The organism is Kitasatospora sp. NPDC059599 (genome assembly GCF_042735125.1).
Lineage (GTDB): Bacteria > Actinomycetota > Actinomycetes > Streptomycetales > Streptomycetaceae > Kitasatospora.
Window position 1 is genome coordinate 1 of the sequence record NZ_JBHWCL010000049.1, and the last position, 56,251, is coordinate 56,251.

Below are 56,251 nucleotides of genomic sequence, written 5' to 3' on the forward strand. Positions count from 1 at the left end.
GCCGTACGTCTGCGCACGGGCCCGTGCGGCCGCCCGTGCGGCGGCCTGCGTGGCAGCCCGGTGTGGCGGCGGCCACGCGCGCTGCTCGTCGGGCGCGGCCCGGGTGCCTGCCAAGCTGGGGCGCATGACCAGTCGAAAGAACCCGCTCGTCGTCGTGGCCGTGCTGATCCTGGTGGTCCTGGCCGGGGTCGGGTACCTCCTCGCGAACGGGGGGAGCGGCCACCCCAAGGCCGCCGCGAGCCCCTCGGCGGCCACCCGCGCGGGTTCCCCGGCCCCCAAGTCCTCGGCCCCCAAGCCGTCCCCGCCGGCCGGCGGCGCCCCCTCCGCGGCCGGTAGCTGGGTCCCCGCCGATCCCGCGCTGGCCGACGTCTGCCGCACCAAGCTCCCCAGCCAGGCCCAGGACACCCTCGGCCTGATCGCCAAGGGCGGGCCGTACCCCTACAACCGTGACGGCATCGTCTTCGAGAACCGCGAGAGCCGGCTGCCGAAGAAGGCCGACGGCTACTACCACGAGTTCACCGTGGTCACCCCGGGCTCCGGCGACCGCGGCACCCGCCGCGTGGTCACCGGCACCTCCGGCGAGCAGTACTGGTCCGCGGACCACTACGCGACCTTCCAGGAGATCGACCCCCGCTGCTGAGCCCCGCACCGGCGCCGGGCCGCCGTGAGCCTGCGCGGCGTCACCTCGCCCGGCGCCAGGTGACCCGGGCGTGCGGGCCGTGCGGGCCGGTGGTGACCAGGGCGGTCAGTTCGTGCAGCACCGGGGCCGGGTCGCGGCGGAGCTGGACCGGGGTGGTGCGGACCACCGGGAGGCCGGCGGTGGTGAGCCGGTTGGCGCGGGTCAGGCCGCGTTCGTGGTCGGCCGGGCGCAGGTGCCAGGCGCGGGAGTCGATCTCCAGGGCCACGCAGGCGTGCGGCCAGTAGGCGTCCGGGACGGCGAGGAAGCGTCCGTCCAGGAAGAGCACCGGGTTCCACAGCGGTTCGGGCAGGCCCGCGTGCGCCAGCAGTTCGCGGGCCTCGCCCTCGACCACCGAGCGCACCCCGGCGGTCAGGTCCTCGACCACCCGGGCCACGTGCGGCAGCCCGAGCGCGCCCGGTCTGGTCAGCAACTGGTCCAGCAGTTCGCCGAGTTCGCAGTGCCGCCGCTGGACGGCCTCCGCGCACAGCGCCCGGAACCGGCGCTGCCCGGTCTCCTTCGGCGCGAGGTCCGCCAGCGCCCGCGCGACCGTGGTGCTCCACAGCCCGTCGTCCCGTTCGAAGCCGCCGGGCATCGCCCCGCCGGCCCGGAAGATCCGGACGAACTCCCGGTCGCAGACGCGTCGTTGGCGGGGGATCAGTACGTCGACCGCGCCGATGTCGGCCGGGTGCCCGGCGCTCGGCAGCCCGGCGTCGGCCAGCACCGCGAAGCCGGTCAGCAGCACCTCCCCGGCCTGTGGCTCGGTCCCCTTCGGCGCCGCGTAGGCCAGGGCGGCCCGCAGCCGCTGATGGATCGTCAACCTGCCGCTCTGCAGGCAGATCACCCGGGGCAGGACCTGCTGCCAGGGTCCACCCGGCCGCAGCCGGTGGGCGATGGTGCCGGAGGGCACCCCGAGCCGGCGCAGCTGCGCCCGGGTGGCGATGTGCTGCTGGTCGGCGCCGAGCAGGGCGACCGGGTCGAGCGGGTTCGCGCGGGTCATGCCAGGGTGTTTCCCGCCCGGATCGGGGGTATGCGAAACATCCCCCGTCGGTGGCGTCCCGGCAAACGTGTTGACGAAGGGGCGGTCGAGCGGCTGAGCTGGCCCCATATGACGACCCCACACACGGGCCCCGCGTTCGACGCGCTCGTCGGCCTCTCCGTCGGTGACGCCCTCGGCGCCCAGTTCTTCGTCCCCGGTACCGCCCGCGCCCACCTCGCCGCCCGCACCGACCCGCCCGGCCCGTGGCCGTGGACCGACGACACCGAGATGGCCTGCTCGGTGTACGCCGCCCACGCCGAGCGCGGCGCGATCGACACCTTCGACCTCACCCACGCCTTCGCCCGCCGCCACGACTTCGACCGCGGCTACGGCCCGGCCGCCAACCGGATGCTGCGGCTGGTCCGCGAGGGCGGCGACGCCCGGACGCTGGCGGCCGAACTCTTCGACGGCCAGGGTTCGTACGGCAACGGCGCCGCGATGCGGGTCGCCCCGCTGGGAGCCGCGTACGCCGGGGACCTCGACGAAGCGGTGCGGCAGGCCGCGCGCACCGCGGTCATCACGCACACCCACCCGCAGGCCGTCGACGGGGCCGTTGCCGTCGCGGTCGCGGCGGCCCTGGCGGTCCGGGCCCGGACCGAGAGCACGACGCAGGAGTCCTTCCTGGGAGCCGTCGCCCACCACACCCCGCCGGGCGCCGTGCGCGACGGCCTGATCGAGGCGATCGGCCTGCTCGGCGAGCCGGACCTCCGGGTCGTCGCGAAGGTGCTCGGCAACGGCAGCCGGACCTCCGCCGCCGACACCGTCCCGTACGCCCTGTGGTGCGCCGCCCGACGGCTCGCCGACTATCCGGCCGCCGTGTGGGAAGCCGTCGCGGCCGGCGGCGACATGGACACCGTGGCCGCGATCACCGGGGGAGTGGTCGCCGCGCGCACCGGCACCGCGGGTGTCCCGGAGGGCTGGCTGGCCGCCCGGGAGCCGCTCCCCGGCTGGGCGTTCCCGGCGCCCGGATCCGTCACCGGCGGCCGGGGGCGTACGGACATGCTGGTTCCGCGGCCGCACCCCGTCCCCGACGTGCAGTGGACCGACGAACAGTGGCAGCGCATCCGGGCCGGGCGGCACACGGACGTGCTGGACCACCGTTGGGCGGTGCACACCCACGAGGGTTCGGTCAGGATCTGCCGGCCCGGGGACGGCCACCCGGTCTGGGAGGTGGCGGTCACCCGGGTCCGCGGTGGCTGGCGTCCGACGTCGGCGGTCGTCGAGTCGAGCCACCACCGCTGGTCGGTGCCGCCCGGGGACCCCCACGGCACGGCCGTCCTCACCTGGGTCCTGAGGAACGCCGCCACCGGCAGGTGGTCCCCGGTCAGGCCGTGATCATCAGCTGCCCGGCGCCGCCACCGCCCGGTCTAAGGCACTCCTGGTTGATCGCCGGATCCGGGGCGCTCGGCGAGGTGGCGGCGGCGATCCGCAGCTCGATGATGTCCCGGACGGCCGGCCACTCGGCGTCGAGGATCGAGTAGAACGCGGTCGAGCGCACCACCCCGTCCAGCCCGCGCGAGTGGGCCCGGCGCACGCCCTCGCCCGTCGCGCCGAGCCGCTCGATCGCGGCCCGCGAGCGCAGGTTGCGGGCGTCCGCGCGCAGCGAGATGCGCTGCACGCCCCAGGTCTCGAAGGCGTGGCGCAGCATCAGCAGCTTGGCCTCGGTGTTGATGCCGGTGCCCTGGGCGCGCGGCGAGAGCCAGGTGTTGCCGATCTCGGCGGCGTCCGGGACGGCCGTGGCGGGATCGCCGAACGGCACGCCGGGCACCGGCGGCCACACCATCGGGCCCTGCCAGTAGTCCAGTTCCAGGAACCGGGTGGAGCCCACCACCCGGCCGTCGGCGACGTTCACCGTCGCGAACGGCAGCGACCGTCCTGCGGCCTGGTCTGCGAGGGCGCGCGCGATGTAGTCGCGGGCCGCTTCCAGGCCGTGCGGGACGGGGGTGAAGGCGTAGGTCGTACGGTCCTCGGCGCCGGCCTCGGCGATGGCCTCGGCGTGGTGCGCGGCGAGTGGCTCCAGCCGCACGGTGCGGCCGGTGAGGATGACAGGTACGGGCACGGAACCTTCGGTCCTTCATCGGTCGGAGGGTGCCTCCCTCGCCGGGGTGCGGCTCGGGGTGCGGTGACGTTTTCGCCCCGGCCCGTGACCGTCCGCCGGGTAGCCGTGCGCGCCGGAGGATCCGGTCGGGCGGGGCGGGGGCGGCGGCCCGGAACGGGCGGCGCGGGTGCCGGAACGGACACGGGTCCTCGGACCGGTCCGGCGGGAAGAGCGAGGGGACAGTGTGCGTCCGCGAAATGGCCGAGAAGGAAACGAGAGCGCGAAGGGAAGCGGGCGGCCAGGTGAAGGCAAGATGCGTCGTGGGTGGCTGGCCGAGCACCGGACCGGGACGTGGCCGACGGCGTTACGGGACGACGTGACGACGACGCGACGATGCGAGGCAGCGAGAGGACGATACCCGCCAGAAGGCGGTGCGTCACTTCGCGGCACGCGAATGGCCGCGCGGGCTGCTACGGCGCCCTCCGGAACGGGCCTCCGCAGCCCCGTGACCAGGGATTCTCCGGTCCGGTGCGATCATGGTCCGGAGCGGTCGGACGCGCCCCCGAACGAGCCGTCCGGCGTGGCGGGAATTCCGGCGGCGCCCGGCACGCTGGAGAGGACGAGAAGCCGGTCGGACGACGAGCAGAGAACGGGGTTGGGTGCGCGGTGCGTGACTTCCAGGCGCTGTACGAGCTGGATCAGCAGGGCGTGGCCGCGGTGGCCGACGCCGCGGCGCAGTTGCGCGACACCGGCGCCGGGCTGGTGCTGCTGCAGCACTTCGAGGGCTTCATGGACGCCGGCGAGGCCGGCGGCCAGGTGGTGGCCCACCTGCTGGAGACGGGATCGCCGCAGGTGGTGGCCCGTTTCGACCACGACCGGCTGGTCGACTACCGGGCCCGCCGTCCGGCGATGGTCTTCGACCACGACCACTGGACGTCCTACGACCCGCCGGAGATCCTGCTCCAGCTCGTCCGCGACGCGGCCGGCGCGCCGTTCCTGCTGCTCAGCGGGCCCGAGCCGGACGTCGAGTGGGAGCGCTTCGCGGGCGCCGTCCGCGAGCTGGTGGAGCGCTTCGAGGTCCGGCTGTCGATCGACTTCCACGGCATCCCGATGGGCGTCCCGCACACCCGCCCGGTCGGCCTGACGCCGCACGGCAACCGGCTGGACCTCGCGCCGGGCTACCCGCAGTGGTTCGAGCAGGCCCAGGTGCCGGGCAGTGCGCAGGCGCTGCTGGAGTACCGCCTGGCCGAGGCCGGGCACGACGTCCTGGGCTTCGCCGTGCACGTCCCCCACTACGTGGCCCGCTCGGCCTACCCGGCGGCCGCCGTGCTGATCCTGGAGGCGGTGCAGTCCGCGACCGGGCTGGTGCTGCCGGGGACGGGCCTGCGCGAGCGGGTCGGCGAGGTCTACGCCGACATCGAGGAGCAGCTGACGCACGGGGACGGCGAGTTGCGCTCGGCGATCCGCGGCATGGAGGGCCAGTACGACGCGGTGGCGGGCTCCGAGGAGCGGGAGAGCCTGCTGGCCGAGCCGGTGGACCTGCCGTCGGCCGACGAACTGGGGCGGCGGTTCGAGCAGTTCCTCGCCGAGCACGAGCGCGGCGCGGAATAGCGGCACCGGCACCGGCGGAGCCCGCCGACGGGCCCGCCGACGGGGACCGGGATTCCCCTTGGGAGGATTTCGCGGAGGCGGGAGTCATCGGCCCCGTCCGGTCGTTGGAGCCGGAGGTGCCCGGGGGACGGGCTGCCGTGAGGAGCCGACCGTGAATGTTCGTACCCCCGGGGGGATGCCATGCCGAGGACCGCACGCCCGACCGTCGCCCTGACGGCCGGGCTGGCCGCGTTACTGCTGGCCGGATGCACCGGTGGAGGAGGTGCGGACAGCCAGGGGAAGGACTTCGCGGGCGCGGTGCCCGGCCGCGCGAAGGCCGGCGCGACCCCGTCGCCGACGCCCACCCCGCCACCCACCGGCCCGTACGTCGCGCTCGGCGACTCGTACACGGCCGGTATGCAGATCCCCCCGCAGACCGGTGAGCCGCGCGGCTGCTCCCGCTCGGGGGCCAACTACCCGTCCCTGGTGGCCAAGGGCCTCGGGGTGGCGTCCGGGCAGTTCCGGGACGTCAGCTGCACCGGCGCCACCACCGAGGACCTGACCGGGGCGCAGAACACCGGCAACGGCACCAACCCGGCCCAGCTGGACGCGCTGAGCGCGGACACCCGGCTGGTCACCCTCGGGATCGGTGGCAACGATGCCGGCTTCATGGACGTCGTCGTCGAGTGCGCCAAGGACAACCTGCTGGACGCGGTGAAGGGCGTGATCAAGCAGACCCGCGCCGCCTCGCCCTGCCGGGACCACTACTCCTCCGGCGACGGCACCGACGAGGTCCAGCGCAGGGTGGACACGGCGGGCGACCGGCTCGGCCGGGTCCTGGAGGACGTCAAGCGGCGCTCCCCGCAGGCCAGGGTGTACGTGATCGGGTACCCGACGCTGCTCCCGGCCGACCCGTCCGGCTGCCTGCCGGTGCTCGGCAAGACCGTGGCCGTCGCCGACCTGGGCTTCCTCGCGGAGAAGGAGAAGCAGCTCAACGCCATGCTCAAGCAGCACGCGGAGGCTGCCGGCGCGGTCTTCGTGGACACCGCCGGACCCTCGGTCGGGCACGACATGTGCGCGGGGGAGGGCGAGCGCTGGATCGAGCCGCCGGTCCCGGCGCGCGGCCTGGCCCCGATCCACCCCAACGCCAAGGGGCAGGAGGCGGAGGCCGGGATCGTCCTCAAGGCGCTCCGCGGCTGATCCACGGGCGGCCCGTGCGGCCCGGGCGCCCCGGTGTCCGGGGGCGGAACGACGCGGTCCGGGCCGGCCCGCACGGGGCGCCGGGGTGGGCGCGCGGAGCTGCGCCGTCCGGGTGAGGAGGATTCACCGGGACGGGCACCCGCGCGCCGCGCACCGTTCACGCCCCGGCCCGCGCTCCTTCGCGCGCGGCACCCCCCGCGTGTCGGGGGTGCGGCGTACCGTGAGCGGCATATGGATGACACCGCGCACAGCCTCGCCGCTCCGACCCCGTACGACCACACCGCCGAGGCCCGCTGGGTCCCCGAACCCGACAAGCGCCCGGGCCGGACGGCCTTCCAGCGCGACCGTGCCCGGGTGCTGCACTCGGCGGCGCTGCGCCGGCTGGCCGGCACCACCCAGGTGGTCGCCCCGATGCGCAGCGACTTCCCGCGCACCCGGCTCACCCACTCCCTCGAATGCGCCCAGGTCGGGCGGGAGTTGGGCGCGGCCCTGGGCTGCGACCCGGACCTGGTGGAGACCGCCTGCCTGGCCCACGACATCGGCCACCCGCCCTTCGGCCACACCGGCGAGGAAGCCCTCGACCAGGCCGCCGAGGAGTGCGGCGGCTTCGAGGGCAACGCCCAGTCGCTGCGCATCCTGACCAGGCTCGAACCCAAGCGCTTCGCCCCCAAGGAGGAGCCGTCGACCCGGCTCGCCCCCTGGCCCGGCCGCAGCGTCGGCCTGAACCTGACCCGCGCCGCGCTCGACGCCGCCACCAAGTACCCGTGGAGCAGGGGCGCCCACCCCACTGACCCGGCCTCGCCCAAGTACGGCGTCTACGCCGACGACCTGCCGGTCTTCCGCTGGCTGCGGGCCGGCTCCCCGGCCGGGCGCAAGTGCTTCGAGGCGACGGTGATGGACTGGTCCGACGACGTGGCGTACTCCACCCACGACGTCGAGGACGGCCTCCAAGCCGGCCACATCGACCCGGCCGCGCTGCGCGCCCCGAGCGAGCGCGCCGAGCTCTTCCGGGTCGCCGAGCGGTACGCCGGCGACGCCGGGCCGGAGGAGCTGGCCGCCGCCCTGGACCGGCTGCTGGACCAGGAGTGGTGGCCCCGCTCGTACGACGGCACCGCGCGCGACCGCGCCGGGCTCAAGGACCTCACCAGCCAGCTGATCGGCCGCTTCTGCCTGGCCGCCGAGCAGGCCACCCGCGCCCGCTACGGTCCCGGCCGGCTCACCCGCCACGGCGCCGAACTGGTGGTGCCGCGCGACGTCCGGCTGGAGTGCGCGGTGCTCAAGGCGGTCGCCGTCCGCTTCGTCATGCAGCGGGACGAGCAGGCCCAGCTGCGGGCCCGCCAGCGGATCGTGATCGCCGAGCTGGCGGACGTGCTCACCCGGCGCGCCCCGGAGGGCCTGGACCCGGTGTTCGCCGCCATGTACCGCGAGGCCGAGGACGACGGCGCGGCCCTGCGCACGGTCATCGACCAGATCGCCACTCTGACCGACGCCTCGGCACTGGCCCTGCACGCCAAGCTCGTCGGCGCCGCCCGGGCGTGAGGGCGGGCCGGGGGAGGCGGCCGCCCCCCCGCGGCGGCCCCGCCCGCTCCGGGCGGGGCCCCGGCGCAGCCGGAAAGCCCGGCGGTCCCAGTAGACTTCCGGGGTGGCCGGGCGGATCAGGGACGAAGACGTACAGGCGGTGCGCAGCGCACTGCCGATCGACGCGGTGGTCGGCGACTACGTACAGCTGACCAATGGTGGCGGCGGCGAGTACAAGGGCGTCTGCCCCTTCCACGACGAGAAGTCCGCCTCCTTCTACGTGAACCCCGCCAAGGGCGTCTTCCACTGCTTCGGCTGCCAGGAGAACGGCGACACCATCGCCTTCCTGATGAAGATCGAGCACTTCACCTTCGCCGAGGCCGTCGAGCGGATGGCCGCCCAGGCCGGCATCACCCTGCGCTACGAGGAGGGCGGCTACAGCCCCCGCCACCAGCAGGGCGAGCGCACCCGGCTGGTCGAGGCGCACAAGGTGGCCGCGGCCTACTACCAGGAGCAGCTGGCCTCGGCGGAGGCGGAGATCGGCCGTCGCTTCCTGGCCGAGCGCGGCTTCGACGAGGAGGCGGCCAAGGTCTTCGGCGTCGGCTACGCGCCGGCCGGCTGGGAGCACCTGGTCCGCTACCTGCGCGGCAAGGGCTTCACCGACAAGGAGATCCTGCTCGGCGGCCTGGCCTCGCAGGGCCAGCGCGGCGGCCTGATCGACCGCTTCCGGGGCCGGCTCGTCTGGCCGATCCGGGACATCGCCGGCGAGGTGGTCGGCTTCGGCGCCCGGCGCCTGCGCGAGGACGACAACGGCCCGAAGTACCTCAACACCCCCGAGACGCCGATCTACAAGAAGTCCCACGTGCTGTACGGCATCGACCTGGCGAAGAAGGAGATCGCCAAGTCGGGCCGCGCGGTGGTGGTCGAGGGCTACACCGACGTGATGGCCTGCCACCTGGCCGGGGTGACGTCGGCGGTGGCCACCTGCGGCACCGCCTTCGCCGAGGACCACATCAAGATCATCCGTCGGCTGCTGATGGACACCTCGCAGTACCGGGGCGAGACGGTCTTCACCTTCGACGGCGACGCGGCCGGCCAGAAGGCCGCGCTGCGCGCCTTCGAGGACGACCAGAAGTTCGCCGCCAAGACCTCCATCGCGGTCAGCCCGGGCGGCATGGACCCGTGCGAGCTGCGCCTGGCCCAGGGTGACGAGGCGGTCAAGCAGCTGATCGACAACCCGGTCCCGCTGTTCGAGTTCGCGCTGACCTCGGTGGTGGCCCGGCACCGGGTGGACACCCCGGAGGGGCGCTCGGCGGCGCTGGAGGAAGCGGCTCCGATCGTCGCCAAGATCAAGGACCGCTCGATCCAGCACGAGTACGCCGTCCGGCTGGCCGGCATGCTCGGCATCCTGGACGAGCCCTTCGTCGTCCGCCGGGTCTCCCAGCTGGCCCGCTGGGACCGCGAGCGCCAGCAGAACCCGCGCGGCGCGGCCCAGCGCCGCACCGAGCCGGCCCAGCCGGCGCGCCCCGCGCAGCCCGCGTTCCGGCTCAACCCGCGGGACCCGGCCCAGTTCGTCGAGCGCGAGCTGCTCAAGCTGGCGCTGCAGCACCCGGACCTGGTGAGCCCGGCCTTCGACCACTACGGCGAGGACGAGTTCCCGACCCCGCCGTACACCGCCGTCCGGCAGGCCATCGCCAAGGCCGGCGGCGCCGCGTACGGGGCGACCCTGCCGGACTTCACCAGCGCCGTGCGCGAGGCGTCCCCGGACGACCGGGTGCGCTCGATGGTCACCGAGCTGACCGTCGAGCCGGTGCGTTCGCGCCGCAAGGTGGACGCGATCTACGCGGGGGAGTTCCTGGTCAAGCTGCGCCTGCTGGCCGTCGACCGCCGGATCACCGAGGTCCGCGGCTACCTGCAGCGGCTCGGCCACCGGGCCGACGCCGAGCAGCAGCACGCGGTGCAGACCGAGCTGTGGCAGCTCCAGCAGTACGGCGACCAGCTGAAGAGCCGGGGCGCCGCGGCACTCTAGGCCCGGTCCGGCCAGGCGTTCGAGGGCGGGCCGGGCACGCGCTGCACAGAAAGTCGGCGCACGAGTCTCGGCCACGGAGTGTGGCGTACCGCACACTGGAGGGCGTCCCACCTCCGATCAGCGCGGGTCCGCCAGAGTCGCGCCCGCCCCGAGGGGATGCCCGTGGAGCAAGGCCTCGTCGCAGCGACCACCACCAGTACGAGAGCGAACCCCGCCGGCCGGGCCGGGGACCAGGAGCCGGACCACGGCCGGGCCGGGGCGGCACCCCCGGACGGCGCGCGGGTCCCCGCCCAGGGCCTGCCGGAGGGCCACCCCGAGAGCGCTGAGAGCCCGGAGAACCCCGAGAGCCCGGACGCTTCGGACTCCCCGGGGCCCGGGGCGGACGCCGGACCCGACGCGGATCCCGAGGGCGGTACCGGCAGCGACGCCGACGGCGACGGTGACACCGACACCGGCTTCGGCGCACCGGACGAACACCGCCTGCCGGCGGACCACGGCGGCCCGGCCGCCGACCTGCTGCGCCAGTACCTGCGCGAGATCGGCCGGATCCGCCTGCTCACCGCCGCCGAGGAGGTCGAGCTGGCCCGCCGGGTCGAGGCCGGCCTGTTCGCCGAGGAGCGGCTGAACGGCCACCCGCCGCCGCCCGACCCGCTGGTCGGCGAGCTGGACACCCTGGTGGTGCGGGGTCGGATCGCCAAGCGTCGGCTGATCGAGGCCAACCTGCGCCTGGTCGTCTCCGTCGCCAAGCGCTACGTCGGCCGCGGGCTGACCCTGCTGGACCTGGTCCAGGAGGGCAACCTGGGCCTGATCCGGGCGGTGGAGAAGTTCGACTACGCCCGCGGCTACAAGTTCTCCACCTACGCGACCTGGTGGATCCGCCAGTCGATGAGCCGGGCACTGGCCGACCAGGCCCGGACGATCCGGGTGCCGGTGCACGTGGTGGAGCTGATCAACCGGGTGGTCCGGGTCCAGCGGGGGCTGCTGCAGGAGCGCGGGCTGGAACCGACGGCCGCCGAGATCGCCGCGGTCCTGGAACTGACCGCGGAACGGGTGCGGGAACTGCTCCGGCTGGCCCAGGAGCCGATCTCGCTGCACACCCCGGTCGGCGAGGAGGACGACGTCGCGCTCGGCGACCTGATCGAGGACGCCGACGCCGCCTCGCCCGCCGAGTCCGCGACCTTCCTGCTGCTGCGCCAGCACCTCGACGCGGTGCTGGCCACCCTGGGCGAGCGCGAGCGCCAGGTCGTCCAGCTCCGCTACGGGCTGGACGACGGCCGCCCGCGCACGCTGGAGGAGATCGGCGCGGTGTTCGGCGTGACGCGGGAGCGGATCCGGCAGATCGAGTCGAAGACGCTGGTCAAGCTCCGCGACCACGCCTTCTCCGAACAGCTGCGCGGCTACCTCGACTAGGACCTAGGCCGGCGTCGGCGCTCCGGTCCCGGGTGCCGCCGCCGGCGCCGTGTCGGTCGGTGCCGGGGCCGCCGGGGCGGTCGCCGCGCCCGCTCCGGTGCCCGGCGGCGGCGAGGCGGGGCCGATCGGGATCGGGGTCGAGTCCACGACGGCGGCCAGGTCGAAGACCTCCGAGGTGCAGATGTCCCCGGCCGGCTGGTGCCCGCAGAGGTGGAAGCCGATCGTCGGGTCCGCCGCGTTCAGCATGTTCGAGTAGTTGTCGTAGCCGTAGTGGATGAGGCCCTGCTCGCTGTCGCCGGTGCTGTCGATGATCGTCGCGAAGTCGCCCGGCTCGCCCTCGGTGATCGCGGCCCAGGCGGCCTGGCACTTCTGGCTGTACCGGAGGTAGATGACCACCTTGCCGATGACGTCGGTGTGCAGGGTCCGCGCGTCCTTGCCGCACCCGGTGTTCTTGGGGTCCTTGTGGTCGCAGCCCATGGCCTGGCAGGTGGGGGTGGCGGGGACGGGCTTGGCGGTGGTGGCGGACGCGGCCGGGGAGACGGCCGGGGCGGCGGTCGGGGCCGGCTCGGCGACAGCCGTCGGCTGCCCGTCGTGCCGGGCGGCGCGCAGGCCCACCAGCACCAGCAGGACTGCCAGCAGGGTCGCGCCGGTGACCAGTGCCGCCGGGCGCCGCCACCAGGCGACGGGTCCGGGCCCGGGCGCCTGGCCGGTCACCAGGGCCTCCTCCGGTTCCCCGTCGGACGGCTCGTCCGGGGAGGACCCGTCGGCGGCCGGTCCTCCGGCGGCCGGTTCGTCGGCGGACGGCGCACCGGGGCCGTCGGGTGCCTCAGCGGCCTCGGCGGACGCGGACGGCTCGGCATGCTCGGCCGATTCCTCCGGCGCGGCCAGCGCCCGCTCCCACAGGGCCCGCAGCGCGGCCCCGTCGCAGTCCACCGCGCGGATCAGCGCGTCCAGCGCCTGCTCGGTGACGACCCGCTTGCCGTTCAGCCAGCGCTCCCAGGAGGCGCGGCTGTAGTGCGTGCGCGTGGCCAGCTCGGACAGCGAGAGGCCGGCGGCGTCCTTGATGGCACGGAGCTCCTCGGCCAGGTGTCTGGCGGGCTCGGACAGCTCCTCGGGCAGGTTCTTCCAGGCGGAACCCATGCGGCCTTCCAAAGGTGAGGGGCGGAGCGGTGGACGGGACGGCGGAACGGGCTCCGGCCCTGGCCGTTCGGGTGTCTCCGCGTCTCCAACCTCATCGGCCTGGCGTCTCAATCCCCAGGTCATGGCGCTGAGACGGACGGAAGTGTCTCACAAGCCCCCGTGACGCTCGAACAACCCCGGGGCTGTCGTGCAGAGTTCTCTGGTCGGAGCGGTCAGCCGTCCGGTGGTTTCGTTCGGATACCGGACGGTCACGTGCCGTTCGTCCGAAATCCGTCCCGGCTCCCCCACGGAGCCGGGGCAGCCTCGCGGGGGGAGGCTGCCCCGGTTCGTCCGGGACGTCCGACGGGAGGGCGCCCATTCGGCGCCCTCCCGTCGTGTCGTCGTCTCCGTCAGTGGTGGAAGCCCGACCGGATCGGCACCCCGAGGTCCTTGAGCGGGACGGGCTGGCGCCGCAGCTCGGGCAGCAGCCGGTTGAGGTCGGCCAGCAGCAGGTCGGCGAGGTCCCGGGAGAAGCCGTTGCGGCAGACCACCCGGAGCACCGCGAGGTCCTCCCGGTTCGCCGGGAAGCTGTACGCGGGCACCTGCCAGCCGCGTTCGCGCAGCCGCCGGGAGACGTCGAACACGTCGAACGTGGTGTTCTCGGCTGTGGTGAAGGCGAAGACGGGCAGTTCGTCGCCGTGGGTCAGCAGCCGGAACTCGTCGATCTTCCCGATCTCCGCGGACAGGTACGTGGCGACCTCGCGGCAGGCGCCCTGGACGGCTCGGAAGCCGTCCCGGCCGAGCCGCAGGAAGACGTAGTACTGCGCGATCACCTCGGCGCCGAGCCGGGAGAAGTTGAGCGCGAAGGTCGGCATCTCGCCGCCGAGGTAGTTGACCCGGAAGACCAGCTCCTCCGGCAGGGACTCCTTGTCGCGCCACAGGGCCCAGCCGACGCCCGGGTAGACCAGGCCGAACTTGTGCCCGGAGGTGTTGATCGAGGAGACCCGGGGAAGCCGGAAGTCCCACACCAGCTCCGGGTCCAGGAAGGGCGCCACCATGCCGCCGGAGGCGCCGTCCACGTGTACCGGGACGTCGGTGCCGGTGCGCTGCTGGAACTCGTCCAGGGCGGCGCAGATCTCCGCGACGGGCTCGTACGAGCCGTCGAAGGTGGAACCGAGGACGCCGACCACGCCGATGGTGTTCTCGTCGCACAGGGCGACCGCCTGCTCGGCGTCGAGGTGGTAGCGCTCGCCGTCCATCGGCGCGGTGCGTGCCTCGACCTCCCAGAAGGTGCAGAACTTCTCCCAGCACACCTGGACGTTGACGCCCATCACCAGGTTGGGCCGGGCCCCGGCGGCGTAGCGTTCGGCGTTGCGCCGCATCCAGCGGCGCTTGAGCGCCATGCCGGCCAGCATGCAGGCCTCGCTGGAGCCGGTGGTGGAGCAGCCGACCGCCCCGTCCGGGTCGGGGGCGTGCCAGAGGGCGGCGAGGATCGCCACGCAGCGCCGCTCCAGTTCGGCGGTCTGCGGGTACTCGTCCTTGTCGATCATGTTCTTGTCCAGGCACTCGGTCATCAGCCGGGTGGCCTGCACCTCCATCGAGGTGGTGACGAAGGTCGCCAGGTTGAGCTTGGCGTTCCCGTCCAGCATCAGCTCGTCGTGGATCAGCTGGTAGGCCGTGTCGGCCGGGACGGGGCCCTCGGCGAGCCGGTGGAGCGGCGGCGCCAGCTCCATGGCGCCCAGTGGGTCCGCGGTGCCCACGAACGGATTGATGCTCAGCCGGCGGTCGTCGCCGGCTCCCTTGTGCAGCGCCATGGAACGTCCTTCGCCTCGGTGGCGGTGTCCCGTCCCACGCTGCCACCGGGTGCCGGGTGACGCATCTTCACCGGCCGCCGGCCGGGGCGGACCGGCCCGGCCGGTCCGCCGGCGGCAGGGCCGCTCAGGCCGCTTCGGGGTGGACCTGGTCGCGGGCCGCCCGGTACTGCTGGCGCACCGCCGAACCGATCGCCAGGTCGTGCTCCCCGTCCGGTTCCACCGTCTCGGCGTCCGGCAGCTCCCACTCCGGCGGCTCCGGGGTGCCCGCCAGCGCCCAGGCGGCCTGCCGGGCGGCCCCGCGGGCGGCGTGCGCGCCCGGTGGCGGCACCACGACCGGGACGCCGAACAGCATCGGGGCGATGTGCCGGACGGCGGGCAGCCGTCCGGCCGTACCGAGCAGGAACACCCGGTTCACCCCGACGCCCCGGGCGCGCAGCACGTCCAGGGCGTCCGCGATGTTGCACAGCATGCCCTCGACGGCGGCCCGGGCCAGGTGCTGAGGGGTCATCGCCTCGGCGCGCAGGCCGGTCAGGGTGCCGGCCGCGTGCGGCAGCGCGGGGGTGCGCTCGCCGTCCAGGTAGGGCAGCAGCACCAGCCCGTACGCGCCGGGGGAGGAGTGCAGGGCGAGGTCGCTCAGGCCCTCCAGGTCCCGGCCGAGCAGCGCGGCGGTGGAGAGCAGCACCTGGGCCGCGTTGAGGGTGGCGACCATCGGCAGGTGGCGGCCGCTTGCGTCGGCGAAGGAGGAGACCAGGCCGGAGGCGTCGACGACGGCCTCCTCGTGCACCGCGAAGATCGTCCCGGCGCTGCCGAGCGAGACCACCGCGTCGCCCGGGCGCAGGCCCAGGCCGAGCGCGGCGGCCATGTTGTCGCCGGTGCCGGCCGAGATCAGCAGGCCCTCGGGGGTGTGCCCGGCGGGCTCGGCGGGACCGAGGACGTGCGGCAGCTTGAGTTCGTGGCCGAGCGCCAGCTCGACCAGGTCCTGGCGGTACTCGCCGGTGATCGGCGACCAGTAGCCGGTGCCGGAGGCGTCGCCGCGGTCGGTGGTGCGGCGCTTGGGGTGGCCGAGGAGCTGCCAGACCAGCCAGTCGTGCGGCAGCAGCACCTCGGCGACCCGGCGGGCGTTGACGGGCTCGAACTCGGCCAGCCAGCGCAGCTTGGCGATGGTGTACGTCGGGGCGGGCACGGCGCCGATCGCGGCGGTCCAGCCGGCCGGGCCGCCGAGGGCGTCCAGCAGCTTGGCGGCGGCGCCGCTGGAGCGCGGGTCGTTCCACAGGATCGCCGGGCGGACCTGCACCCCGCCCGCGTCCAGGCCGATCATGCCGTGCTGCTGGGCGCTGACGCCGATGGCCCGGACGCCCTCCAGCAGGCCGCCGGCGGCGGCGTCGCCGAGCGAGTGCAGCCAGACCTGCGGGTCGGCCTCGCCGGGGCGCAGGTCCTGGTCCTCGGGGACGGGGTGGGGCGCCTTGCCGGAGCGCAGGACGGCGCCGGTTTCCGTGTCGCACGCGACGATCCGGGTGCGGTTGGTCGAGCTGTCTATCCCCGCGACGATGGCCATGTCGAGATCATGCCTCAGCCCGGCCCGGGACGCGTCCGGGCCGGAGGAGCCGTTGCCGCTTCGCGACCCCGGGTTGGGGTGGGCTTTGCCCGGGCCCGTCCGCGGACCCCCTCCGGGGAGCCCGCGGACGGGTCCTTCGCCTCACCGCCCGGTCACGGGCGGAAGGTGCCCCAGCCGTCGTCCTCGGCCCGGGCCCGGTTGAAGTACGGCACCCGGTCGGTGACGGCGGTCGGCAGCCGGTCGCCGACCGCTCCCGCGGCCTTCCCGGCCACCGCGCCGGCCTGTTGCCGTGCCCGGTCGGCGGCGCCCTGCACCGTGGGGTTCTGGGCGATCTGCCGGGTGACCTTGGCGATCTGCTCGTAGCGTCGGCGCCCGGCCCGCGAGCCCAGCACGTAGCCGGCCGCGAAGCCCGCGGCCAACGACAGCTTCCACATGGTCGGATCCACCCTCTCCTGGCGGCCTTCTGCCGCAATGCCCTACCCGTCCGTCGGGACGGCGAACCGTCCGCGTCCCCAGCATCCCCGGGTGCGGCGGCGGGCGCGCGCGGGGCACGCCGGGCGGCAACCCCGGGGCAAGTGGGGAAAGCGATTGGCGGACCACCCCCCCGAGTGCGCTAATGTATGTCCCGCAGCGAGCGCCGCGGAGTCCGGGAAACCGGGGGCCGGGGCGGAAGCCGATCCCCCATAGCTCAATTGGCAGAGCAGCCGACTGTTAATCGGCAGGTTATTGGTTCGAGTCCAATTGGGGGAGCTCGGGACGAGGCCCTTCCGGGGCCGTCTTCCCGTCCGTGGTACGGAAGTTCGGTGCCGCGATCCCGCATAGCTCAATTGGCAGAGCAGCCGACTGTTAATCGGCAGGTTATTGGTTCGAGTCCAATTGCGGGAGCTGCCGGGTACGCCCGGTGACTGCTCAGAGCGAAGGCCCCCCGGTCGACCGGGGGGCCTTCGTGTTGCTGCCGGGGTGTCGCGCACGTCACGTCGTGACGCCTCCCCGGACGGCCCCGGAATCAGGTGGTCGCCTTCCGGTACAGGTCGGTCACCCGCTGGTCGAAGGTGACGCTGTACGAGGTGCCCGGGGTCTCTCCGCCCTCCTGGTAGCCGCCGATCACGCCGACCACGCCGCCCTTCTCGGTCACCCACGGGCTGCCGCTGGTGCCGTCGGTGTAGCCGCCGCAGTCGAAGCGCTCCTGGGTGGCGCTCTGCGAGCGGGTCCGGACCGAGCAGGTGATCGGTTCGTTGCTCAGGTTCGGGTAGCCGGTCACCGAGACGGGCAGTCCGAAGCCCTGCCCGGTGTCGATCGGGTTGCCGCCGACCGCGTCCTCGATCTGCCGGCCGTCGACCGTGCCGACCGTGACGAACGCCACGTCGTACTCCGGGTCGTCGTCGGCCGCCCAGCGAGGGTCGACGGTGACCGACTGCACCGGCCAAGTCCCGTACGGGGTCGACCCGTTGCGGTAGCCCGGGGTGAACACCAGGCCGTCCAGCAGGCCGATCCGGCGGCTTTGCACGCAGTGCGCCGCGGTCACCAGCAGGTTGTGCCGGGGGCTCTGTACGACGCTCGCGGTGCAGGCCCGGGGGCCCTGCGCGGTGTGGATGGAGAGCGTGCCGATCCGGTCCCGGGCGGCGGTCTGCTGCGCGACCTCGGCGGTCGGCGTCCCGTCCTGGCCGCCGCACGAGGTGCCGGCGGCGAGCAGCAGGACGGCCAGGACGGCCGTGCGTGCCGGGTGCGCGGGCCGTGCCGTGCGGGGGGCCATCGGGGCTCCGTCTCGTTCCTCGGGGCGGGGTGCCGGGTCCGCGCGTTCCGCCGTTCGTGAGGAAGATCTACCAGGCCGTGCCGGGCGGCGCCACCGCCGGGCGACGGGGGCCGGTGCCGGTCAGCCGGTGGCGCGGTCGTAGAGCGCCTGCACGCGGTCGCCGAAGTAGCTGCTGTACGACGTGTCCGGGCTGTCGCCGCCCTCCTGGTAGCCGCCGATCACACCGACCACGGTGCCGGTCCTGGTGGCCGGGTCGAAGTCGGTGACCCAGGGGCTGCCGCTGGTGCCGCCGGTGTAGTCGGGGCAGTCGATCCGCAGCTGGGTGGGGCTCTGCTCGGAGGTGGTGTTGGAGCAGGTGATCGGGACGTCGCTGCTGCCCGGGTAGCCGGTGACCTTCACCGGGAGCCGGTAGCCACGGTTGACGCCCAGCCGGTTGGCGCCGAGCACCTGCTGGACCTGCCGGCCGTTCTGGGCCTGGACGACCGCGAAGGCGACGTCCATGTCCGGGTCGGCGTGGTCCTTCCAGCCGTCGTCGACGGCGACCGACAGCAGCGGCCAGACGCCGCTGGGGGTGTCGCCCTGCCGGTAGCCGGGGACGAACACCAGGTCGCTGCGCTGGCCCAGCTTCGGGTCCCAGACGCAGTGCGCGGCGGTGACGACGAGGTTGAGACCGGCGCTGTCGACCACGCTGGCGGTGCAGAAGTGGTCGCCGTCGGCGTTGCGGGTGAACACCGCGCCGACCAGGCCGTTGAGCACGGTGGGCTTGGCGGTGCGGGTGACCCCGGTCCGCCGGCCGATCGCGCCCTTGAGTCGCTGCTTGGTCCAGCCGTGGCTGTCCCCCGCGGCGGTCGTGGCCGGCGCCGAGGTGACCGTGGGAACGCCCCCGCCGGGCCCCGCCGAGGTCGTGCAGCCCGCCGCGGCCAGCGCCACCGTCAGCACCCCCGCCGCCGCCCCCGTCCCCGCCCTACGTGTCGTCATCCGCCCAGGCTGCCCTGGACGGGAGTCGCGGCGCCACCCGGGCTGTGCCGCCCGGAGAGGCGCACGGCGTCCCGCACCCGGCTGCGCCCCCGGCGCGCACCACGGGTGATCGACCGGCTATGCTGCCCGGGACGGCCTCGCTGGGGCCGTCTGCTGCTGCCGTGGCCGACGACCGGCGCGCGCGGCGAACCGGGGCGGTAGCTCAGCCGGTTAGAGCAGGGGACTCATAATCCCTTGGTCGTGGGTTCGAGTCCCACCCGCCCCACTTCTCGACGCGTGACGAGTGTCGAAACGACCGTCCGCGGGCAGGCCCGGAGCCGGATCTCCGCCGCCCGCGACGACGCAGAGTCTAGGCCGCGGCCACCGCCTTTCCCCGTGTGGCGCGCCGGAATTCACCCGCCCGTGGGCCTCGACCCCGGCGTCCCCCGGGGGCTCCCCGTTCCCCTGACGGTTTCCCGTCCCCCGCCCCTGGCGGCTCCCCGTTCCCCCGCCCCCGGGCGTCCCCGCTCCCGACCCCTGGCGCCCTGCGCGCAAAAAGTGATATCACTTTGACATCGGATGCGGACGCTCGCTGGAGGAGTCGCTCTCATGGACACACCGCCTTTCGCCGTCGAGGACGGCGCTGCCCCGGACCTGCCGGTCCCCAGGATCACCGAGCGGGTCATCACCGGGGCCGCCGGGTTGCCGATGCTCTTCGGCGCACTGGCCGGCCTGGTCGCGGGGGTCGGGTCGTTCATCGCCGGAGCGGTCCAACTGGCCGCCAAGAACCAGGGTTCGGGCGGCGCGCTGATGGCCGCCGGGCCGGTGCTGGTGGTGACCTCGCTGGTACTGCTGCGCGGGCTGATGGTGGTCTCGCCGGGCCAGGCCAGGGTGGTCCAGTTGCTCGGGCGCTACCGGGGCACGGTCCGCGCCGAGGGCCTGACCTGGATGAACCCGTTCACCAGTCGCCGGTACATCTCCCTGCGGATCCGCAACCACGAGACCGAGACCACCAAGGTCAACGACGCGGACGGCAACCCGATCGAGATCGCTGCCGTGGTGGTCTGGCAGGTCGAGGACACCGCGATGGCCCTGTTCGAGGTCGACGACTACACCGACTTCGTCGCCATCCAGACCGAGACGGCCGTGCGGCACATCGCCACCAGCTATCCGTACGACGCCCACCACGAGGGCCAGCTGTCGCTGCGCGACGGCGCGGAGGAGATCGCCCGCAAGCTCTCCGCCGAGATCGCCGAGCGGGTCGCCTCGGCCGGCGTGCGGGTCGTGGAGTCCCGGATCACCAGGCTCGCGTACGCGCCGGAGGTCGCCCAGGTGATGTTGCAGCGTCAGCAGGCCGGCGCCGTGGTGGCGGCGCGCAGGCTGATCGTCGAGGGCGCCGTCGGTATGGTCGAGGAGGCGCTGGACCGGCTCGCCGAGCGCGACGTGGTGGACTTGGACGAGGAGCGCAAGGCCGCCATGGTGAGCAACCTCCTGGTGGTGCTCTGCGGCGACCGCGGCACCCAGCCCGTCGTGAACACGGGCTCCCTCTACCAGTAAGGCGCGGCAGTGGCGACGGAACGGAAGAAGATCCTGTTGCGACTGGACCCTTCAGTTCACGACGCGCTCGCCAGGTGGGCTGCTGACGACCTGCGCAGCACCAACGCGCAGATCGAGTTCCTGCTCCGCCGCGCCCTCACGGACGCGGGCCGGATGCCCAGCGGTGCGAACCGGCTTCCCCGGCGCGGACGCCCGCCCAAGGAGAGCCCGGCCGAGGACGGTTCGGAGCCTGGCGGTTCCGTGGAGAGCTGACCGGCGGCCGGGCGTGCGAAGACCAATCGGAGACCGACATGGACCAGCCCGCGACCCTCCCCGAGAAGCTGTACCTGCTCGCCTACGACCCCGAGCGCGAGCGGCTCACCGCGACCGACCGGCTCGACCTGGTGGTGCGGGCGGCCGCGCTCGCCGAACTCCTGCGACGCGGACTGGTCCGCGAGGACGGCCGGTACCCGGCCGCCGTCGAGGGCGCCGGTCCGGCCGGGGGCCTCGACCCGCTCACCGCCGCGCTGCTGGAGCAGATCCGGCAGGAGCGGCGGCGCAGCTGGCAGAGCTGGGTCGGCCGCAACCGGGGCCCGACGGCCCGCGCCGCGCGTGTGGTCAGGGACGGCCTGGCGGCGGCCGGCCGGGTCAGGATCGAGCAGCGCCGGGCGTTCGGGCTGTTCCCGTACTCCCGGGTCACCCTGACGGATTCCCGGTTGCGCGCATCGCTCGTGGCGTCGATCGGTTCGGCGCTGAAGGGGCCGTTCAGCCGGGTCGACCCGGCGGACGCCGCCCTGGTCGCCCTGGTCGACGCGGCCCAGCTGGGCTCGGCCCTGCCCTGGAGCCGGCGGCGCGAGTTCCGGGCCCGGATCGACAAGCTCGCCCCCGCCGCGGGGCCCGTGCCGCGGGCCCTGCGCCGGGCCGTCAACGCCAGTCGCTCGGACGGTTCGGCGGGGGGCTGACCGGCCGCTCCCGCGGGCCCGGTCGCCGATCCGGCGGCCGGGCCCCGCCGTTCGGAGCCCGTAAGCTGACCGGGTGCTCGAACCCGCCCTGCTGCCGACCCCGCTGGTGGACTGCACCGACGAGGTGTTCGCCCGGGCCGGGGTGGAGCTGCGGCTCAAGCGGGACGACCTGTTGCACCCGAGCGTGCCCGGCAACAAGTGGCGCAAGCTCGCGCCCAACCTGGCCCACGCCGTCGAGCGGGGCCACACCCGGCTGCTGACCTTCGGCGGCGCGTACTCGACCCACCTGCGGGCCGTCGCGGCCGCCGCCGGGGCGCTCGGGCTGGAGAGCGTCGGGCTGGTCCGCGGCGAGGAGTTGGCGGACCGGCCGCGCAACTGGTCGCTGCGGGCCGCCGAGGCGGCCGGGATGCGGCTGGAGTTCCTGACCCGGGCCGCGTACCGGGAGGCCACCGGCCGGGCCGAGGGGGAGCCGGGTCCGGACGGGCTGCAACGCCGTTGGGGGCCCTGCCTGGTGCTCCCGGAGGGCGGTTCCAACGCCCTGGCCGCCGTCGGCGCGGCCGCGATCCCGGCCGAACTGCCCGACCTGGGCGACCGCGACGTGGTCTGCTGCCCGGTCGGTACCGGCGGCACCCTGGCCGGTGTCGCGGCGGGGCTGCCGCCGGGGGCGAGGGCGCTCGGCGTGGCGGTGCTGCGCGGCGGCGGGGGCTACCTGGAGGAGGAGGTCGCCCGGCTCCACCGGGCCGCCTACGGACGCGAGTTCGACAACTGGTCGATCGACCACGCGCACCACGGGGGCGGCTACGGCAAGGTCCCGGCGGAGCTGGCGGCCTTCGCCGAGCGGTTCGAGCGCCGCCACGGCATCGCGCTGGAGCGGCGTTACGTCGCCAAGCTGCTGGCCGCGCTCGCCGACCTGGCCGGGGCGGGCGCCTTCCCGCCGGGCACCCGCCTGACGGCCGTGGTCACCGGGTTGCCGGATCCGGTCTAGCCGGTCCCCGGCCGGTCACCCGAAGGTCAGGTTGGCGCACGGGTCGGTGTCGGCGTTGCGGGTGTTCTCCGCTATGCCGGTGGGGATGCCACCGGGCGCGGCACCGGTCGACGCGGCACCGGTCGACGCGGCACCGGTCGGCGCGGTACCGGGCGTGCTGCCGGGCACCGGGCTCGGGGAGGTCGCCGAGTCGATCCGGGTGCCCGAGGGGCGGTAGTCGGCGCCGAGGGTGACGGTGACCGCCCCCGAGCCGGGCTCCTCGACCGCCTTGGCCCCGGGGAAGAGCGCCACCACCTGGTCGGCGCCGGCCTTCAGCGCGGGGTCGTACGCGACCCGGGTGGCCTGGTGACCCGGCTCGTTGGCGCCGAGCGTGACGTTCAGGAAGCCCCGGCCCTTGAGCGCCTCCCCGCCGGAGCCCGCGAGGCCGGGAGTGCCGACGCCGTTGACCACGGTGATCGGGACGGCGGCCTGGTCGGGGGTGAGCGGCGCGTCGGCGCCCGGGGTCGTGGCGGGGGAGGAGGTCACCTGGCCCGTCCCGGCGGTGCTCTGCCCGTCCAGGGTGCGGTCCTCGCGCAGCAGCTTCCACAGGGTGTCGGCGTCCGGCTGGACCAGCCGCACCCGCTCGCCGGCGAAGCGCCAGGGCGCGGTGACGAACGTGACGTCGGAGAGCTTGATGTCCTGCACCGAGCGGGCGAAGTCGACCAGCTTCATCGCGGTGCCCAGCCCCTCGTCGACGGTGAGCGACTTGGTGGCCGCGTCCGCCAGGGGCAGCAGGGTGGGCAGCGAGAAGCCCTGGCCCTGGACCTTCTTGATCATGGAGGAGAGGAAGGCCTGCTGGCGCTTCATCCGGCCTATGTCGGAGCTGTCCCCGATGCCGTGGCGCGCCCGCAGGTAGTCCACCGCGGACTGCCCGGAGAGCTTCTGCAGGCCCTTCTTCAGGTGGATGCCGTACTGGTCGACGTCGTTGGGCACACAGGCGTCCACGCCGCCGACGGCGTCGGCCATCGCGGCCGCGCCCTTGAAGTCGACCACGACGGTGTGGTCGATCCGCAGCCCGGTGAGCTTCTCCACGGTGTTCTGCGTGCAGGCCGGGTTGCCCTTGGGGTCCTCGCCCACGGTGAAGGCGGAGTTGAACATCTGGTCGTTCCTGGGCGTCGTCCAGGTCCCGTTCGGCCGTCGGCAGGAGGGGACGGTGACCAGGGTGTCGCGGGGGATGGAGACGCCGACGGCGTGCTTGTGGTCGGCGTAGATGTGCAGCACGATCGCGGTGTCCGAGTGGCCGACGCCCTCGTCGCCGCCGCCCAGCGCGTTGTTGCCGTCGTCGCGGGTGTCCGAGCCGAGCAGCAGCACGTTGACCGGCACGGAGGCCCCCGGGCTGACCGGGACGGGCGCCGGCGGACGCTCGGTGGCGACGCCGCCCGCGTCGAAGGTGGTGATGTTGCTGTCCAGCCGGTGGTAGAACCAGGCCCCCGCCCCCGCCACCGACAGCACCAGAACGGCGGCCAGGCCGATGGCGGTGCGCAGGTAGCGGCGCCGGCGCGTGCTGCTGCTCATCCTCCGTGCCCCCCGTCTTCAGGTATCCAGCGTTCGATGATTCGAACGTTAGACGTTCCGGGAGGCGGTTCGGTTACCCCCGATGGGCGAACGGATTGCCCGTCCGGCCTGTGATGCTGGTCACGCGCCGGGGCCGGCGGCGCCGGTGAGCATCCGCCGGAGCAGGTCGCGCAGGACCGTCCGCTCGTCCGGGCCGAGCGCGGCCAGCGGCTCGCGGGCGAAGTTCAGCGATTCGCGCAGTTCGGCGGAGGCGGCCGAGCCGGTGTCGGTGGCGGCGACCAGCTTCACCCGGCGGTCCTGCCGGTCGGCCTCGCGGGTGACGAAGCCGCGGGACTCCAGCCGGTCGACGATGCCGGTGATGTTGGACGGCTCGCAGCTGAGTGTCTGGGCGATCTGACGCATCGGCATCGGCCCGCGCCGCAGCAGTGCGAGCACCTTGGCCTGGGCGCCGGTGAGCGAGCGGGCGGCGGCGGCCTCCTCGTACTCGCGGTGGAAGAGCGCGACCAGGTTGGCCATCAGGTCGACGACCTCGCGGGTGATCTCGTCGGGCTGCGGCGTGGCGTCCGGGGCCGGCTGGGTGTCCATGGTCGAGAGTCTACCTGAAAAGTTGACAAGATGAACCTTTCATGCCCATCGTTACTTAAGTTTCTCAACCTTTCATGCACCTGAACCGCAAGGAGCAGCACCCATGGCAGAGCAGGCCGCCCCCGCGACCGCCCGTGAATGGCACCTCGCCGCCCGCCCGCAGGGCTGGCCGGTGCCGACCGACTTCGCCCTGGTCGAGGCCCCGGTCCGGACCCCCGGCCCCGGCGAGATCCTGGTCCGCAACGCCTACCTCTCGGTGGACCCGTACATGCGCGGCCGGATGAACGACGTGCCCTCGTACGTCCCGCCGTTCCGGATCGGCGCACCCATGGACGGCGGCGCGGTCGGCTACGTGGTCGCCTCCGGCGCCGAGGGCTTCGCCCTGGGCGACGCGGTGCTGCACGGCCTCGGCTGGCGCGAGTACGCGACCCTCGACGCCAAGCACGCGGTCAAGGTCGACCCGGCCGCCGCCCCGCTCCCCGCCTACCTCGGCGTGCTCGGCATGACCGGCCTGACCGCCTACGCCGGTCTGCTCGCCGTCGGCGGCCTCAAGGAGGGCGACAAGGTCTTCGTCTCCGGCGCGGCCGGCGCGGTCGGCTCGATGGTCGGTCAGATCGCCAGGCTCAAGGGCGCCTCCCTGGTGGTCGGCTCGGCCGGCTCGGCGGAGAAGGTCGCCAAGCTGGTCGACGAGTACGGCTTCGACGCCGCCTTCAACTACAAGGACGCCCCGGTCCGCGAGCAGCTCGCCGCGGCCGCCCCGGACGGCATCGACCTCTACTTCGACAACGTCGGCGGCGACCACCTGGAAGCCGCGATCGGCGCGCTCGGGGTGCACGGCCGCGCGGTGCTCTGCGGCGCGATCGCCCAGTACAACGAGACCACCGCGCCCGCCGGCCCGCGCAACCTCGCGCTCGCCATCGGCAAGCGGCTGCGCCTGGAGGGCATGCTGGTCGGCGACCACGCCGCGATGCGGCCGCAGTTCGTGGCCGACGTGGCCGGCTGGCTGGCCTCCGGCGAGCTGCGCCACGAGGAGACCGTGGTGGACGGCTTCGAGAACACCGCCGAGGCCTTCCTCGACCTGCTGCGCGGCGCCAACACTGGCAAGATGGTCGTCCGCCTGGACGGCTGACGCCACGTCAGAGGCGCCGACCGCCCCGCCGTCCCGACCCGGGCGTGCGGGGCGGTCCGCCGTGAACGGTTCGCAGTCGGGCGCAGGGCGCCGGGCCGCACTACCGCATTCCGGCCGGATCCGAAAGTGCGTCAGCCATCGTGCGGTACGGCGCGGTACGGTGGTTCCGCCTGGCGATGGGGCCGTTCGGGGGAGAGATCCAGCCGAGGGGTAGACCTCGTTGAGGATTCGACTAGCATTGAGCGAAAGCATGTCCGTTTTGCTCAATTTAGTGGCTTAATGTCGGCAAGCGTGGGTAACTGTGGATCAACTGCAGGCACGAGGCAGCTGGGGAAGGCGACCCTCGTCCACAGCCTGGAGGTCCCGGTGACGACACGTGGAGTTCTCTACATCCACTCCGCGCCCCGCGCGCTGTGCCCGCACGTCGAGTGGGCCGTCGCGGGGGTGCTCGGTGTGCGGGTGGGCCTGGACTGGATCCGCCAGCCGGCCGCACCCGGACACTGGCGTGCCGAACTCTCCTGGCAGGGGGAGCCCGGTACGGCCTCGAAGCTCGCCTCCGCGCTGCGCGGCTGGCAGCTGATGCGGTACGAGGTGACCAGCGAGCCCTGCGCCACGGCGGAGGGCGAGCGGTACAGCAGCACGCCCACGCTCGGCATCTTCCACGCCGTCACGGGCATCCATGGCGACATCCTGATCCCCGAGGACCGGCTGCGCGCCGTCCTGCTGCGCGCCCGCAGCGAGGGGGCCGACCTGGAGGCCGAGATCGCCCGGCTGCTCGGCAAGCCCTGGGACGACGAGCTGGAGCCGTTCCGCTACGCGGGCGAGGGCGCGCCGGTGCGCTGGCTGCACCAGGTGGTCTGAGACCGGAGGACACGACGAAGGGGCCGGCGCTCGCGGAGAGCGCCGGCCCCTTCGTCGTACCGTCCGGGGACGGGGGGCGTCAGCGGGTGCGGAAGGCCAGCACCACGTTGTGGCCGCCGAAGCCGAACGAGTTGTTCAGCGCCGCGATCCGGCCCTCGGGCAGCTTGCGGGGCTCGCCGCGCACGATGTCCGCGTCCACGTCGTCGTCCAGGTCGTCGACGTTGATGGTCGGCGGGGCCAGACGGTTGTACAGGGCCAGCACGGTGGCGACCGTCTCGACGCCGCCGGCGCCGCCCAGCAGGTGGCCGGTCATCGACTTGGTGGCCGAGATGGCGATGTGGTCGAGGTCGTCGCCGAGCTCCTTGCGGAGCGCCTTCAGCTCGGCGGTGTCGCCCTGCGGGGTCGAGGTGGCGTGCGCGTTGACGTGCACGATCTCGGCCTTGTCCAGCTCGTTGCGCTCGAACAGGTCGGCCAGCGCGCGGGCCACACCGGCGCCGGTCGGCTCGGGCTGGGCGATGTGGTGGGCGTCCGAGGACAGGCCCTGGCCCACGGCCTCGCAGTAGATCCGGGCACCGCGGGCCTCGGCGTGCTCGACCGACTCCAGGACGACCACGCCGGCGCCCTCGCCCAGCACGAAGCCGTCACGGGCCTTGTCGTACGGACGGGAGGCGTGCTCGGGGTCGTCGTTGTTCTTGGACATCGCCATCATGCTGGCGAACGCGGCGATCGGCAGCGGGTGGATCGCCGCCTCGGTGCCGCCGGCCACCACGACGTCGGCGCGGCCGGTGCGGATCATCTCGATCGCGTAGCCGATCGCCTCGGCGCCGGAGGCACAGGCGGAGACGGGGGTGTGCACACCCGCGCGGGCGCCGACCTCCAGGCCGACGTTGGCCGCCGGGGAGTTGGGCATCAGCATCGGGACGGTGTGCGGGGAGACCTTGCGGGCACCCTTCTCCCGCAGTACGTCGTACTGGTCGAGGAGGGTGGTCACGCCGCCGATGCCGGAGGCGATGACGGTGCCGAGGCGCTCGGGGGCGAGCTTGGAGGACTCGTCGGTGGCGGGGGTCTGGTAGCCGGCGTCGGCCCAGGCCTCGCGGGCGGCGATCACGGCGAACTGGGCCGAGCGGTCCAGCTTGCGGGCCAGCGGGCGGGGCAGGATCTCGCCGGGCTCGACGGCGGTGCGCGCACCGATCCGAACCGGCAGCTCCTCGGCCCACTCCTCGGTCAGGGCCGCCACACCGGACTTACCGGCGACCAGGTTCTCCCAGGTGCCGGCGGCGTCGGCGCCCAGCGGCGTGAAGGCGCCGATACCCGTGACGACCACGGTGCGGTTTTCAGCGGTCACTGGTTTCTTCTTCTCTCACGTGTGCGGGGGGTCGGCGGGAGCCGAGGATGGGCCCGGCCGGGCGCCCCGGTGGGGCGTCCCGGCCGGAGGATCGGCCTGGCTCGGTGAGCCGGGCCGACGGGTCAGCCGTCGATGGCGTACGGGACGCCGGACGGACTGGCCGAATCGAGCGAGTCGATCGATCAGGCGTTGGCGAGGATGTAGTCCACGGCGTCGCCGACGGTCTTCAGGTTCTTGACCTCGTCGTCCGGGATCTTGACCTCGAAGCGCTCCTCGGCGGCCACGACGACCTCGACCATGGACAGCGAGTCGACGTCCAGGTCATCGGTGAAGGACTTGTCGAGCGCGACATCCTCGGTCGGGATACCGGCGATCTCGTTGACGATCTCGGCGAGACCTTCCAGGACCTCGTCCTTGGTAGCCATACTGGCTGCTCCTCTTCAGTGTTGAACATGTCCGGCCGGCGGCCGGACACAGGCTTGTGAATCTGTGGGCGAAACGCGCCTAGGGGAGCGTAACGACTGCGGCGGCGTACACGAGACCCGCCCCGAACCCGATGATCAGCGCCAGGTCGCCGCTGTGGGCCTCGCCGGTCTCCAGCATGCGCTCCATCGCGAGCGGAATGGAGGCCGCGGAGGTGTTGCCGGTCTCCGCGATGTCACGGGCAACCGGCACCGACTCCGGCAGCTTCAGCGCCTTGATCATGGCGTCGGTGATCCGCATGTTGGCCTGGTGCGGGATGAACGCGCCGAGCTGGTCGGCGGTCACCCCGGCGGCGTCCAGCGCCTGCTGGGCGACCTTGGCCATCTCCCAGACCGCCCAGCGGAAGACCGGCTGGCCGTCCATCCGCAGGTACGGCCACTTGGTGTCCTCGCCCGCGCCGTTGACCGCGTCGGGCTTGGCGAAGGCGGTGTCCCAGGCCTCGGTCTGGGTGATCAGGTCGGCCTGCGAGCCGTCCGAGCCCCAGATCAGCTTCCCGATGCCGGGAGTGTCGGACGGGCCGACGATCGCGGCGCCGGCGCCGTCGCCGAAGATGAACGCGGTCGAGCGGTCCGACCGGTCGGTCAGGTCGCTGAGCCGCTCGACGCCGATCACCAGCACGTACTCGGCGTTCCCGCCGCGGATCATGCCGTCGGCCAGGCCCAGGCCGTAGCCGAAGCCGGCGCAGGCGGCCGAGATGTCGAAGGCCGGCGCGGTGCCGCAGCCGAGCCGCTCGGCGATCTCGGTGGCGATCGCCGGGGTCTGCTTGAAGTGCGAGACGGTCGCGACGATCACGCCGCCGATCCGGTCCGGGGAGATCCCGGCCTGGGCGATCGCCTTCCCGGCGGCCTGGATCGACATCTCGGCCACGGACTCCTCCGGGCCGGCCCAGCGGCGCTCGGCGATCCCGCTGCGGGTGCGGATCCACTCGTCCGAGGAGTCGATCCACTCCAGGACCTCGGAATTGGGGATCACCCGGACCGGGCGGTAGCCGCCGACGCCGAGGATGCGCGAGAACTGCGCACCGCTCGCCGGGCGGATCTGGGGCTTGGTCATGCGGTGATCTCCTGCTCCTGACCGCCGTGCTCCGCGACGAGCGCGCGAGCCTTGTCCAGGTCGGCGGGGGTCTTGAGGGCGAGCGTGGCCATACCCTTGAGGTTGCGCTTGAGCAGTCCGGTGAGCGTGCCCGCAGGGGAGAGCTCGATCACGGCCGTCGCGCCCAGCCGGCCCAGGGTCTCCATGCAGAGGTCCCAGCGGACCGGGTTGGAGACCTGCGACACCAGACGGGCGAGCACCTCGGCGCCGGAGTCGACGACCCCGCCGTCCTTGTTGGAGACGTAGCGGACCTGCGGGTCCGCCGCGGCCAGGGTCGGGGCGAGCTCGGCGAGCCGCTCGACACCCGGGGCCATGTGCTCGGTGTGGAACGCACCGGCGACCTTCAGGGCGATCAGCTTGGCGGCGGCCGGCGGGTCCGCCTTCAGCGCCTCCAGCTGGGCCAGCGTGCCGGCGGCGACGATCTGGCCGCCGCCGTTGTTGTTGGCCGCGGTCAGGCCGTGTTCGGCCAGCTTCGCCGCGACGACCTCCGAGTCGCCGCCGAGCACGGCGATCATGCCGGTCTCGGTGACGGCGGCGGCCGCGGCCATGGCCCGGCCGCGCTCGCGGACGAAGGCCAGCGCGTCGTGGGCGCTGAGCACCCCGGCGCCGGCGGCGGCGGTGATCTCACCGACGCTGTGGCCGGCGACGGCGCCGACCAGCTTGCGGGCGGCGTCCTCGTCCGGGAACAGCTCCCGGGCGGTCACCAGGCCGGCGGCGACCAGCAGCGGCTGGGCGACGGCGGTGTCCTTGATCTCCTCGGCGGACGCCTCGGTGCCGGCGTGCACCAGGTCGAGCCCGGCGACCTCCGACCAGCCACGCAGGCGGTCGGCGACACCGTCGAGCTCCAGCCAGGGGCTGAGGAAACCGGGGGACTGGGCACCCTGTCCAGGGGCGACGATTACGAGCACGGTTCAACCCTCTCTCGCCAGGCGCCCAGGGGCGGGTAGGCGACGGTAACGAAGAAAACCATCCGGGATTGTATGGTCCCTACACCCCGGCTCGGGTGGGGTCCCCGGCCGCGGTGAGCCGGCCGAGGGCCAGTGCGATCCGCAGAGTGAACGCCGAACGTACGTCGGAGGGGGCGTACCCCGTGACGTCGGTCACACGTCGTAGCCGGTAGCGCACCGTGTTGGGGTGGACGAAGAGCATCCGGGCCGCACCCTCCAGCGAGGAGGCCTGCTCCAGGTAGACACTCAGCGTCTCCAGCAGCGCCGAGCCGGCCTCGTCCAGCGGTGTGTAGATCTCCTCCACCAACTGGCGGCGCGCGGCCTGGTCGCCGGCCAGCGCCCGCTCGGGCAGCAGGTCGTCCGCGAGCACCGGGCGGGGAGCGTCCGGCCAGGCGGCGCAGGCCCGCAGCCCGGCCGTGGCGGCGTGCGCCGAGCGGGTCGCGGAGAGCAGGTCGGGCACGGTCGGGCCGACCACCACCGGGCCCGGCGCGAACTGGCCGATCAGCGCCCGGGCGGCGTGCACCGGCTCCTTGTCGCCGCCGACCACCACCACCAGGCGCTTGCCCAGCACCCCGGTCAGCACGTTCAGCTTGGCGTACCGGGCGGCCCGGCGGATCGCCTCCACCACCAGCTCGCTGTCGCCGTCCGGCGCGCTGCCCATCACCACCCGGACCTGGCTGGGCTGGCCCCAGCCGAGCGCCGCGGCACGGGAGAGCACACCCTCGTCGGCGTCGCCGGACAGCAGGGAGTTGACCACCAGTGCCTCCAGCCGGGCGTCCCAGGCGCCGCGCGCCTCGGCCGCCTGGGCGTACACCTGGGCGGTCGCGAAGGCGATCTCCCGGGCGTAGACCAGCACCGACTCGCGCATGTCCGACTCGTCGCCGGGGGCGGCCACCTCCTCGATGGCCTCCTCCATCACCTCGATCGTGGTGCGGATCAGCTCGACGGTCTGGCGCAGGGTGATCGCCCTGGTCAGCTCGCGCGGCGCGGTGCCGAAGACGTCGGTGGAGATCGCCTGGGCGGCGTCCGGGTGGCGGTACCACTCGGTGAAGGCGGCGATGCCGGCCTGGGCGACCAGGCCGATCCAGGAGCGGTGCTCCGGCGGCATCCGCCGGTACCAGCCGAGCTGGTCGTCCATCCGCGAGATCGCGGCGGTGGCCAGCTTGCCCGAGGACTTCTCCAGTCGCTTGAGCGTCGCCGCCCGGCGCTCGGCGCGCTCGGCGGCGTTTCTGCGCTCCTGCGCCGTCAGACGGGGCGCCGCGCGGCCGGGCCGGTCGCGGCCGGGCCGGGGCGCCGGGCTCTTCCCGGCCGGGTCGGGCACGGGACTGGGTTCGCTCTTGGAGTTCGCGGAAGCGGCTGGCACAAGGACAAGACTGCCTCACGCGAGTGACTGCTCGTGCACACCCCCCGGCGGAGCGGCGCGGTGGCAAGGGTCACACCCCCCGGGGCGCGGTGCGCTCCCGATCCCGGGGACGGGCTGCCCCCCGGGGGTACGGTGGGCGCGTGACCGACGCCGCTGACCGCCCCCGCGCCGACCTGCGCCGCACCGCCGAGCGCTACCGCTCCAGCCCGGGCGAGGGCATCGAGACCCGCCACGCGTTCTCCTTCTCCGGCCACTACGACCCGAAGAACACCCACTTCGGCGCGCTGCTGGCGTGCAACGAGGAACTCCTCGCCCCCGGCGCCGGATTCGACGAGCACAAGCACCGGGACACCGAGATCCTCACCTGGGTGCTGGAGGGCGCGCTCGCCCACCGGGACTCCCACGGCCACGGCGGGGTGGTCCGCCCCGGGATGGTCCAGCACCTCAGCGCCGGCTCCGGCGTCACCCACACCGAGCGCAACGTCGGCGGCGCCGCCGGCCCGGTCCGCTTCGTCCAGATGTGGCTCCAGCCGGACACGTTCGACGCGACCCCGGCGTACGGGCTGCGCAGGGTGGAACCGGCGGACGGCGGGTTGACCCTGCTCGCCTCCGGCCTGGAGCGGGACGCCGGCACGGACGCCCTGCGACTGCGCCGCAGCGACGCCGCGCTCTGGCTGGCGACCGCGGGCCCGTGGCAGCCGCTGCCCGAACTGCCCGCGGCCCCTTGGCGGTACGCGCACCTGACGGCCGGCTCGCTGGGCTACCGGACGATCCCGGGGCCCAAGGGCGGCGGCCGGTCGATGGTCCCGGGCGACAGCGTGCGGATCACCGGCGAGGGCTTCGCCGACCCGGCGGCGGGCGAGACCGGCGCGGAACTCCTGCTGTGGGAGATGCACTCGCCGGTCTCGTACGGCTAGGGCATCGGCTGGTGCCTGTCCGGTGGTTCCTGTCCGGGGCGGCCGTCCCCTCGGCCGGTCACGAGGCCGCCCCTCCGGGGGCGTCCCGCAGGCCGTCCGGCCGTCCGGTCAGCTCCGCAGTTCGGCGAGGACCGCGTCGGAGAAGGCCGGCCAGGCCTCGACCGCCCACGGGCCGAAGTCCCGGTCGGTGAGCGCGACACAGGCCGCGCCCGCCTGCGGGTCGACCCACAGGAAGGTGCCGGACTGGCCGAAGTGGCCGAAGGTCGCGGGGGAGTTCGCGGTGCCGGTCCAGTGCGGGCTCTTGCCGTCGCGGATCTCGAAGCCGAGGCCCCAGTCGTTCGGGCGGCGGTGGCCGTAGCCGGGCAGCACCCCGCTGGTGCCGGGGAAGGCGACCTCGCGGGTGGCCCGCAGGACCGTGGACGGGTCCAGCAGCTTCGGCGACTGCAGCTCGGCGGCGAACCGGGCGAGGTCGGCGGCGGTGGACAGGCCGCCGGCGCCGGCCGGGGACTTGTGCGCGGTGTTGATCAGGGTGTCGGCCATGCCCAGCGGCTCGAACACCGCCTCGGCGACGTAGCGGGAGAACTCGATCCCGGTGGCCTCGGACAGCGTCCGCGCCAGTGCGTCGAAGCCCGCGTTGGAGTAGAGCCGGCGGTTGCCGGGTTCGGCGAACACCCGGTCCTCGTCGAAGCCCAGGCCGGAGGTGTGCGCGAGCAGGTGACGGACGGTGGCACCGGGCGGCCCGGCCGGGTCGTCCAGCTCGAACACGCCCTCCTCGACCGCGACGAGCGCCGCGTAGGAGGTGAGCAGCTTGGTCACCGAGGCCAGCGGGAACAGGTGCTGCTGCGGCCCGTGCGCCCCCAGCAGCGCGCCGTCCGCCCCCCGGACCACCGCGACCGCGGCATGGGGCACCGGCCAGTTCTCGATCACGCGCAAGCTCTCCATGGATCCCGACTGTAGCCGGGGCCGCGCGGGGGCGGCGGGGCACCCTGCGGTCAGGCGGGTGGTGGGGGCACCCGGCTGCCGGGCCGGGCGGGCTTGCTTGGAGTGCACTCCAACTCGGTAGCGTCTTTCCCGTCGCACAGGACAGGGGGAAACGTTCGATGGCCACACCCGCACGCGTCACACCCGCCCGGGTCGAGATCGACCTGCGCAGCTGCTCCGAGGTGTTCGGCCGGCCGGTCGGCGATCCGGACCGGACCCCGCGCCACACCATCAGCGAGGTCGCCGCGGCCAGCGGACTGACCGCCCACACCCTGCGCTGGTACGAGCGGATCGGCCTGCTGGACCCGGTCGACCGCGCGGCCGGCGGCCAGCGCCGCTACTGCGACGCCGACCTGCACCGACTGGCCTTCCTGGGCCGGCTGCGGCTGACCGGCATGTCCGTGGCGGACATGCTCAAGTACGTGGACATGGCCCGGCAGGGCGAGCGGACCTACGAGGGACGCCGCCTGCTGCTGGAGGCCCAGCGCGAGGAGGTCCGGCAGCGGATCGTCGACCTCCAGGCCACCCTCGCCGTCCTCGACTACAAGATCGATCTCTATGCCGGGAAGGCCGCCGGCACCACCGGCGCCCCGGTCCAATGCCAGTACAACCGCGTAGAGGAAGAGCAGAGCGCATGACTCACCCCGTCCTTCCCACCACCGAACTCGGCACCGGCGGACCGCTGGTGGGCGTCCAGGGCCTCGGCTGCATGGGCATGAGCGAGTTCTACGGCCCCACCGACTCCGACGAGGCACTCGCCACCCTGGGCGCCGCGCTGGAGGCCGGTGTCACCCTGTTCGACACCGCAGACATGTACGGCTTCGGCCGCAACGAGGAGTTCGTCGGCCCGTTCGTCCGGGCCAACCGGGACAAGGTGGTGATCGCCACCAAGTTCGCCATCGAGCGCTCGGAGCAGGACCCGACCCGCCGCGCCGTCCGCAACGACCCGGCCTACATCCGGGCCGCCGTCGACGCCTCGCTGCGCCGCCTCGGCGTGGACGAGATCGACCTCTACTACATGCACCGCCGCAACCCGGACGTGCCGCTGGCCGAGTCGGTCGGCGCCATGGCCGGGCTGGTCGAGGCCGGCAAGGTGCGCCACCTCGGCCTGTCCGAGGTGACCGGGGCCGAACTGCGCGAGGCGCACGCCGTCCACCCGATCGCCGCGGTGCAGTCCGAGTGGTCGGTGTTCGCCCGCGACGTCGAGCGCTCGGCGGTGCCGGCCGCGGCGGAGCTGGGCGTCGCCTTCGTGCCGTACTCGCCGCTCGGGCGGGGCTTCCTGACCGGCGCCTTCCAGGACGCCGGCAAGCTCTCGGACAACGACTTCCGGCGCACCCACCCGCGCTACACCGGCGACAACGCGGCCGCCAACGGCGAACTGCTCGCCCCCTTGCGGGAGATCGCGCAGGCCCACGGCGGGACCCTCGCCCAGGTCGCGCTGGCCTGGGTGCACCAGCGGGCGGAGGCGCACGGGCTGACCGTCGTGCCGATCCCGGGCACCCGCAAGCGCAGCCGCCTCGCCGAGAACACGGCGGCGGCGACGCTGCGGCTCACCGAGGCGGACCTGGCCCTGCTGGAGCCGGTGTCCGGCCGGGTGGCGGGGGACCGCTACGCCGACATGAGCAACACCTCGGTCGGCCGGGAGTAGTCGGCCGGGAGCGGGCGGCCGGGAGCAATCACCGGGAGCGGTCGTAGCCCGGAGCGGACCGGAGCCGGCCGGATCGGCCCGGACCCGCGGCGGCCGGGCGGCCCGGGGAGTCACCGACTCCCCGGGCCGGGCCCGTGCCGCGCCGGTCAGGCCCGGCGTCCGAGCCAGGCGGCCAGCAGGGTGTGCACGTCGGCGTCCTCGGCGACCGGCTGGACCTCGCCGAACGGGACGTCCTCGCCCCGGGCCTCGGGCGGCAGGACGAACCGGGCGATGCCCAGTGCGGTCTGCGCCAGGGTGTCGTCCAGGGCGAAGCCGTTGTCGAGGCTGGTGGCGATGTCCCAGGTGTGGGTGACCGCCTCCATGAGGTAGCCGCCGACCACGGCGCCGCCGGGCACCTCGCCCCAGGGGGCGAGGGTCGGGCGGCCGAGCTTGGCGTCGTCCGCCCAGGCGGCGGTCGCCCGGGCGCGGGCCCGGCCCAGCGCGGCCGGCCAGCCCTCGTCCGACGGGTCCTCGATGGCGGGCACGATGTCGTCGAAGCGGCCTCCCTCGCCCATGTAGGCGAGCCGGTGCATGCCGCCGACCACGTGGTTCAGCAGCCGGCGCAGCGTGAACTCGGTGCACGGGGTGGGCCGGTCGAGGTCGGCCGGGGTGATCGTGGCGAACAGCTTCTCCAGCTGGTCGAGGGCGAGCAGGTACTGCGGGCGGGCATCCTGGACGGCGTTCACGTGCGGTCAACTCCCCGTGGTCGGGCGGGCTTTCGGGCTCGAAACGCAATCTCCCAGTAAAACCTGACAAGTGCCGTCAGGATTACTGGGATTCTTTGCGTATGAAGGCTCTTTGCCCATGAAGGCCGACCGCCTGCTCTCCGTCCTCCTGCTGCTCCAGACCCGCGGCCAGGTGTCCGCCACCGAACTCGCCGAGCGGCTGGAGGTGTCCGTCCGCACCATCTACCGCGACGTCGAGTCGCTCTCCGCCGCCGGGGTGCCGGTGTTCACCGAGCGGGGGCGGCACGGCGGCATCGGCCTGCTGCCCGGTTACCGCACCGACGTCACCGGGCTGACCGCGGACGAGGCCAGGGCGCTGTTCGTGCTCTCCGCCCAGGGCGCGCACAGCGACCTCGGGCTGGACGGCGCGCTCGGTTCGGCGCTGCGCAAGGTGATGGCGGCGCTGCCGGCCCCGCACCGCCCGGCGGCCGAGCGGATCAGCGAGCGGATCCTGGTCGACCCGGTCCGCTGGATGCCCGGCGGCGTGGCCGCCTCCGCCTCCGCGCCCGCGCCCGGCCCGGACCTGGGCGAGCTGCAGTACGCGGTCTTCGCCGACCGGCGGCTGCGGCTGCGCTACCGGCACAGCGGCACGCCCGCGCCGGTGGAGTACACCGTCGACCCGTACGGGCTGGTGAGCAAGGCGGCGGTCTGGTACCTGGTGGCCGATCTGCACGGCGAGCCGCGGCTGTTCCGGGCGGACCGGGTACTGGCCGCCGAGACCACCGAGGAGGTGGTGCGGCGCCGGGCGGGCACGGGGCTCGGCGACGTGTGGGCGGTGCTGCGCGAGCAGGTGGAACGGATGCCGAAGGAAGTGCCGGTGCGGGTGCGGGTCCGGCGCGGGCGGCTGGACAGGTTCCTGCGGATCCACGGCGGGCGGGTCACCGCACCGCCGCCGGAGGCGGGCACCGGGCCGGCCGAGGAGTGGGTGGAGGTGGCGATGGCCTTCCCGGCCCCGGCGGCGGTCCGGTCGCTGCTGGCCTTCGGCCCGGACGCCGAGGTGCTGGGCCCGCCGGTCGCCCGGCGCGAGCTGGCCCGGGCGGCGGCGGACGCCCTGCGGCTGTATCAGGACCAGCCGTCGTAGCGGCACCGGGACCGGACGTCCGTGCGGGACGGCGGTGCCGGGACCCCGCGCGGTCCGGGTCCTCGCACGGTCCGGGTCCTCGCACGGTGCGCGGGACCGGAAGGTCGCGGCGCCGGCCCCGGACGCCGTCCCCCCGTCAGGAGGTGGGCTCGGTCCGGACCACGTCGTGGTAGTGCCCGAGCGAGATCGCCGCGAAGTTGTGCAGGCTGTCGGTGCCGTCGGTGAAGTAGCCGTTGTGGCCGACCGCGCGGGCCGAGGAGATCTGCTCGGCGCCGAAGCCGCCGCCGGTCGGGTCGGCGCCGTGGCCGAGCTTGCCGACCTCCAGGAACGGGACGTTGCCGATCCAGTCGCTGGGGTTGCGGGCGGCCCAGACGTGCACGCCGGCGCCGAGTTCGGCGGCGCTCTGCACGCCCATGCCGGGGCTGCCGAACACCATCATGTCGGTGATGCCGGAGGTGTCGGACGGCGAGGCGGCCGCGCGCGGGATCTTCGGGGCGGCGGTGCCGCAGACGACCGAGCCGTACGAGTGGCAGAGCAGCGACGGGGGCACGTCCGGCCGGGTGGTCTCCTTGAGGCCGGCGAGCAGCCGCTCCAGGCGGGGCGCGGCGACGTCGGCGAGCCGGGAGGTGGCCGCGTCCGGGCCGAGGCCGGAGGGGGTGACGTAGCCGGTCCAGGAGATCACGGCGGTGCGGGTGCCGGGGGCCTGGCGCCGCTCCTCGGCGTAGAGGGCGCGGGCCATGCCGGCCGGGGAGCGCAGCGGCTCGGCGGTCTGGTCGAAGTGGCCGAGGTCGGCGTCCGAGCCGGGGACGAGGACGGAGATCCGCTCGGCGTCGGCGAGGTCGCCCCACACCTCGCTGACCAGGCCGCGGCCACGCGGGTCGAAGGCCAGGACCTGACGGCCGGGGGCGAGCAGGTGGTCGACGTCGTTGGCGCGGGAGACGGCGAGCGCGCGGGTGTCGGAGTCGAGCTTGCGGTCCTCGGCGCGGGCCCGGGCCTTGTCGCGCTCGGCGGCCAGGGCGATCCGGTTGGCGCGGTAGCGCAGGTCCAGCGGGGCGCCGTCGTAGTTGCCGACGACCAGCGGGTACTCCTGGATCAGCCGGTCCAGTTCGGTGGGCGCGAGCGACGCGAAGAACTCGGCGGCGGCCGCCGGGGAGGTGGTGGCCGGGTCGGGCAGGGAGCGGCCGAAGGAGTGGTCCTGGACCCAGGCGGCGCTGCCGGCCGGGGGCGTGGAGATCGCCAGCTGCTCCGAGGAGACGGCGGCCGCGGCGGCCGAGGCGCCGGCGTCGGCGAGCACGGCGCAACCCGCGAACGCCCCGATCAGTACCCGCTTCCAGCGTCGACGGTTGCGCACCGCACCAACTCCCTTGGGGCCCGTCACCGTTTCGCGGGCGGTGCCCGGAGGGTGCGATGGAACTGCTTGCTTCCTGCGCAAGCCTAGGGGCCTCGGCGGCGTGCCGGGCGCGCCTAAACTGTGGGATGGATCACATGAACCTGGGGTGTCTTCCCGACGTCTCCCAGTGGTGCGGACCGCGGCCCGCCGGGCCTGCGCTCAGGCGTCGAACTCCCGGACCAGCCGCTTCGGGGCCGTCCGCCGCCAGGCCTCGGTGACCAGGTCGCGCAGCTCGTCCGGGTCCACCAGGTCCAGCCGGACGCTCACCCAGCCGTGCCGTCCGACGTAGGGGGCGGAGGAGAACACCTCGGGTTCGGCGGCGAGCAGTTCGGCCTGGTCCTCGGGGGAGGCCTTGACGGTGACCCGGTCGCCGTCGGGCGCGCCCATCGCGAAGATCCGGCTGCGGACCCGCAGCGTCTCGATGTCCCAGGTCGGCTCCTGGGCGGCCTCCGGCAGGGCCAGCGCCATCGCGCGGAACTCGTCGAACGTCACCATGGCGGCAGGTTAGAGGAGGGCACTGACAACGCGCCCCCGGCGCGCGCGATGGCGCACCGGGGGCGCGTGACGGGTGAGGCCCGGTCAGGCCGCGGTCGCGGTCAGCAGAGCGAGGCCCAGGCGTCGCAGGAGCGGTCGGCGGCGATCAGCCGGTCCGGGTGGCCGCTGCCGTCCGCGACCGAGATCCGGCGGTAGTTCTGACCGCTGAACACCCAGTACTCGCTGTTCCCGCCGACCCGCTGCCGGTCCGGGACGGCCAGGAAGCAGTCCACCCGGTCCAGGCCGTTCAGCGAGCTCCACTGGGAGAGTTCGCGGTCGGTGCGCTCGCGCACGTCGGTGTGCGAGGAGCCGTCGGCGATCGAGATCAGCCGGTACTGCTGGCGGCCGGCGGTGGTGTGGAAGCACCAGTACCAGCTCTTTCCGCCGACCCGCTGCTGGTCCGGGACGGGCAGCCAGCAGTCCACCTGGCCGACGCCGCTGAGCGAGCCCCAGGAGGTGAGGTCGCGGTCGGGGCGTTCGAGCGTCGTGGTGTACCGGCCGCCGCTGCCGCAGGTGACGGAGACCAGCCGGTACTGCTGGCGGCCGGCGGTGCTGTGGAAGACCCAGTACCGGCTCTTGCCGGCCGGGTCCTGCTGGTCCGGGACGGGCAGGAAGCAGTCGACGCGGCCGATGCCCTGCAGACAGGACCAGTCGGTCAGCCAGGTGTCGTCCTCGACCTTGCGGTCGGTGTGGGCGGGGCCGTCGGCGACCGAGACCAGTCGGCAGCGGTCGCCGTGGAACGCCCAGTACTGGCTCTGTCCGGCCCGGCGGTACTGGTCCGGGACGCCGACGAACTCGTCGCACGGGTACGCCTTCACCGGCTGCGGCGTGGGCTGCGGCCGGCTGTCGGTGGTCTGGCCGCCGGTCTGGGTACCGCCCTGGCCGCCGGTCTGCCCGCCGGTCTGTCCCCCGGCGCCCTGGCTGCCGACCGGGGTGAGCCGGCCCTCGCAGAGCCCGCGCAGGATGCTCAGGGAGGGCATGAACGCGTACACCGAGCCGGTGGTCCGGACGAACTGCTGGAAGCTCAGCGGGGTGTGGTTGATCAGGCCGTCCGGTCCCCGGTGCTCCCAGTCGACGTCCGGGGCCTCCTGGGTGACCGGGTCCTTGCCGGGCAGCGGCCTGGGGTCGGCGTGCCCGGGCGGGACGGTCCCTCCGCTGTCGCGGTTCGGCGGGAAGTTCGGCTGGTCCATCCAGTCGGCCTGGATGAACTCGAACTGCCGCTGGAGGTCGGCCTGGTAGCAGATGAACAGCAGGCCGCGCGGGTCGTCGGGGCCGCCCGGGCCCTCCGAGGCCGGGTCGAACGGGGCGCCGTACGGGGTGCCGCGGCGCATGATCCGGCGGCCGTCCAGGACGCCGGCGTCCAGCGCGGGCTTGTCCGGGGTCTCCTGCAGGCCGGCCCGCGGGCTGGTCTTGCGCAGGTGCGACCAGAGTGGGGTGACCAGGCCCTCCGGGTCGTCCCGGAAGTCGAAGTCGTTGTCGGAGGCGGCGCCGGGGTTGTTCGGGACGTCGGTGGACTGGTGCTTGCAGACCGGGGCGCCGGAGCGCCAGCGGCCGACCATCCGGGCGGCCAGCCACTCGGTGGTCGCGGTGTCCGGGACGGCCTTGGCCTGCTTGAGCTCCCTGAGCTTGAGCGCGACCTGCGACCACCAGCCGGGGACGTCCTGGGCGAGTCGTCGGACCACCTGGAAGGAGCCGTTGCGGGCCCACTCGGGGTATTGGCTCGGCGGGCCGCTGAACGGGTCGTTCTCCAGTCCGCAGACGAACTCGCCGGCCGGGATGAGCCGGGTGCCGGGGTGGCCCTCCACCTCTTCCGGCTTCGCCGGGTCCGGCCGGTCGAAGCCCTTGACGCCGGGCTCGCTGATGCCGTCCTTGAAGCCGAAGTGCTCCTTGCCGCGGCGGCTGCCCAGCAGGGTCTGGGCGTTCTGCTGGTAGGCGATCAGGACCCGGCACTCGGCGGCGGCGATCCGCTGGGCCTCGACGGCCGCCTGGAGGTCCCGCTCGGTGTCGGCGGAGATCTTCAGCACGGCGTGGACCGCCTGGGTGCGGCCGTTGCCGAAGAGCCAGTTCTCCGGGGAGTTGTCGCCGGTGTCGCCGAGCGCGCCGGCCCGCCTGGCGGAGCCCTCCTTGAAGGCCTCCAGGCCGCCGCCGACCGGCGGGGCGGTGGGGAAGGGGTCGGTGGCGGAGAGCATCCGCAGGCCCTCGTAGGTGAAGCTGAGGCCGAGCCAGGTGGCGGTCAGCGTTCTGGGGTCGTCGCCGCCGGAGGCCTGTCTCGCTTCGCTGAAGGCCGCGTTGAACGCGGCGACCTCGCGGGTGGTGGAGATCTGCGGGGTCAGCTTGCGCAGCCAGTCGCGGGCCCGGGCGGCGTCGTCGAACTTGAGGAACAGGACGCTGACGTTGTCCTTCCTGAATCCGGCGAGGATGTCGCCCTGGATCTCCTCGCTGTCGCGCAGGCTCGGTTCCGTGGTCATGGGGATGTCCTTTCGGGGGAGGGGATCAGGCCGAGGGGCCGAGCTGGACCCACTGCGCGACGCTGGGCACGCCCTGGTCGCTGAGCAGGAAGAGCATGTACCAGCCGGGCGGGGCGGCCTTGGCGTCCGGCGGGGCCTGGAACTGCAGCCGGTTGCCGGCCCGGCTGGTGAGCCTCAGCTCGATGTGGCGCTGGCTGGTGTTGACCGAGTGGGTGGAGGTCGTCGGGGCCAGCAGGACGGCCTTGGCGGCGAGGCCCGGGGTGGTGCTGGTGACCGTGAAGGTCTGGTCGTAACCGACCGGCGTGGTAGGCGCGTTGGCGAGCGCGGGGCGGTCGCCCTGGTGCAGGTACGACGGTTCGTAGATCTCGATGGTGCCGTTCATGGTGACCGGCCCCGAGGTGCCGGGGACGCCGCTCACGGTGCCGTTGACGTCCGTGTTGTTGGCCAGCTGCTGGAGTTCGTCGCCGGTCACCATGACGCGTCCGTCGGGCAGCACCACCGCGTTGGAGTGGTAGCCGCGCGGGAGCCGCTGGACCGGGCCGAGCTGCCAGTTGCCCTGGTCGTCGCGCAGCTCGATCTGGCGGTACTTGAGGTCCGCGTTGGGGTTGTACGGGCCGTTGCCGTAGTCGCGGATGTCGTAGGCGCCGTTGACGGTCAGCAGCCGACCGGTGGGCAGCAGGAGGGTGTCGTCCTGGGTGCGGCCGAAGGCGCGGGACTTCTCGGCGGTCCAACTGCCGTTGGAGAAGCGCAGGGTGCTCGGGTTGTCGCGGTCGCCGCCGAGGACCAGCGCGGAGTCCGGGCCGTTGACGCCGCCGGGCAGCATCACGGCGGAGCCGTAGTTGCGCTTGCGGCCGTCGGGGCGGGCGGTCAGGTCGGCGCGGGACTCGGCGACCGGGTCGAACTTCCACTGCTCGGCGGGCTGGCGGCCGAAGCCGTAGACGTTGCCGTCGTTGAGCGAGAACAGGTGCGGGTAGTCGGTGGTGAACGGGGCGTCCACCTTGAACCGGTCGACCGGGGTGCCCCTGGGGACGTCGGTCTTCTTCGTCGGCACCGCGAAGGACTTGGCGGGGAAGCGCTCGACCACCGGCGTGGGCGTGCCGTAGCCGAGTTCGGACTGGCCGGACATGATCAGCTGGCGGCCGTCGGCGCCGGTCACCACCGAGGGGTACCAGCGGCCGACCGACATGTCGGGGTTGCGGGTCCAGGTCTCGGTCCACGGGTCGAAGACCAGCGAGAGCTTGGCGCCGGTACCGCCGTTGCCGCCGAGGTTGCCGCCGAAGACGCCCAGCATGCCGTTGGGCAGGAAGGAGTGGCCCGAGCAGAAGAACGGGACCGGGCGGGGCTCGCCCAGGCCGTCCGGCATGTCGGCGACGGGCGGGGTGACCTGTTTGAACGCGTCCGGCCCGGTGCCCTTGGCCGGGTCCCACAGGAAGGCCCGCCCGGCGTTCTCCTTGCCGATGGTCTGGGTGGGGGCGGGTTCCTTCTCCGGGTTGGTCTCGATCCGTTCGAAGGAGAACAGCAGCACCTTGCCGGTGGGCAGCAGCGCGACGTGGTCGCCGAAGTCGGGGGAGGGGAAGTAGTCCCTGAACGCGCCGAAGGCCGCCGGGTCGAAGGCCTTGTTGTGATCGGCCTGGGAGGCCGTCAGCGCGTTGTACCGGTTGGTGCGGGTGGTCTGGGGGTAGTCGCCCACGCCGCGGACGGCGGCGCGCATCCGGGCGTGCTCCTCGGCGTGCTCCCGGCCGAGGGCCGCGACCTCGTCCTCCCGCAGTTCGGCCATCACCCGGGGCGAGTCGACGTGCGGGGCGAGCTCGTCCGCGCCGGGGGCGGCCGGTCCGCCGTGGGCGACGGCCGGGGCGACCGCGCCGAGCAGGGTGCCGGCGGTCACCGCGAGGACCACGGCGGTGCCCGGCAGCCGCCGGCGGACCCGGCGCCTCGGCCGCGGGCGTGGGGACAGGGACATGGGACTCCTCGGGAGCGTGGGGTGTCGGGAAGGGGTGGCGAATGCGGACGGACGGGCCGTGGGCGGGCGCGGTCCTGCGACGGTCGCCGACGGTCACAGGACATCACAGTGCGTGGTGGTTCGCATGCGGGTGCATCCTCTCGGCGCACCCGCCCCGCGCGGCTCACACCACGCCCAGCGCGTACGCCGCGAACAGCGTCGCCGCGGCGCCGGCCGCCGTCTTCCCGGCCCGGGAGAACGAGGTCCACGGCCCGTCGAACCGTCGGGTGAACCACCCGAGTGCCACCAGCACGGCCCCGAACAGCGGGAGCAGCACCAGCCGGGCGGCGACCCAGCCGAGCGAGTCCGGCGCGGTCGTCAGGCCCGGGACGGCGCCCAGGCCGGCCGCGCCGGGCACCGCCACCGCGAGCATCGCGCTCTGGTGCCAGCAGAAGATCGTCATCGCCGACAGGTTCACCGCCACCACCGGCAGCCACAGCAGCGGACGGCGCGTCAGCAGCCGGCCCAGCCGCTCCCGCAGCAGCACCGCGCCGCCGCACTGGACCGCCGCCAGGGCGAGCACCAGCAGGGACGGCGGGTGCGAGTTGGTGCGCTCCGCCCCGGGCACGCCGACCATGCTGGCCGGGTAGTGGAACACCAGCAGCAGCGCGGCGAACAGCGCGCCGCCGCCCAGCAGCAGCACCCGGGCCGTCGGGCGGCCGAGCCGGCCCTGCGCCCAGAGCACGCCCAGCTGGTACCCGAACAGCCAGCCCGGAAGGATGTTCAGCAGGGCGACCCAGGACGGCACCGACTGCGCCCACGGCCCGTACCGCAGCAGGTCGACGGTGGCGACCGAGGCCACCAGCAGGCCCGCCGACCAGCCGCCCAGCCGGCGCCCGGCGGCCACGCAGAGCGGGGTGAGCGCGGTCAGCCCCAGGTAGACCGCGATGTACCAGAGCGGCTGCACCACCAGCGTCGCGCCGGTGCGCAGGGTGTCCGCGGGGACGCCCAGTGCGGGCAGCAGCGGGATCAGCAGCGCCCAGACCGCCGTCACCCCGAGCACCGGGCGCAGCAGCCGGACCGTCCGGGCGCGCAGCCAGCCGCCGTACGAGCCGCCGCGGGCGCGGGAGCGCTCCAGCGAGCGGACCGAGGAGTGGCCGCCGACCAGGAAGAACACCCCGAGCATCTGGAGCCCCCAGCTGAGCGGGGCGAAGAAGCCGAGGGAGGAGAGCGGGCTGGCGTTGTGCAGGGCGCCGTCGGGGGAGCGGGTGAAGCCGCCGAGCATCCAGTGCCCGACCGGGACGGCGAGGAGGGCGAGGGCGCGCAGTCCGTCGAGAGCGCGGTCGCGGGTGGCGGGGGTCCTGGCGTCGACCTGCTGGCCGGTGCGGCGCAGTCCGTCGAGGGGGCGGGCGGTGCGGGGGCGGGCGGTGCGGGGGTGGGCCATGGTGGTGCTCCTTCCGGTGCGGCAGGTCAGGTGCGGCAGGTCAGGCGCGGCCGAGGGCGACGGCGGCGTAGGCGGCGAGCGAGGCGGTGCCGGGGGCGAAGTAGCCGGTGTGGCCGTGGGATCCGGTGGCGGGCAGCGGGCGGGCGCCGAAGCCGGGGTCGGTCGGGTCGGCGCCGTGGCCGAGGCCGAACAGCCGGACGTTGGGCACGTCGCCGATCCAGTCGGAGTCGTTGCGGGCGGTGGCCCAGAGCGGGACGCGCGGGTCGAGGTCGGCCGCCGAGTCGACGCCCATGCCGGGGGAGCCGAGCACCACCACGCCGGAGGCCCGGGTGGGCGTGGGGTGGGCCAGGCCGCAGACCACCGAGCCGTAGCTGTGGCAGAACAGGGTGGCGGGGTCCTGCGGGCGGGTGCTGACGGCGAGTCCGTCGAGCAGCCGGTCGAGGCGGGCGGCGCCGGCCCGGGCGAGGCCCTCGGTGGCGGCGTCGGGGCCGAGGCCGACCGGGGTGGTGTAGCCGGCCCAGGCGATCACCGCGGTCTGCCCGTCGGTGGCCTGGTGCAGGGCGCGGGCCATGCCGGCGGGGGTGCCGTACGGGTCGGAGGCGCGGTCGAAGCGGAGCAGGTCGACGTCGGAGCCGGGGACGATGACGGCGGTGCGGCGGGCGGTGGCCAGGTCGCCGTAGACCTCGGCGACCTGGCCGCGGCCGCGCGGGTCGAAGGCCAGGACCTGCCGGCCGCCGTCCAGCAGGGTGCGGTAGCGCTCGGCGCGGGTGCGGGCGGCCTCGTGGTCCTGGGGGGTGAGGGCCGGGTCGGCGGCCCGGGCGAGTTCGCGGGTGCGTTCGGCGGCGAGGGCCAGGGCGTTGGCGCGGTAGCGCAGGTCGACCGGGGCGCCGTCGAGGTTGCCGACCACCAGCGGGTGCCGGACGGCCAGCGCGTCCCGGGCGGCCGGTGACAGCCCGGCGAAGAAGGCCGCGATCCGGGCCGGGTCGGCGGTGGCCGGGTCGGGCAGCGGCAGGCCGAGCGCGGTGTCGGCCGTCCAGGCGGCGCTGCCGGGCGGCGGGCCGGTGACCGGGGTCTGGGTGTCGGCGGCCCAGCCGCCCGCGCCGAGCAGCGCCGCCAGCATCACCGCGGCGGCGGCGAGCGCCCGCCTGGTCCGAAATCCGCGCATGTCCCTGCTCTCCCTCGTTCGTTCGGCTTGCGACGAGGAGGAAGGTAGGAACACGACGGCCCCGCGGACGTCACACCGCGGGGCCAACTCCCGGGTGCTACCCGGGTATCAGGGGGACAACCCCCCTCACTGGCCGGGGGTCACCAGGCCCGACTCGTAGGCCAGCACGACCGCCTGGGCGCGGTCGCGCAGGTCGAGCTTGGCGAGGATGCGCCCGATGTGGGTCTTCACGGTCTGTTCGGCGAGCACCAGCTTCGCCGCTATCTCCTGGTTGGACAGGCCGCCGGCGATCAGCTCCAGCACCTCGGTCTCGCGCGGGGTCAGGCCGTTGAGCCGCACCTTGGGGTCGCGGCGCCTGGCCGGGCGGGTGCGGGCGAAGTCCTCGATCAGCCGGCGGGTCACCGAGGGGGCGAGCAGCGCCTCGCCGGCCGCGACCACCCGGACCGCGGCGATCAGGTCGGCCGGCGGGGCGTCCTTGAGCAGGAAGCCGCTGGCTCCGGCGCGCAGCGCCTCGTACACGTAGTCGTCCACGTCGAAGGTGGTCAGCATCAGCACCTTGGGCCGGTGCGCGCCGGGCACGGCCGGGTCGAGCAGTCGCCGGGCCGCCTCCAGGCCGTCCATCACGGGCATCCGGACGTCCATCAGCACCACGTCGGGGTGGGTGCGGCCGACGACCTCCAGGGCCTGGGCGCCGTCCGCCGCGTCCCCCACCACGTCGATGTCGCTCTGGACGCCCAGCAGGGCGGCGAAGCCCGCGCGGACCATGGCCTGGTCGTCGACGATGATCACGCGGATGGTCATGCGGTGGTCTCCCGGGGGGTGTCGAGCGGATCGCGGACGTCGCGGGTGTCGCGGGCGTCACGGGTGCCGAGGGTGTCGAGGGGCAGCACGGCGGCCACCTTGAAGCCGCCGTCCGGCAGCGGGCCGGTGTCCAGCCTGCCATCGACCAGCCGGACGCGTTCACGCATTCCGACCAGACCGTGCCCGGTGCCCTCGGCCGACGCCTCCAGCGACTCGGTGCGCTCCGGCGGTGGCCCGTTGACCACGGTCACCCGCAGCGCCGGGCCGTCCGAGGAGAGCGAGACCCAGGCCTGCGCGCCGGGGGCGTGCCGCACCACGTTGGCCAGCGCCTCCTGGACGATCCGGTACGCCGACAGGCCGACGGCTTGCGGCACCAGCTCCACCAGCCCGTCGTCCACCGTCAGTTCGGCCGGCACCCCGGCCCGTCCCACCGTCTCGACCAGCTGGGCGAGTTGGCCGACGCCGGGCTGCGGGGCCTTCTCCCCGCCGGACTCCTCGCTGCGCAGCACGCCGAGCAGCCGGCGCATCTCGGCGAGCGACTCCCGGGCGGTGCCGGCTATCGCGGTGAACTCCTCGGCGGCGTCGGCCGGTACGTCGGGGATCCGGTAGGGCGCGCTGGCGGCCTGGACCGCGATCACCGACATGTGGTGGGCCACCACGTCGTGCAACTCCCGTGCGATCCGCGCACGTTCCTCCAGCAGGGTGCGCCGTTCGCGCTCCACCTCGCTGATCTGCGCCTGCTCGCTCAGCAGCCGGCGGGCCTCGGCGCTCTCCCGCAGGGCTCCGCCGAGCACCAGGACGGCGCCGGTCAGGGCGATCACGAGGAGGACGTTGTCCCCGGTGTAGCGGGAGCCCGTTGCGGCGAGCGACAGGGCGGCACTCCAGCCCGCGGTGACCAGCCAGACCGCGATCAGGGTGCGTCGCGGCTCGCGCAGGGAGAGCGGGACCATCAGGAGGAGGTAGCCGACCAGACCGGTGGCGGTCCACGGCCAGAGGCCGGCGGTCCCGGTCCCGGTGGTCAGGATCAGCAGGGCGGCCAGCAGGCCGGTGCCGCCGATCATCCACCACGCGGCCAGCGGCCGGCTCACCGCGAGCAGCAGCGGAGCGGTCTGCGCGACGGCGAGGGCGCCGGCGAGCCCGCCGTTGATCCCGTAGTCGTTGGCCATCACGTTGATCCCGCTGGGCAGGAGCGAGGAGATGGCGGCCACCGCGAGGACGTACGGGAGGTGGCGGACCCACGGCCGGGAGGACTGGGCCAGGAACGGGGCGTGGTCGGCGGACGGTCGGACGAGCGTGCCGAGCAGGGCCCGCGCCGCGTCGAGGGGCCCGGACCCGGGGGACGAGTCGATCATCCGGTCAGACTAGGGGCGCGGCGGCCGTCCGGCGTCCGACCTGGGGCCGGGATCCGGGGTGCTACCCGGGTATGACGCGGGTGCCCGGGCGGCCTGATGCCCCGTCGGCCGTGCGGGTGTTCAGGTGCGCCAGTGGCCGGTCAGGGCCGGGCCGAGCTGGTCGAAGTGGCGCTCGATCAGGGTGATCATGCCTTCCGGGCCCTCGGGTTCGCGATCGGCGGTCCAGGACAGGTGGGCGGCGCGCAGCACGCTGCCGAAGACGGCGGCGAGCACGGCGGGGCGCAGGTCCTCGCGCGGGTCGAGGCCCTCGCGTTCGGCGAGCACCCGGACGACGATCCGTTCCTGCTCGGTGACCCGGCGCAGGTGGGCGGCGAGCAGGGTGGGCGCGTCCTCGATCATCCGCATGAGTTCGAGCGCGCTGGTGATCGAGCCGGGGCCGGACGCCCTGGCGTTCCCGAGGTCGCGCCAGGCCTTGACGATCGAGGCGCGCAGGGCCTGCAGCGGGGTCTCCTCGGCCGGGCGGTGGCGCAGGCACTCGATGAAGTAGTCCTCGGCCTCGGCCATGACGGCGAGCGCGACCTCGTCCTTGTTGGCGAAGTAGCGGAAGAAGGTGCGCTGGGAGACGTCGACGGCGGAGGCGATCTCGTCGACGGTCGTCCGGGAGAAGCCCTGGCCGAGGAAGAGCACGTGGGCGGCCTGGACCAGGGCGTCCCGGGTCTGCTGCTTCTTGCGCTCACGCAGTCCGGGCGTCCGCCCGAGGTCCTCCGGGGTGCCGGTGGGGTGGGGGGTGTGAGCGGCCATGGCGGGGCCTTCCGGAGTGCTGGGTGTTTCTGGTGGGAGCACAACCTTAGCGTTCTGACAAATGTCAGTAATGGCCAGAAGTCACTGTTTGCCGAATGTCAGCGACTGACATAATCTGCCGCGAGTGGCGCCCGTCGGGCCGGGGCACCTGTGGGGACGGGTGGGCCGGGGCGCCACGACAACGTTCCGACCGAGCCACGCCCCCGGAGGGCCCAGATGAGCCAGTCCGTCGTCAAGAACTCCGAGGCGGACGCCCCGCCGCCACCGACGCCACCGTCCGGGGGCGGCCTCAAGGGGCACCCCTGGCTGACCCTGCTGACCGTCGCGGTCGGCGTCATGATGGTCGCCCTGGACGGCACGATCGTCGCCATCGCCAACCCGGTCATCCAGGAGAAGCTGCACGCGGCGCCCTCCGAGATCCAGTGGGTCACCAGCGGCTACCTGCTCGCCCTGGCGGTCTTCCTGATCACCGCCGGCAAGATCGGCGACCGGTTCGGCCACCGGAACACCTTCCTGGTCGGCGCGGTCGGCTTCGCCGCCACCTCGGCCGCGATCGGCTTCGCGGGCGACATCCGGACCGTGATCGCCTTCCGGGTCCTGCAGGGCCTGTTCGGCGCGCTGCTCCAGCCGGCCGCGCTCGGCCTGCTGCGCGGGGCCTTCCCGGCCGAGAAGCTCAACATGGCCATCGGCATCTGGGGCGGCGTGATCGGCGCCTCCACCGCGGCCGGCCCGATCGTCGGCGGCCTGCTGGTCGAGCACGTCAGCTGGGAGTCGGTGTTCTTCATCAACATCCCGGTCGGCCTGATCGCGCTGGCGCTCGGCCTGTGGGTCCTCAAGGACGTGCGGGCCGAGAACGCCGCCAAGTCCTTCGACGTGCCCGGCATCGTGCTGCTGTCGGTCGGGATGTTCGCGCTGGTCTTCGGCATCATCAAGGCCCCCGAGTGGGGTTGGGGCGACGCGCGGACCCTGCTGTTCCTGGGCGGCGCGGTGGTGCTGATGGTGCTGTTCGCGCTCTGGCAGGGCAAGGCGCGCGAGCCGCTGATCCCGCTCGGCCTCTTCCGCTCGGTGCCGCTGTCGGCGGGCGTCCTGCTGATGGTGCTGATGGCCTTCGCGTTCTTCGGCGCGATCTTCTTCGTGACCTTCTACCTGCAGAACGTGCACGGGATGAAGCCGGTCGACGCCGGCGTCCACCTGCTGCCGATGACCGGCATGATGATCGTCGGCTCGCCGCTGGCCGGCATCGCGATCGGCAAGCTCGGCCCCAGGATCCCGATCGTGGCCGGCATGCTGATCACCACCACCGCGATGTTCGGCATGTCCACCCTGGACACCGGCTCCGGCACCGGCGTGATGTCGCTCTGGTTCGTCCTGATGGGCCTCGGCATCAGCCCGGTCATGGTCGGTGCCACCGAGGTGATCGTCGGCAACGCCCCGCTGGAGCTGTCCGGCGTGGCGGGCGGCCTGCAGCAGTCCGCGATGCAGGTCGGCGGCAGCCTGGGCACCGCGGTGCTGGGCGCGCTGATGGCCGCCAAGGTCGGCGACGTGCTGCCCGGCAACTGGGCCGGGGCGGGCCTGCCGCCCGTCGAGGGCCCGCAGGCCGAGGGCCTCAAGCAGGCCGCCCAGCTCGGCATCGCGCCGCCCGCCCCGCCCGGCACCCCGCAGCAGGTGGTGGACGCGATGGCCGGCGCCGTCCACGAGTCCTTCGTCAGCGGCATGTCGCTCGCCTTCGCGGTCGCCTCCGTGGTGGCCTTCGCCGCCGCCCTGCTCGGCCTGTTCACCCGCCGGGGCACCACCGACGCGGGCCCGGCCGTGCACATCTGAGGCCCGCCCGTACGCGACGGCCCCGGACTCGGCGGAGTCCGGGGCCGTCGTGCTGCCCGCGGGGCGTCCCGGCGTCCGGGGCGGAGGAGAGGCGGCGGGAGAAGCGGCGGGGGATGCCGCGGGGACGGGCACCGGGCTTGTCACGCGGCTCGTCACGCGGTCCGTCCGCCGGCCGGCCGTGCCGGCGCGGGGAACGACGAAGGGCCGGACTCCCGGAGGAGTCCGGCCCTTCACTGCCTAGACCGGGCGGGCGATCAGGCCTCGCCGCCGGCGGCACCCGGGTCGGCCGCGGCCACGTCCAGCAGCTGGTAGCGGTCGATCGCGTCCTTCAGCGCCGAGCGGTCGATCTTGCCCTGCTTGGCGAGCTCGGTGAGCACGCCCAGGACGACCGACTGCGCGTCGATGTGGAAGAAGCGACGGGCCGCGCCGCGGGTGTCGGCGAAGCCGAAGCCGTCCGCACCCAGCGACTGGTACTGGCCCGGCACCCAGCGGGAGATCTGGTCCGGCACCGCGCGCATCCAGTCGGACACCGCGACGACCGGGCCCTCGGCACCCTGGAGCTTCCGGGTGACGTACGGCACGCGCTGCTGCTCCTCGGGGTGCAGCAGGTTGAACTCCTCGGCCTCCACCGCGTCGCGGCGCAGCTCGTTCCAGGAGGTCGCGGACCAGACGTCGGCCTTGACGTTCCACTCCTCGGCGAGGATGCGCTGGGCCTCCAGGGCCCACGGCACGGCCACGCCGGAGGCGAGGATCTGGGCCGGGATCTGGCCGGCGGTGCCCGGCGCGTACTTGTGCAGACCCTTGAGGATGCCCTCGACGTCCACGTTCTCGGGCTCGGCCGGCATCTTGATCGGCTCGTTGTAGACGGTCATGTAGTAGAACACGTCCTCGCCGTGCGGGTGCTCGGCGCTGGAGCCGTACATCCGGCGCAGACCGTCCCGGACGATGTGCGCGATCTCGAAGCCGTACGCCGGGTCGTACGCGACGACGCCGGGGTTGGTCGAGGCCAGCAGGTGCGAGTGACCGTCGGCGTGCTGCAGGCCCTCACCGGTCAGGGTGGTGCGGCCGGCGGTGGCGCCGATCACGAAGCCGCGGGCCAGCTGGTCGGCCATCTGCCAGAACTGGTCGCCGGTGCGCTGGAACCCGAACATCGAGTAGAAGACGTACACCGGGATCAGCGGCTCGCCGTGGGTGGCGTAGGAGGAGCCGGCGGCGATCAGCGAGGCGGTGCAGCCGGCCTCGGAGATGCCGTCGTGCAGCATCTGGCCGGTCGGCGACTCCTTGTAGGCGAGGAGGAGGTCCCGGTCGACCGACTCGTAGGTCTGGCCGAGCGGGTTGTAGATCTTCGCCGACGGGAAGAGCGAGTCCATGCCGAAGGTGCGGTACTCGTCCGGCGCGATCGGCACGAAGCGGTTGCCGATGCCCTTGTCCCGCATGAGGTCCTTGAGCACCCGGACGAACGCCATGGTGGTGGCGATGGTCTGGTTGCCGGACCCCTTCTTGACCGCCTTGTACGCGTCGTCGCCGGGCAGTTCCAGCTTGCGCGGGCGGACCTTGCGGGTCGGCACGAAGCCGCCCAGGCCCTGCCGGCGGTCGTGCATGTACTGGATCTCTTCCGAGTTGCGGCCCGGGTGGTAGTAGGGCGGGTAGCCCTCGTCGAGCTGCTTGTCGGTGATCGGCAGGTGCAGCCGGTCGCGGAAGCGCTTCAGGTCCTCGACCGTCAGCTTCTTCATCTGGTGGGTGGCGTTGCGGCCCTCGAAGTTGGGGCCCAGCGTCCAGCCCTTGACCGTCTGGGCCAGGATGACCGTCGGCTGGCCCTTGTGCTCGCGGGCCGCCTTGAACGCCGCGTAGATCTTCTTGTGGTCGTGGCCGCCGCGACCCAGGTGCTGGATCTGCTGGTCGGTCATGCTCTCGACCATCTTGCGCAGGCGCAGGTCGGAGCCGAAGAAGTGCTCGCGGATGTACTCGCCGGACTCGGTGGCGTAGGTCTGGAACTGGCCGTCCACCGTGGTGTTCAGCTTGTTGACCAGCACGCCGTCGCGGTCCTGCGCGAGCAGCGGGTCCCAGCTGCGGTCCCAGATGAGCTTGATCACGTTCCAGCCGGCACCCCGGAACTGGGACTCCAGCTCCTGGATGATCTTGCCGTTGCCGCGGACCGGGCCGTCGAGGCGCTGCAGGTTGCAGTTCACCACGAAGGTCAGGTTGTCCAGGCCCTCGCGGGCCGCCAGCGACAGCTGGCCGAGCGACTCGGGCTCGTCCATCTCGCCGTCGCCGAGGAAGGCGTACACCTGCGAGTCGGAGGTGTCCTTGATGCCGCGGTGCTCCAGGTAGCGGTTCATCCGCGCCTGGTAGATCGCGCCGAGCGGGCCGAGGCCCATCGAGACGGTCGGGAACTCCCAGAAGTCCGGCATCAGCCGCGGGTGCGGGTAGCTGGACAGGCCGTACGGGGCCTTCGACTTCTCCTGGCGGAACGCGTCGAGCTGCTGCTCGGTGAGTCGGTCCAGGAGGAAGGCGCGGGCGTAGATGCCGGGGGAGGCGTGGCCCTGGAAGAAGATCTGGTCGCCGGACTCGCCCTCGGCGTCCTTGCCGCGGAAGAAGTAGTTGAAGCCGACGTCGTAGAGCGACGCGGAGGAGGCGAAGGTGGCGATGTGGCCACCGACGCCGATGCCGGGGCGCTGTGCCCGGGAGACCATGACGGCCGCGTTCCATCGGGTCGCATTGAGGATCTTGCGCTCGATCTCCTCGTTGCCGGGGAAGAACGGCTCGTCCTTGGTGGCGATGGTGTTGACGTAGTCCGTGCTGCGCATCTCGGGCACGGCGACACGCTTCTCGCGGGCGCGCTCGATCAGCCGCAGCATCAGGTAACGGGCACGCTCACGCCCCCGCTCGTCGATGGCCGCATCGAGCGACTCCAGCCATTCCGCGGTCTCCTCGGGATCGAAGTCCGGGACCTGACTCGGAAGGCCGCCAATGATGATCGGGTTGCGATCGGATCCGGAAGCCACGCTGTTCCTTCACTGTCGGTCGAAACTAGAGGTGTGTCGCGCCGCCTCCATCGTGCTACCGCGCTCGGAGATCCGTCATCTCTACCGATCGGTAACCATTCCGCCTGGTGGGCGGAACGGTCTGGTGGCGCGCGGCGCGAGCGTCTTCGTCCGCTCCGCACACCCCCGGGTGTTACGAAAAGAGGTGGTCCGACCTGGTGTCCCGTCCGCCCGATGGCGGGCGGCCGGGGTGAGGGCCAACAGGAGACTCTACGCCCGCGCACGCGCGGACCCCGAATGCCGTTCGCATCTCGGGCACGCGTACGGCCTGTGGGCCGGGACCACCCGAAGCATCCTTGTCCCACGCAGAGAAGGGCAAATCGGTGTGATTCGCGCCACATCCAGCGGCGTGTCCCGGTGCGACACGTCAACCTTTGGAGGGGATCGGGGGTCGGGTACTTGCGCGAACCGCCGCGCCCGTGTGGACTACGGCCACAGCCTCGGCATGGACGCCGAGCCGAATACTGGAGGTTATTCCCGTGAGCGCGACCGCGGACCCCGCGGACAAGTCCAACCCGGCGGCCCGTCTCAACTTCGAGGCCGGCCAGATCGTCCAGGAGCTGGGGTACGACGAAGACACTGACCAGGATCTCCGCGAAGGCATCGAGGAGGTCACCGGCGCGGATCTCGTCGACGAGGACTACGACGACGTCGCTGACGCCGTCCTGCTGTGGCACCGCGACGACGACGGGGACCTCACCGACTCCCTCGTCGACGCGCTGGAGTACCTCGCCGAAGGCGGCGTCATCTGGCTGCTGACGCCCAAGACCGGGCGGGACGGCCACATCGAGGCCTCGGACATCAACGAGGCGGCGCGCACCGCCGGCCTCTCCCAGACCAGCTCGATCAACATCGCCAAGGACTGGGCGGCCACCCGGCTCGCGACCAAGTCCACGGCGAAGCCGGCCGGCAAGCGCTGAACGGGTTCTGAAGCCCCTCGCCGGGCCCCGACGGAGTCACGCTCCGTCGGGGCCCGGCGCTTTTGCGTCGGGGGCGGGCCGGGGCGGGCTCCGGCGGCGGTCGGGCCGGGGCCGGGCTGCGGCGGTGTTCGGGCCGGCGTCGGGTGGTGTTCGGGCCGGGCTGCGGCGGTGTTCGGGCCGGGCGGTGGCGCGTTCGCCCAGGGCGAAAGGAGTCGGGTGCCCGACGGGCCCGCCTCATCCGTTCGGCGGAACGCCCGTAAACGAATGCGAGGATGTGGCCAGCCGCGCCCCGCCGCGCGGCCCGGTCGCGTCAGAAAGGTCCCGCCCATGGCCGTCGAGGTCGGCACCCAGGCTCCGGACTTCGAGCTCAACAACCAGCACGGGGAGTCGGTCCGGCTCGCCGACTTCCGCGGCGAGAAGAACGTCGTCCTGGTCTTCTACCCGTTCGCCTTCACCGGCGTCTGCACCGGCGAGCTCGGCGCGATCCAGCGGGAGCTGTCCGGGCTGCAGAACGACGACGTCCAGGTGCTCGGCCTGTCCTGCGACTCGCAGTTCTCCCAGCGCGTGCTCGCCGACCGCGAGGGCCTGGAGTTCCCGCTGCTCGCCGACTTCTGGCCGCACGGCGAGGTCACCCGGGCGTACGGCGTCCTCGACGAGGAGCGGGGCTGCCCGCTGCGCGGCACCTTCGTGGTCGACAGGGCCGGCACGGTCCGCTGGAGCGTCGTCAACGGCCTCCCGGACGCCCGGGACGAGCAGGAGTACCTCAGGGTCCTCGCCGCGCTCTGAGCACCGCCCCGGGGCCCGCTCCGGCCGTCCGGGGCGGGCCCGGCACCCGGCCGCCCGGGTGCCCGGCGGTCGTGTCCGGCCGCAACCGCGCTGCGGACGGGAACCGCGTACTACGCTCGGGCCGTTGGCGGGGTGGGGAGCGGGAGCCGGTGCGCTCCCGGGGCCCCGGACCGCACCACCGGGGGCACCACCACAGGGCGTGCCTCCCGATTCTTGGAGGACACGTGGGAGTCAGCCTCAGCAAGGGCGGCAACGTCTCGCTCACCAAGGAGGCCCCTGGGCTCACGGCAGTGATCGTCGGCCTCGGCTGGGACGTCCGGACCACCACCGGGACGGACTTCGACCTGGACGCCAGCGCACTGCTCTGCAACGCCCAGGGCAAGGTCGGCTCGGACGGCAACTTCGTCTTCTTCAACAACCTGAAGAGCCCGGACGGCTCGGTCGAGCACACCGGCGACAACCGCACCGGCGAGGGTGAGGGCGACGACGAGGCGATCAAGGTCAACCTGGCCGGCGTCCCGGCGGACGTGGAGAAGATCGTCTTCCCGGTGTCGATCTACGACGCCGAGAGCCGAGGCCAGAACTTCGGCCAGGTGCGCAACGCCTTCATCCGCGTGGTGAACCAGGCCGACAACGCGGAGCTGGCCCGCTACGACCTCTCCGAGGACGCCTCCACCGAGACCGCGATGGTCTTCGGCGAGCTGTACCGCAGCGGCGGCGAGTGGAAGTTCCGCGCCATCGGCCAGGGCTACGCCTCCGGCCTGCGGGGCATCGCGCAGGACTTCGGCGTCAGCGTCTGAGTCCTCGTCCGACCGTGCGTCGGCGCGACGCCGCGCGCTTCACCCGGGGCGGCCC

The 56,251-nt window shown here is 73.7% G+C and carries 48 protein-coding genes and 3 tRNA genes; 24 read left to right on the forward strand and 27 right to left on the reverse strand.

Annotated features, from left to right (window positions below; translation table 11 throughout):
- Positions 1-124 precede the first annotated feature (124 nt).
- Positions 125-640 (forward strand): ribonuclease, encoded by a 516-nt coding sequence (locus ACFV04_RS18740; protein WP_380530259.1) that lies wholly within the window; start codon positions 125-127, stop codon positions 638-640.
- Positions 641-680: 40 nt separating this feature from the next.
- On the opposite strand, the gene ACFV04_RS18745 is transcribed toward ACFV04_RS18740, so the two are convergent.
- Positions 681-1,676: a hypothetical protein gene (locus tag ACFV04_RS18745; RefSeq protein ID WP_380346240.1), complete on the reverse strand. Its 996-nt coding sequence runs from the start codon at positions 1,674-1,676 to the stop codon at positions 681-683.
- Positions 1,677-1,784: 108 nt separating this feature from the next.
- On the opposite strand from ACFV04_RS18745, the gene ACFV04_RS18750 reads away from it, so the two are divergent.
- The gene (locus ACFV04_RS18750) at positions 1,785-3,050 is read left to right on the forward strand and encodes an ADP-ribosylglycohydrolase family protein (protein WP_380530264.1); all 1,266 of its coding nucleotides are present in this window, start codon (positions 1,785-1,787) and stop codon (positions 3,048-3,050) included.
- Here ACFV04_RS18750 and ACFV04_RS18755 read toward each other — a convergent pair.
- Positions 3,040-3,774: a GNAT family protein gene (locus ACFV04_RS18755; RefSeq protein WP_360248836.1), complete on the reverse strand. Its 735-nt coding sequence runs from the start codon at positions 3,772-3,774 to the stop codon at positions 3,040-3,042. The two genes, ACFV04_RS18750 and ACFV04_RS18755, sit on opposite strands and share 11 nt — an antisense overlap.
- A gap of 645 nt (positions 3,775-4,419) precedes the next feature.
- On the opposite strand from ACFV04_RS18755, the gene ACFV04_RS18760 reads away from it, so the two are divergent.
- The 5 genes from ACFV04_RS18760 to ACFV04_RS18780 all read left to right on the forward strand — a co-directional run bounded on the left by ACFV04_RS18760 (position 4,420) and on the right by ACFV04_RS18780 (position 11,500).
- Complete coding sequence (locus ACFV04_RS18760) at positions 4,420-5,364, forward strand: PAC2 family protein (RefSeq protein ID WP_360248839.1); 945 nt, start codon at positions 4,420-4,422, stop codon at positions 5,362-5,364.
- Between the two features lie 180 nt (positions 5,365-5,544).
- Complete coding sequence (locus tag ACFV04_RS18765; protein WP_380346243.1) at positions 5,545-6,543, forward strand: SGNH/GDSL hydrolase family protein; 999 nt, start codon at positions 5,545-5,547, stop codon at positions 6,541-6,543.
- A 231-nt stretch (positions 6,544-6,774) separates the two neighbouring features.
- The gene (locus ACFV04_RS18770) at positions 6,775-8,082 is read left to right on the forward strand and encodes a deoxyguanosinetriphosphate triphosphohydrolase (RefSeq protein ID WP_360248845.1); all 1,308 of its coding nucleotides are present in this window, start codon (positions 6,775-6,777) and stop codon (positions 8,080-8,082) included.
- Between the two features lie 103 nt (positions 8,083-8,185).
- Positions 8,186-10,090, forward strand: coding sequence for a DNA primase (dnaG, locus tag ACFV04_RS18775; protein ID WP_380530269.1), 1,905 nt, complete (start codon positions 8,186-8,188; stop codon positions 10,088-10,090).
- Positions 10,091-10,246: 156 nt separating this feature from the next.
- On the forward strand, positions 10,247-11,500 hold the full coding sequence (locus tag ACFV04_RS18780) for a sigma-70 family RNA polymerase sigma factor (RefSeq protein ID WP_380530272.1): 1,254 nt from the start codon (positions 10,247-10,249) through the stop codon (positions 11,498-11,500).
- 3 nt (positions 11,501-11,503) lie between these two features.
- On the opposite strand, the gene ACFV04_RS18785 is transcribed toward ACFV04_RS18780, so the two are convergent.
- The 4 genes from ACFV04_RS18785 to ACFV04_RS18800 form a co-directional block, all read right to left on the reverse strand.
- Entirely contained in the window at positions 11,504-12,640 is a 1,137-nt protein-coding gene (locus ACFV04_RS18785; RefSeq protein WP_380530275.1) for a helix-turn-helix domain-containing protein, read from the reverse strand.
- A 389-nt stretch (positions 12,641-13,029) separates the two neighbouring features.
- Positions 13,030-14,433 carry a glutamate decarboxylase gene (locus tag ACFV04_RS18790; protein WP_380530277.1) on the reverse strand — a complete coding sequence of 468 codons (1,404 nt, stop codon included), beginning with the start codon at positions 14,431-14,433 and terminating at the stop codon, positions 13,030-13,032.
- Between the two features lie 124 nt (positions 14,434-14,557).
- Complete coding sequence (locus tag ACFV04_RS18795; protein WP_380346254.1) at positions 14,558-15,988, reverse strand: FGGY family carbohydrate kinase; 1,431 nt, start codon at positions 15,986-15,988, stop codon at positions 14,558-14,560.
- A 152-nt stretch (positions 15,989-16,140) separates the two neighbouring features.
- Positions 16,141-16,422 carry a hypothetical protein gene (locus tag ACFV04_RS18800; protein WP_360248860.1) on the reverse strand — a complete coding sequence of 94 codons (282 nt, stop codon included), beginning with the start codon at positions 16,420-16,422 and terminating at the stop codon, positions 16,141-16,143.
- A gap of 243 nt (positions 16,423-16,665) precedes the next feature.
- Between ACFV04_RS18800 and ACFV04_RS18805 the strand changes: the two genes are divergently transcribed.
- A tRNA-Asn gene (locus ACFV04_RS18805) sits at positions 16,666-16,738 on the forward strand.
- A 62-nt stretch (positions 16,739-16,800) separates the two neighbouring features.
- Positions 16,801-16,873: transfer RNA gene (locus ACFV04_RS18810), tRNA-Asn, on the forward strand.
- Positions 16,874-16,994: 121 nt separating this feature from the next.
- On the opposite strand, the gene ACFV04_RS18815 is transcribed toward ACFV04_RS18810, so the two are convergent.
- Together ACFV04_RS18815 and ACFV04_RS18820 are read right to left on the reverse strand one after the other, a co-directional pair.
- Positions 16,995-17,741: a trypsin-like serine peptidase gene (locus ACFV04_RS18815; RefSeq protein ID WP_380346256.1), complete on the reverse strand. Its 747-nt coding sequence runs from the start codon at positions 17,739-17,741 to the stop codon at positions 16,995-16,997.
- A gap of 120 nt (positions 17,742-17,861) precedes the next feature.
- Positions 17,862-18,719 carry a hypothetical protein gene (locus ACFV04_RS18820; RefSeq protein WP_380530282.1) on the reverse strand — a complete coding sequence of 286 codons (858 nt, stop codon included), beginning with the start codon at positions 18,717-18,719 and terminating at the stop codon, positions 17,862-17,864.
- Positions 18,720-18,910: 191 nt separating this feature from the next.
- Here ACFV04_RS18820 and ACFV04_RS18825 point away from each other — a divergent pair.
- The 5 genes from ACFV04_RS18825 to ACFV04_RS18845 all read left to right on the forward strand — a co-directional run bounded on the left by ACFV04_RS18825 (position 18,911) and on the right by ACFV04_RS18845 (position 22,181).
- Positions 18,911-18,984 (forward strand) — tRNA-Ile (locus ACFV04_RS18825).
- Positions 18,985-19,307: 323 nt separating this feature from the next.
- Positions 19,308-20,255, forward strand: coding sequence for an SPFH domain-containing protein (locus ACFV04_RS18830; protein ID WP_380530285.1), 948 nt, complete (start codon positions 19,308-19,310; stop codon positions 20,253-20,255).
- A gap of 9 nt (positions 20,256-20,264) precedes the next feature.
- Positions 20,265-20,507, forward strand: coding sequence for a hypothetical protein (locus ACFV04_RS18835; protein WP_380530288.1), 243 nt, complete (start codon positions 20,265-20,267; stop codon positions 20,505-20,507).
- 38 nt (positions 20,508-20,545) lie between these two features.
- Positions 20,546-21,196 (forward strand): GPP34 family phosphoprotein, encoded by a 651-nt coding sequence (locus ACFV04_RS18840; RefSeq protein WP_380530291.1) that lies wholly within the window; start codon positions 20,546-20,548, stop codon positions 21,194-21,196.
- 73 nt (positions 21,197-21,269) lie between these two features.
- Complete coding sequence (locus ACFV04_RS18845; RefSeq protein ID WP_380346264.1) at positions 21,270-22,181, forward strand: 1-aminocyclopropane-1-carboxylate deaminase/D-cysteine desulfhydrase; 912 nt, start codon at positions 21,270-21,272, stop codon at positions 22,179-22,181.
- Positions 22,182-22,196: 15 nt separating this feature from the next.
- Here ACFV04_RS18845 and ACFV04_RS18850 read toward each other — a convergent pair whose 3' ends face one another.
- Positions 22,197-23,735 carry an LCP family protein gene (locus ACFV04_RS18850; RefSeq protein ID WP_380530294.1) on the reverse strand — a complete coding sequence of 513 codons (1,539 nt, stop codon included), beginning with the start codon at positions 23,733-23,735 and terminating at the stop codon, positions 22,197-22,199.
- Positions 23,736-23,855: 120 nt separating this feature from the next.
- Entirely contained in the window at positions 23,856-24,320 is a 465-nt protein-coding gene (locus ACFV04_RS18855) for a MarR family transcriptional regulator (protein ID WP_360249282.1), read from the reverse strand.
- 103 nt (positions 24,321-24,423) lie between these two features.
- Between ACFV04_RS18855 and ACFV04_RS18860 the strand changes: the two genes are divergently transcribed.
- Both ACFV04_RS18860 and ACFV04_RS18865 read left to right on the forward strand, forming a co-directional pair.
- On the forward strand, positions 24,424-25,449 hold the full coding sequence (locus ACFV04_RS18860; protein WP_380530297.1) for an NADP-dependent oxidoreductase: 1,026 nt from the start codon (positions 24,424-24,426) through the stop codon (positions 25,447-25,449).
- A gap of 366 nt (positions 25,450-25,815) precedes the next feature.
- A complete protein-coding gene (locus ACFV04_RS18865; RefSeq protein ID WP_360249286.1) occupies positions 25,816-26,310 on the forward strand; it encodes a DUF3145 domain-containing protein in 495 nt (164 codons plus the stop codon).
- A gap of 79 nt (positions 26,311-26,389) precedes the next feature.
- Here the strand turns inward: ACFV04_RS18865 and fabF are convergent, their stop codons facing one another.
- From fabF to ACFV04_RS18890, 5 genes are all read right to left on the reverse strand, one after another.
- Positions 26,390-27,655: a beta-ketoacyl-ACP synthase II gene (gene fabF / locus ACFV04_RS18870; RefSeq protein WP_360249288.1), complete on the reverse strand. Its 1,266-nt coding sequence runs from the start codon at positions 27,653-27,655 to the stop codon at positions 26,390-26,392.
- A 182-nt stretch (positions 27,656-27,837) separates the two neighbouring features.
- Positions 27,838-28,080 carry an acyl carrier protein gene (locus ACFV04_RS18875; RefSeq protein WP_360249291.1) on the reverse strand — a complete coding sequence of 81 codons (243 nt, stop codon included), beginning with the start codon at positions 28,078-28,080 and terminating at the stop codon, positions 27,838-27,840.
- Positions 28,081-28,159: 79 nt separating this feature from the next.
- Positions 28,160-29,191 carry a beta-ketoacyl-ACP synthase III gene (locus ACFV04_RS18880; protein ID WP_360249294.1) on the reverse strand — a complete coding sequence of 344 codons (1,032 nt, stop codon included), beginning with the start codon at positions 29,189-29,191 and terminating at the stop codon, positions 28,160-28,162.
- Entirely contained in the window at positions 29,188-30,138 is a 951-nt protein-coding gene (locus ACFV04_RS18885) for an ACP S-malonyltransferase (RefSeq protein ID WP_380530302.1), read from the reverse strand. The genes ACFV04_RS18880 and ACFV04_RS18885 overlap by 4 nt, the downstream gene beginning before the upstream one ends.
- Positions 30,139-30,217: 79 nt before the next feature.
- Entirely contained in the window at positions 30,218-31,426 is a 1,209-nt protein-coding gene (locus ACFV04_RS18890; protein WP_360249721.1) for a helix-turn-helix domain-containing protein, read from the reverse strand.
- A 254-nt stretch (positions 31,427-31,680) separates the two neighbouring features.
- On the opposite strand from ACFV04_RS18890, the gene ACFV04_RS18895 reads away from it, so the two are divergent.
- On the forward strand, positions 31,681-32,457 hold the full coding sequence (locus ACFV04_RS18895; RefSeq protein ID WP_360249300.1) for a pirin family protein: 777 nt from the start codon (positions 31,681-31,683) through the stop codon (positions 32,455-32,457).
- 108 nt (positions 32,458-32,565) lie between these two features.
- On the opposite strand, the gene ACFV04_RS18900 is transcribed toward ACFV04_RS18895, so the two are convergent.
- Positions 32,566-33,399 carry a serine hydrolase domain-containing protein gene (locus tag ACFV04_RS18900; protein ID WP_380530305.1) on the reverse strand — a complete coding sequence of 278 codons (834 nt, stop codon included), beginning with the start codon at positions 33,397-33,399 and terminating at the stop codon, positions 32,566-32,568.
- 158 nt (positions 33,400-33,557) lie between these two features.
- Between ACFV04_RS18900 and ACFV04_RS18905 the strand changes: the two genes are divergently transcribed.
- The gene (locus tag ACFV04_RS18905) at positions 33,558-34,076 is read left to right on the forward strand and encodes a MerR family transcriptional regulator (protein WP_380346276.1); all 519 of its coding nucleotides are present in this window, start codon (positions 33,558-33,560) and stop codon (positions 34,074-34,076) included.
- Positions 34,073-35,086, forward strand: a complete 1,014-nt coding sequence (locus ACFV04_RS18910; protein ID WP_380530308.1) for an aldo/keto reductase — start codon at positions 34,073-34,075, stop codon at positions 35,084-35,086. Before ACFV04_RS18905 ends, ACFV04_RS18910 begins: the two co-directional genes overlap by 4 nt.
- Before the next feature lie 146 nt (positions 35,087-35,232).
- Here ACFV04_RS18910 and ACFV04_RS18915 read toward each other — a convergent pair whose 3' ends face one another.
- Complete coding sequence (locus tag ACFV04_RS18915) at positions 35,233-35,811, reverse strand: TIGR03086 family metal-binding protein (protein ID WP_360249312.1); 579 nt, start codon at positions 35,809-35,811, stop codon at positions 35,233-35,235.
- A gap of 118 nt (positions 35,812-35,929) precedes the next feature.
- Here ACFV04_RS18915 and ACFV04_RS18920 point away from each other — a divergent pair, with 118 nt between their 5' ends.
- Positions 35,930-36,931 carry a helix-turn-helix transcriptional regulator gene (locus tag ACFV04_RS18920; RefSeq protein ID WP_380530311.1) on the forward strand — a complete coding sequence of 334 codons (1,002 nt, stop codon included), beginning with the start codon at positions 35,930-35,932 and terminating at the stop codon, positions 36,929-36,931.
- Between the two features lie 136 nt (positions 36,932-37,067).
- On the opposite strand, the gene ACFV04_RS18925 is transcribed toward ACFV04_RS18920, so the two are convergent.
- The 9 genes from ACFV04_RS18925 to ACFV04_RS18965 all read right to left on the reverse strand — a co-directional run bounded on the left by ACFV04_RS18925 (position 37,068) and on the right by ACFV04_RS18965 (position 48,825).
- Positions 37,068-38,282 (reverse strand): alpha/beta hydrolase, encoded by a 1,215-nt coding sequence (locus ACFV04_RS18925; RefSeq protein WP_380346283.1) that lies wholly within the window; start codon positions 38,280-38,282, stop codon positions 37,068-37,070.
- A 198-nt stretch (positions 38,283-38,480) separates the two neighbouring features.
- A complete protein-coding gene (locus ACFV04_RS18930; RefSeq protein ID WP_360249321.1) occupies positions 38,481-38,816 on the reverse strand; it encodes an MmcQ/YjbR family DNA-binding protein in 336 nt (111 codons plus the stop codon).
- A gap of 101 nt (positions 38,817-38,917) precedes the next feature.
- On the reverse strand, positions 38,918-41,323 hold the full coding sequence (locus tag ACFV04_RS18935) for a Dyp-type peroxidase (RefSeq protein WP_380530315.1): 2,406 nt from the start codon (positions 41,321-41,323) through the stop codon (positions 38,918-38,920).
- Positions 41,324-41,348: 25 nt separating this feature from the next.
- A complete protein-coding gene (locus ACFV04_RS18940; protein ID WP_380530318.1) occupies positions 41,349-43,283 on the reverse strand; it encodes a galactose oxidase-like domain-containing protein in 1,935 nt (644 codons plus the stop codon).
- A 163-nt stretch (positions 43,284-43,446) separates the two neighbouring features.
- Entirely contained in the window at positions 43,447-44,706 is a 1,260-nt protein-coding gene (locus ACFV04_RS18945; RefSeq protein ID WP_380530321.1) for an acyltransferase, read from the reverse strand.
- Between the two features lie 40 nt (positions 44,707-44,746).
- Positions 44,747-45,871, reverse strand: a complete 1,125-nt coding sequence (locus ACFV04_RS18950) for an alpha/beta hydrolase (protein WP_380530324.1) — start codon at positions 45,869-45,871, stop codon at positions 44,747-44,749.
- Between the two features lie 126 nt (positions 45,872-45,997).
- Complete coding sequence (locus tag ACFV04_RS18955) at positions 45,998-46,672, reverse strand: response regulator (protein WP_380346294.1); 675 nt, start codon at positions 46,670-46,672, stop codon at positions 45,998-46,000.
- Positions 46,669-48,024 (reverse strand): sensor histidine kinase, encoded by a 1,356-nt coding sequence (locus tag ACFV04_RS18960; RefSeq protein ID WP_380530327.1) that lies wholly within the window; start codon positions 48,022-48,024, stop codon positions 46,669-46,671. The genes ACFV04_RS18955 and ACFV04_RS18960 overlap by 4 nt, the downstream gene beginning before the upstream one ends.
- Positions 48,025-48,144: 120 nt before the next feature.
- Positions 48,145-48,825: a TetR/AcrR family transcriptional regulator gene (locus ACFV04_RS18965; protein WP_380346298.1), complete on the reverse strand. Its 681-nt coding sequence runs from the start codon at positions 48,823-48,825 to the stop codon at positions 48,145-48,147.
- Between the two features lie 216 nt (positions 48,826-49,041).
- Between ACFV04_RS18965 and ACFV04_RS18970 the strand changes: the two genes are divergently transcribed.
- The gene (locus ACFV04_RS18970) at positions 49,042-50,646 is read left to right on the forward strand and encodes an MFS transporter (protein ID WP_380530330.1); all 1,605 of its coding nucleotides are present in this window, start codon (positions 49,042-49,044) and stop codon (positions 50,644-50,646) included.
- A 254-nt stretch (positions 50,647-50,900) separates the two neighbouring features.
- Here the strand turns inward: ACFV04_RS18970 and aceE are convergent, their stop codons facing one another.
- Entirely contained in the window at positions 50,901-53,651 is a 2,751-nt protein-coding gene (aceE, locus tag ACFV04_RS18975) for a pyruvate dehydrogenase (acetyl-transferring), homodimeric type (protein ID WP_380346302.1), read from the reverse strand.
- Between the two features lie 518 nt (positions 53,652-54,169).
- Here aceE and ACFV04_RS18980 point away from each other — a divergent pair.
- The 3 genes from ACFV04_RS18980 to ACFV04_RS18990 all read left to right on the forward strand — a co-directional run bounded on the left by ACFV04_RS18980 (position 54,170) and on the right by ACFV04_RS18990 (position 56,196).
- Entirely contained in the window at positions 54,170-54,610 is a 441-nt protein-coding gene (locus ACFV04_RS18980; RefSeq protein WP_360249348.1) for a DUF3052 domain-containing protein, read from the forward strand.
- A 327-nt stretch (positions 54,611-54,937) separates the two neighbouring features.
- The gene (locus tag ACFV04_RS18985) at positions 54,938-55,396 is read left to right on the forward strand and encodes a peroxiredoxin (protein ID WP_380346305.1); all 459 of its coding nucleotides are present in this window, start codon (positions 54,938-54,940) and stop codon (positions 55,394-55,396) included.
- Positions 55,397-55,620: 224 nt separating this feature from the next.
- Positions 55,621-56,196, forward strand: a complete 576-nt coding sequence (locus ACFV04_RS18990; protein WP_380346306.1) for a TerD family protein — start codon at positions 55,621-55,623, stop codon at positions 56,194-56,196.
- The last annotated feature ends 55 nt before the right edge of the window (positions 56,197-56,251 follow it).

Bases quoted from the DNA above. Each gene is read 5' to 3' on its own strand.
- ACFV04_RS18740 (WP_380530259.1), top strand. From the start codon at position 125: ATGACCAGTCGAAAGAACCCGCTCGTCGTCGTGGCCGTGCTGATCCTG.
- ACFV04_RS18745 (WP_380346240.1), bottom strand. From the start codon at position 1,676: ATGACCCGCGCGAACCCGCTCGACCCGGTCGCCCTGCTCGGCGCCGAC.
- ACFV04_RS18750 (WP_380530264.1), top strand. From the start codon at position 1,785: ATGACGACCCCACACACGGGCCCCGCGTTCGACGCGCTCGTCGGCCTC.
- ACFV04_RS18765 (WP_380346243.1), top strand. From the start codon at position 5,545: ATGCCGAGGACCGCACGCCCGACCGTCGCCCTGACGGCCGGGCTGGCC.
- ACFV04_RS18770 (WP_360248845.1), top strand. From the start codon at position 6,775: ATGGATGACACCGCGCACAGCCTCGCCGCTCCGACCCCGTACGACCAC.
- ACFV04_RS18780 (WP_380530272.1), top strand. From the start codon at position 10,247: ATGCCCGTGGAGCAAGGCCTCGTCGCAGCGACCACCACCAGTACGAGA.
- ACFV04_RS18785 (WP_380530275.1), bottom strand. From the start codon at position 12,640: ATGGGTTCCGCCTGGAAGAACCTGCCCGAGGAGCTGTCCGAGCCCGCC.
- ACFV04_RS18790 (WP_380530277.1), bottom strand. From the start codon at position 14,433: ATGGCGCTGCACAAGGGAGCCGGCGACGACCGCCGGCTGAGCATCAAT.
- ACFV04_RS18795 (WP_380346254.1), bottom strand. From the start codon at position 15,988: ATGGCCATCGTCGCGGGGATAGACAGCTCGACCAACCGCACCCGGATC.
- ACFV04_RS18800 (WP_360248860.1), bottom strand. From the start codon at position 16,422: ATGTGGAAGCTGTCGTTGGCCGCGGGCTTCGCGGCCGGCTACGTGCTG.
- ACFV04_RS18815 (WP_380346256.1), bottom strand. From the start codon at position 17,741: ATGGCCCCCCGCACGGCACGGCCCGCGCACCCGGCACGCACGGCCGTC.
- ACFV04_RS18820 (WP_380530282.1), bottom strand. From the start codon at position 18,719: ATGACGACACGTAGGGCGGGGACGGGGGCGGCGGCGGGGGTGCTGACG.
- ACFV04_RS18830 (WP_380530285.1), top strand. From the start codon at position 19,308: ATGGACACACCGCCTTTCGCCGTCGAGGACGGCGCTGCCCCGGACCTG.
- ACFV04_RS18840 (WP_380530291.1), top strand. From the start codon at position 20,546: ATGGACCAGCCCGCGACCCTCCCCGAGAAGCTGTACCTGCTCGCCTAC.
- ACFV04_RS18850 (WP_380530294.1), bottom strand. From the start codon at position 23,735: ATGAGCAGCAGCACGCGCCGGCGCCGCTACCTGCGCACCGCCATCGGC.
- ACFV04_RS18855 (WP_360249282.1), bottom strand. From the start codon at position 24,320: ATGGACACCCAGCCGGCCCCGGACGCCACGCCGCAGCCCGACGAGATC.
- ACFV04_RS18860 (WP_380530297.1), top strand. From the start codon at position 24,424: ATGGCAGAGCAGGCCGCCCCCGCGACCGCCCGTGAATGGCACCTCGCC.
- ACFV04_RS18875 (WP_360249291.1), bottom strand. From the start codon at position 28,080: ATGGCTACCAAGGACGAGGTCCTGGAAGGTCTCGCCGAGATCGTCAAC.
- ACFV04_RS18880 (WP_360249294.1), bottom strand. From the start codon at position 29,191: ATGACCAAGCCCCAGATCCGCCCGGCGAGCGGTGCGCAGTTCTCGCGC.
- ACFV04_RS18900 (WP_380530305.1), bottom strand. From the start codon at position 33,399: ATGGAGAGCTTGCGCGTGATCGAGAACTGGCCGGTGCCCCATGCCGCG.
- ACFV04_RS18905 (WP_380346276.1), top strand. From the start codon at position 33,558: ATGGCCACACCCGCACGCGTCACACCCGCCCGGGTCGAGATCGACCTG.
- ACFV04_RS18910 (WP_380530308.1), top strand. From the start codon at position 34,073: ATGACTCACCCCGTCCTTCCCACCACCGAACTCGGCACCGGCGGACCG.
- ACFV04_RS18920 (WP_380530311.1), top strand. From the start codon at position 35,930: ATGAAGGCCGACCGCCTGCTCTCCGTCCTCCTGCTGCTCCAGACCCGC.
- ACFV04_RS18930 (WP_360249321.1), bottom strand. From the start codon at position 38,816: ATGGTGACGTTCGACGAGTTCCGCGCGATGGCGCTGGCCCTGCCGGAG.
- ACFV04_RS18935 (WP_380530315.1), bottom strand. From the start codon at position 41,323: ATGACCACGGAACCGAGCCTGCGCGACAGCGAGGAGATCCAGGGCGAC.
- ACFV04_RS18940 (WP_380530318.1), bottom strand. From the start codon at position 43,283: ATGTCCCTGTCCCCACGCCCGCGGCCGAGGCGCCGGGTCCGCCGGCGG.
- ACFV04_RS18945 (WP_380530321.1), bottom strand. From the start codon at position 44,706: ATGGCCCACCCCCGCACCGCCCGCCCCCGCACCGCCCGCCCCCTCGAC.
- ACFV04_RS18950 (WP_380530324.1), bottom strand. From the start codon at position 45,871: ATGCGCGGATTTCGGACCAGGCGGGCGCTCGCCGCCGCCGCGGTGATG.
- ACFV04_RS18955 (WP_380346294.1), bottom strand. From the start codon at position 46,672: ATGACCATCCGCGTGATCATCGTCGACGACCAGGCCATGGTCCGCGCG.
- ACFV04_RS18960 (WP_380530327.1), bottom strand. From the start codon at position 48,024: ATGATCGACTCGTCCCCCGGGTCCGGGCCCCTCGACGCGGCGCGGGCC.
- ACFV04_RS18965 (WP_380346298.1), bottom strand. From the start codon at position 48,825: ATGGCCGCTCACACCCCCCACCCCACCGGCACCCCGGAGGACCTCGGG.
- ACFV04_RS18970 (WP_380530330.1), top strand. From the start codon at position 49,042: ATGAGCCAGTCCGTCGTCAAGAACTCCGAGGCGGACGCCCCGCCGCCA.
- ACFV04_RS18985 (WP_380346305.1), top strand. From the start codon at position 54,938: ATGGCCGTCGAGGTCGGCACCCAGGCTCCGGACTTCGAGCTCAACAAC.